Source organism: Bartonella sp. AP58NXGY, from assembly GCF_042195785.1.
Classification (GTDB): Bacteria; Pseudomonadota; Alphaproteobacteria; order Rhizobiales; family Rhizobiaceae; genus Bartonella.
In genome coordinates this window covers 1-57,671 of sequence record NZ_JBHIOY010000008.1, presented here as the reverse complement: position 1 = coordinate 57,671, position 57,671 = coordinate 1, and the positions used below count along the sequence as shown (strand labels likewise).

Below are 57,671 nucleotides of genomic sequence, written 5' to 3'. Positions count from 1 at the left end.
AAATCTATAGCTCTACCTGAGAAAAATCCACAGTGACAACCACGTTAAATCAAATTGGTTGCAAATATATCTCATTGAAAAAATATCTTATCTGTGCCCCATACCGCATCTTTTTATACAACAAAACACTGGAGTCATCACTTGCTATAAAAGGCATAACCTTCATACGAGAAAATATATTCCACCCCTTCATGGAGACGTCTGTAAGCTCCCATCATAAACATCTTAAAAGTTCCGTAAAACAGTTATAAATGGGGCCCATCACGCCGTGAAAACCAATCTTACCAAGATCATACTCAAAAGATATAATTAATGTTATTCATCTAAAAACAAAAAAATCAATTTAGAATAGATATTGTTTTTGCAATTTTACCGGAATTAGCTGCAATGCTTAGCTATCATCTAAGAAATAGGATATTTATTTTCAGAAAAATGAAAAAGAACGCGTAAAAGAAAATTTTGGCAATCTGTTTTGTAAAGCATCTAATACAGTAGATACTAAAAAATTAGTAATAAATAAAGTGAGCAGCAACTCATGTTTCTAATGCAGGAGCTACCCTATACAACTTCAAGCACTTTTGGGCTGAACAGAAGACAGATTGGCATCTCTTTATACCCAAAAAGCTGAGAAAATGCTTAGCAATAAAATCAAAGCAACAAAAACCCCCAATTTTTTGTGCCGCCTATTAATATCATTTAAACATGGTGATCCCGACAGGATTCGAACCTGTGACCCACGGCTTAGAAGGCCGTTGCTCTATCCAGCTGAGCTACGGGACCCAACTGATTATTTTCTCAATTCAAAATAGCATCTTTAATTCAATGTGTCCAAGGTTGCTGCCGATCACTGCGAAAATTATCAGAATAAGAAATAGCACGTCGAATCGATGTATGTTTCTTTTCTACACGGTAAGAGATAGCATTCTTACGTGCAAAAGCAATCGCTTCTTCTTTCCTATTAAATCGGATCCTTACCTGATTATTCATATCAGACGTTGCCGTGTATCCCATAAGAGGTTCAAGCATTTTTTCTTTCATCGGCTCATACTCTAGAACCCAAAAACTTGTATTCCCCTTACCTGACTGCATAGCTGTCTTAGCAGGACTATAAATACGTGCGATCATGTCTTTTTCCTTCAGATTACACAACGCTTGAATGATAGCTTCTCACCACACGTACCCAATTTGATCATTCTCACACACTCAATCAAATATGGTCGGAGCGATAGGATTCGAACCTACGACCCCCTGATCCCAAATCAGGTGCGCTACCAGGCTGCGCTACGCTCCGCCATTTACATTTATTTGATGCACATTTCCTAAAATTTTCACAACAGAAGTGCAAGAGAAAAACACACTTTTTTTAAATTTTGTTGCATTTCTTTACAAAAAAACACATTTTTCAATTTTTTCCCCTACTCAATAACAAATTTATTGACAAATAGTAGAAAATAACCTCCGTAAAAAATCCAATCTATATTAAAAAAGATGAATTTCTCTATAAGGACTTCATAATTTTTATCCTGTTTTAAGCAAGCTCCTACTATATCAAAACGCATTCCACAGATACAATTTTAGAAAAAAACAACTTAAATATCATAGGAAAACTTTTCCAAAGAGAACATAAGCCAAAGAATTCAGCTGTATTAAGCTTTTTTCTCCTCTTTTTCTATCTTCCCAAGAACTCTTTTATTAAAAATTCTAGAATTTTCGACAATCCAAATTCATAAATAATAAACATTTTTTTAAAGCACAAAGGTTTTATTATAAATAAATTAAAGCGCTCTTTTTAGAAAAATTTTCAAATGCGAAGATGAAAAGAATTCAACATCATACAATAAAATCTCAAAGTTATTAAAAATAAACACATGACAAAAGTAAAAAATACTATTTTTCTCTCTTATATAGATATCCAAAAAAGAGAAAATTTAAATGACTTGTCTTTCTACATATTGAAACGATAATAGAAGAACAGAATAAGTAAGCTATGATAAGGAGTATTTACGGATTTCTTCTATTCAAAACTTCAGCAATAACAGCACGTGTTATTTTTCTTTTTCTTTGTAATGCCAATTGATCAACAGAAACAATAACACGCTTCAATGAAAATAAAGAACGTTCACAACGACTTACAAGATAATAAACCGTATCTGGATGTACAATAAGTTGCCTATCGGAAAAAAGCTTAAAAGCAACAGCTGTTAACAATGCATCATCAGGCTGATTAATTTCAACGAACATCACCGAATTAAGACGACTTTTTAGATCATTTAACGTTAAATTCCAAGCGGAAGGAAGTGTTCGTGCCGTCATCAATAAAGTAGCTTGTCGTGCATCAAGATTTGTCTGCTTAATACTGTTAATTAAATGAAAAAGTTCTATCTCATTGATTTCACCAGCATCAATATCCTCTATTAAAAATGATCTGCCTAAAGAAGCTATAGTAACAGCCTGATCAATTTCATTGTGCTGAATTCTGAAAGCATCTGCTTTTTGGAGCCATATATTAGAAAAGTGCGTTTTTCCAGATCCTTCTGTGCCAACCAAAACTGCAATAGGTAAGCTCCAATTGGGCCAGTGATCAATAAGCTGAAAAGCCATACGATTGCTTTCCGTTACCACTAAATCCTCAAATTGAAAAATCGGATCATAAGGAAAATTTAAAGATAATTGCGTTTCACGCCCATTCATTTTAGCGGCTCCGAATTTCCCCTTTGCGAATACATCTGAGAACTCAGATAAGTATGAAGAGCAAAACGAACTAAGACGCCAACAGCCGCTGCCGCAGGAACAGCAACAAGCATACCAGTAAAACCAAAGAGTGAAGAAAAAGCAAAAAGTGAAAACATCAACCATACGGGATGTAATCCCACTGATGAACCTACAAGCTTGGGTTGAAGAATATAACCTTCAATAAATTGACCAATTAAAAAAAGTGCCATCACAACAATGATTCCCCCCCAATTATTGGGATAAAACTGGACCCATGCAATACCAACAGAAAGGACCAAACCACTCATTGTGCCGATATAAGGAATAAAGCTAATAAGGCCAATAAACATACCAATCAAAAGACTAAAATTGAGTCCTGCAATTGTTAAACCAATAGCATAATAGCCTCCCAATATGAGACAAACTGTTCCTTGTCCACGAACAAAGCCTGCGATAGCCCTGTCCATTTCATGAAAAATACTCCGAACAGTTTCAAGATGATCACGCGGTATTAACGAATCAATTGCTTTCACCATCCGTGGCCAATCTAACAACATATAAAATGCCACCACAGGCGCCACAACAAATAGGCTAACGATATTAACGATAGATTTTCCTGACTTTAAAAGTGAATTTAAAAGAGACGTAATAAAATCCGAACCTTCTCCCAAAAATCCTTTAATATTATTCCGAAATTCATTTGGATCACTTCCAAAATAGCGCCTTAACCAATCAAAATCATGCTCAACAAAAAAGGTTTGAATACGATTAATATAAACAGGTAAACCATCACTCATAAATTGCTGTATTTGCCAACTAATAACAGGAATCAAAATAACTAAAGAAGCAACAAAGGTAATAACAATAAATAAGGTAATAAGGACAGTCCCAAACACACGACGAATACCAAATTTTTCAAGTAATTGAACAATGGGATTGAGAAAATAAGCCAACACAATCCCTGCCACAAAAGGAAGCAAAATCGATCCAAAAACAAACATAAAAAGAATGAAAAAAATCAGCGTACCCAGCCAAAAAAAGATTTGTCTTTTCATATTATTCGGCAATGGTAATTGAGTATACGCTGGCACATAAGTCTTATAACGATCACGAGATGTATTCTCACTCACTTTCTTTCTCATAAGTTTCCAAGAAGACTGTCCGTGATTATCTGATATCTTGCTCATAAAATATCCTAAAAAAAACTTCACAAAGAATTATAAACAACTTCAAAATAAGCTACAAGAAAAGTTGCTTATTTTCTTATCAATATCTCTTGCAGAGAGAACTCTATCATGGCATTGCATAATATCAAAACCTGATTTTCCATTAAAGGAAGGCTCCAATGAGCAATCAAGATCTTATAAAGAATAAATCCAAAGTTGGCCTTACCTACGCAAAAGCCGGTGTAAACATCGATATGGGTAATGCCATGGTAGAAAAAATCAAACCCTTTATACGCGCTACAAAACGAGCCGGAGCAGATGCAGAAATTGGGGGGTTTGGTGGCCTTTTTGATTTAAAAGCCGCTGGCTTTACAGATCCTATCCTCGTAGCAGCCAATGATGGAGTGGGAACAAAATTAAAAATTGCTATCGAAGTAGGTCACCATAATACTGTAGGTATTGATCTCGTTGCTATGTGTGTCAATGATTTACTTGTACAAGGGGCTGAACCGCTCTTTTTTCTGGATTATTTTGCAACTGGAAAGCTTGACTCTGAACAAGGGGCGGCAATCATTTCTGGTATTGCAGAAGGGTGTAAACAAGCCGGTGCTGCTCTTATTGGAGGTGAAACTGCGGAAATGCCAGGAATGTATGCAAAGGGAGATTATGATCTAGCAGGCTTTGCTGTAGGAGCATGCGAACGCAGCAAGCTACTCCCTTCAAAAGATTTGACAGAAGGTGATATTATATTAGGTCTAAGCGCTTCTGGAGTTCATTCTAACGGCTTTTCGCTTGTTCGACGAATCATCCAGCAAAATTATCTCAAATGGAGTGACCCTGCCCCTTTTTCCCCCGAAAAAAGCCTTGGTATAGCACTTCTTACACCAACACGCATTTATGTAAAATTGCTTCTTCCCATCATACAAAAATATGAAGGGATTAAAGCTCTTGCTCATATTACGGGTGGAGGCTTTCCTGAAAATATTCCACGTGTCCTTCCATCTTCTCTCTGCGCTGAAATTAATCTTTCTACCATCAATGTTCCCCCCGTCTTTTCATGGATTGCCAAACAAGGTAAAATAGAAGAAACAGAAATGTTAAGAACATTCAATTGTGGTATTGGTATGATCATTATCGTAGCACAGCATGCAGCTGAAACGATTACGCAAGCGCTTGAAAAAAAAGGAGAAACGGTGACTCCACTTGGCATTTTAACAAAACGCCAAGATCAAAATAAAGGGATACTTTATCAAGGAGTACTGAATTTATGAAACAAAAAATTGTCGTTTTTATTTCTGGTAATGGGTCCAATATGGTCGCCCTTGCTCAAGCAAGCCAACAAAAAGAATATCCTGCTGAAATTGTCGCTGTTATTTGCGATAATCCGCATGCAAATGGTATTGAAAAGGCCCAAAACTATAACTTACCCATTCATATTGTTGATCGTAAAATCTACAAAACAAAAGAAGAGCATGAAGAAGATATTTTTACGATTTTAGATCAATATAAGCCCGATTTTCTTTGCTTTGCAGGGTATATGCGCCTTATCTCATCGCGTTTCGTAAAACTTTACGAAGGACGGATTTTAAACATTCATCCTTCTCTTTTGCCTTCATTTAAAGGCTTAAACACACATGAAAAAGTTTTACAAGCAGGTGTAAAAATCACGGGTTGCACTGTTCACCTTGTTACAGAAGACATGGATGCAGGAAAAATCCTCGCCCAAGCAGCCGTCCCCGTCTGTATCCATGATACCGCTGAGTGTTTAGCACAGAGAGTTCTTAAAGTAGAACATAAACTCTACCCCGAAGCTTTAAAAGCATTTATTGAAGGAAAGAGCAAAATGGTAGATACACAACAACAGCTCTTATCCTTTTGAGTGTATCAACAATCTATTAATCAGCATTTTTCAACGGTGTACACGCTGTTTGTTTTCAACTCCTATAAATGAACTCTATGAAAAGTTGACATGATAAAACTTATCTTTTCATAAATTTGTGTAGAATGTGCGAATTTTTTTGAATTTTAGTGCAATGTCTAAATTGTTCTTCTTTATCCAGTTTTTATTATCATGAACTCTCTTGATCAAAATACTCTCGTATTTCGCCTAAAAAATCTTAAAATACGCACTTTTTCTATTACATAAATTTTTCTATCATGACAAAAGGGTTTCTTTAACTGTTATAGCTAACTGTTTGAGTGTAAAAGGTTTAGATAAAAAACCAAAAACAGCATCTTGTGGAAGATTTTTAGCAAAAGCATCTTTTGCATATCCAGAAACGAAAAGAAATTTGATATCAGGATATTTTTTACGGACTTCTTTAAGTAAAGTAGGCCCGTCCATTTCTGGCATCACCACATCGGAAACAATAATATCAACAATACCTTTTTTTTCCTCAAGAATAGAGAGTGCTTCCACCCCACTTGCTGCCTCTAAAACCGTATATCCTCTCATTTGAAGTGCTCTTACCCCCCCCATTCTGACAGCATCTTCATCTTCAACCAATAGGATAGTCGCAGATCCTGTTAGATCTACATTTTTATCTTTCTCTTCATCTTTTTCAATTTTCTGAGAAATTTCTCCTTTTATATCTGGGATATAACGAGGAAGAAAAATATGAAATGTTGCTCCTTCTCCCTCTTTGCTTTCACAATAAATGTACCCACCTGTTTGCTTGATAATTCCATAAACCATTGACAAACCAAGGCCTGTTCCTTTTCCAACTTCTTTTGTTGTAAAAAATGGCTCAAACATTTTTTCTTGTATAGCCGCAGATATACCACTGCCTGTATCTGAAATAGTCAATTGCACATACTCACCAATTGCTAAACCAAGATGATTAAATTCAGCACTTTGTTGTTTTGTAATATTGTTTGTCGCAATCGTAACAATACCTCCATCGAACATAGCATCACGCGCATTAATAACCAAATTCATAATAACACGCTGAAAAGATGCTTGATCGACTTCAACGCTCCACAAATCTCTTCCATGAATAATTTTTAACTGAATATTATTACCCAAAAGTGGTAAAATAAGATTGCGAATGTCTGATAAAAACTCTGTAAAATCAACTTCTTCAGGTCGAAGTGTTTGCTTTCTAGAAAAAGCTAATAATTGTTGTACAAGAGCCGCTGCACGATTAGCATTATTTTTAATATTGATAAGATCAGCATGAGCAGGATCAGAACTACGATGGGTATTTAAAAGAAGATCACATGACATTAAAATTGCTGTTAAAACATTATTAAAATCATGAGCAATACCGCCTGCCAATTGTCCAACAGCTTGCATCTTCTGACTTTGCATCATTTTATCTTCAAGCGTTTTTTGTTCTGTTGTTTCAATGACAGAGAGAATGACCAAATCTTGCAATGCATCACCATGATATGGTGGTACAGACATAACATGGAGACGTAAATGGCGTTCTTCATTTTTTTCTAAAACAGTTTCTAGAGAAACAAAATAATTTTTATTTGTCGCAATTTTCTGAAAGGCACGCTCTAACTGCGCACAATCACGACGAGAAATGACATCATAAAAATTGATCGTTTTATCCATGCATCCCGTGAGTGATGAAAAAGCATTATTCATATGAATCAATTGCCCTGCATGATCCACTACGGCTATTGCAAAAGGACTTGCATCAAAATATTCACCTAATACACTAGGTAATTTTAATGGGTTATTCTCTTCTTTTTGTACGTATTGTGGAATGATCACAATACGATAAATAGCTTCCTCCTCTAAAAGAGAAGAAGTAGATATAAAACAATGGAATATTTTTTCACACGTCGTCTGTGAATTTAAACATAACGAAAACCTATAAGGTAAAGAGTAACCTGAACTTTGATATCTGTTGGTTTGCAAACAAATATCATTCCATGAGCTCTTAGCTCCAACGCTATCAAATAACGGATCAAAATTATATTGACCAACTGAAAAATTCGCTAAATCCATAGAAAACCATTCGGCAAAAACAGCATTTGCATAAAGAATAGTTCCTTGTGTATTAACGGATACAAAACCAACAGGAGCTTGATCCAAGTGATTGATAGCCTCTTGAAGGTTCGAGAAAAAAACTTCTCGCGTTTGTTGTAAATGCGAAATATCAGCAATACGCCACAATAAAAGCTTTTTGTTCCGTTTTGTAATAGGTTGAATGGAGATATTATACCAAGCAGATTTTTTGGGTGTAGAATCGGTAAAAATCGGTTGCTCTACTCTTAATTCCTCTTGCGCTGCAAGATTATTACATGCTGCAACTTTTAAGCGATACGAAAGTGCACCTGCTCCTGGAAGATCAGCAATAACCATATAACAAGACGCTTCAGGCTTATAGGTCAAAATTTTTCGATAGCTTTGATTAGAATAATAAACAGAACCAGAAAGATCAGAGATTACAATTGCATCATCGCTCCTATTAAAGATGCTAAAATCACACTCTTCATGCAACCACAATGCATGGTATCTTAAAATTCCCATTCCACTCAAAACAAGTGTTGCAACACCGATAATTGCTAGAATCAAAAAAAATATCAACATAGTCTTTTGCAAATAGTTTTGTGGATAAAAAACACCTAAAATACCCACAATCAAAAGAAAAACTAATAAAAAGACAACACCAAAAATCTCAACTCTTCGATGAAAAGAAAACGAAGATATTGATCTTTCATTATTCCCAAAACCTTTATCCATCTCTCTTTGCCTTAGATTATAACTGTTTCTTATATCACAAAACTTCCTTTATAGTCGTTGTTATAAAGTATATACTATGATATCATCTTTCTAAGAAAGCTCACTTAATTGTAAAAGTTTATTTCTTTATTTCAGTGAACCTTTTGAGGGTATATTGATAAATTTATCTCAATAAAAAACGATATTTCCATGCCAAAATGGGAGAAAATCTATGTATATCTGGTTATCAGACCAAATAGGTGTATCTGCTGCCAACATAACTATAAGCTTTTTGCTTTTTATAATAACAATCGCAGCTATTACCATAATTATCGTGTTTTTACGCCGTTTAAAAACGAAAAGATTCAGCGTTAATAGAAAAAAAAGCCCAGTGCGGTTAGCAATATGTGAAGCAATTTCTATAGATCGAGTACGCCGCCTTGTTTTAGTCCGTTGCGATAATAAAGAACATTTGCTCCTTATTGGCGGATTAACAGATGTGGTTGTAGAATCCGATATTACTGGTACATCAAAAATACAAAAAAGAGAAACACACACACACTCAAACCCCACGTTTCCAGAAAGAGGAGAAATGCCGGATAAAAAGTCCTCTCCTTTTGCGAATCAAACCGTAAAAGATTCAGCAATTACGGCCGAAATTGAAGGACGACAAGAGCCATCTTTATTTATTCCCACTCCCCACAAATAAAAATATACAATTCTATTACTACAAATTCCGTTTGTTTATCATCTCAATAACTTTAATCATCACGATAAACTCTTTCTCGTCGCTCGTGACGTTCTTGTGCTTCCAACGACAAAACGGCTATCGGCCGAGCCTCAAGACGCTTTATACTAATGGGTTCGCCAGTTTCTTCACAAAAACCGTATGTCCCATTATCAATGCGCTCTAAAGCTGCATCTATTTTTGAAATAAGTTTCCTCTGACGATCACGAGCACGTAATTCAAGTGTACGATCAGTTTCACAAGATGCCCTATCGGTCAAATCGGGTTGACCAACATTCTCTTCCTGCAAATTTTCCAAAGTTTCACGAGCTTCTTTTAATATATCATTTTTCCAAGAAACCAATTTAGCACGAAAATACGCCTTTTGCCGCTCATTCATAAAAGGCTCATCTTCACTAGGGCGATATTGACCATCAATCTCTTCGCTCATGCAATAAAAAACCTCCACATATGCTATGTTCGGTCTATATATTGTGCAATACCTCTCAACACAAGAGTAAAATGTTTTTTCATAGCAATCTATAAATATATCTCAATGCGTTGTTTGATCTTGATCAAATATCATCCCTCAATTATCTTTCTCATTAGAAAACTCAAATATCAGAGCCCTTCTTCCTCATTGTGCTAAAATTTAAATGGAGTAACGATAAATCACTTCACCAACCCAAAAAACAAAATCTTTATAAAGGCAAAGTGTGATATCCACGTTTTAAATACATCAAAGCATCTTTTTCTTGATTACAGTTGATTGCAACAACCTCACCAATCAAAACACAATGAGTTGCGTGTTCGTGCCAACAAATCAAACGACAATCAAACGACGCTAGAGCGTCTGAAAGACTAGGCGCCCCCGTTTGCAAAGCTCCCCATTGAGCAACATCAAAACGCTCATTTTGTGTAGAATTGCAACGTCTCGAAAAAACATCCGCTAATGAGCGATGTTTTCCTGCCAAGCTATTAACACAAAAATTTCCATTCTCCATAAACACCTGATTCTTTAAATTATGGCGCATGAGACAAACAAGAAGGGTTGGAGGATCATCAGATAAAGAACAACACGCCGAAACAGTCACCCCACGTCTTCCCTTAATACCATTTGTTGTCACAATATGCACAGCTCCTGCAAAAAGACTCATGGCATCTCGATATTCTTGGGAAGAAACCGCAATAGTATGTTTATGTTGAAATTCAGGCATCAAATATGTTTTATGATTCGACATATCTTTCACTTATAAAGCTTTAAAGTTTCAAGGGATCTTTCTATAAAAAGATCTATAGTACATATTTTTTTCTTTTCCGTCATAACATAAAAGGTATTTGTGTATACACAGCAACATGATAAAAATAGCCAATCAAGGAGATTTTAATGCCCCATTCTCATCTCATTTCACCTTCACTTTTGGCTTCTGATTTTTCTAAACTTGGACAAGAAATATTAGATGTTGTTGATGCTGGTGCAGATTGGCTCCATCTTGACATCATGGATGGGCACTTTGTTCCTAACATCACCTTTGGTCCTGACGTCATCAAAGCTCTGCGCCCATTAACCAAAGCAATATTTGATGTCCACCTGATGATCGCACCAGTCGACCCTTATTTGGAAGCTTTTGCAAAAGCCGGTTCAGATATCATAACCATTCATGCTGAAGCAAGTCCACATCTTCACCGTTCACTCCAAACAATCAAAGCAATGGGAAAAAAAGCAGGAATTGCACTCAACCCAAGCACTCCTGAACATATCCTTGAATATTTGCTTGATCAATTAGATCTCATCCTCATCATGACAGTCAATCCCGGTTTTGGTGGACAAAGTTTCATTCCAGAAATAAAAGATAAAATTAAACGTGTTAAAAGCATGATTGCAAACCGCCCTATTGATCTTGAAGTTGATGGTGGTATCACCGTTGATACAATTGGAATAACTGCAAAAGCTGGTGCAAATGTATTTGTCGCAGGCACTGCAATTTATAAAAACGGAAACAAAGAGCTTTACAAAACACGTATTAATGCATTACGCCAAGCCGCAATCCTCTCACAACAAGGAAAAAAATGATGATCGCACGTTATTCCCGCCCTGCAATGGTAACAATTTGGTCTCCCGAAACGAAATATCGTATTTGGTTTGAAATTGAAGCACATGCCTGTGATGCTCTTGCTCAGTTAGGGGTTATTCCGCAAGAGGCCGCCAAAGTTATTTGGGAAAAAGGGGCAGCGGCTGAATTTGATGTCAATCGTATTGATGAAATTGAAGCAATTACCAAACATGATGTTATCGCATTTTTAACCCATCTCGCTGAATTCATTGGACCAGAAGCACGTTTTATCCACCAAGGCATGACATCATCTGATGTTCTCGATACAACGCTGAGCATTCAATTGATGCGTGCGAGTGATATTTTGCTAGAGGATATAGATCAACTTCTTGAAGCCTTAAAAAGACGTGCTTTTGAGCATAAAGAGACAATCACCATTGGGCGAAGTCATGGCATTCATGCTGAACCGACAACATTTGGAATCAAGTTTGCTCTTGCATACGCTGAATTTTCCCGTTGTCGCAAACGTCTTCTTGCAGCACGTGAAGAAATTTCTACTTGTGCAATTTCAGGAGCTGTAGGAACTTTTGCTAACATTGATCCCCGCGTTGAAGAACATGTAGCAAAAGCCTTGAGGATGCGTGCTGAACCGGTTTCCACTCAAGTAATACCAAGAGATCGTCATGCTATGTTTTTTGCAACACTTGGTGTTATTGCTTCCTCTATTGAAAGGCTAGCAATAGAGATACGCCATTTACAACGAACAGAAGTTCTTGAAGCAGAGGAACATTTCTCACCTGGGCAAAAAGGTTCATCGGCAATGCCTCATAAACGTAATCCAGTTTTAACAGAAAATTTAACTGGATTAGCCCGTATGGTACGTGCATTTGCACTTCCAGCCATGGAAAATGTAGCTCTTTGGCATGAGCGTGATATTTCCCATTCATCTGTTGAGCGTTATATTGCTCCAGATGCGACTATTACACTTGATTTTGCTCTTTCTCGCCTCACATCTGTCATTGAAAATCTCATTGTCTATCCAGAAAATATGCAAAAAAATCTCAATAAATTCCGGGGTCTTGTTCACTCACAACGAGTACTTTTAGCCCTCACACAAGCAGGGATTAGTCGTGAAGATTCTTATCGGATTGTACAACGAAATGCGATGAAGGTTTGGGAACAAGGAAAAGATTTTTTAGAAGAACTCCTCAACGACAAAGATGTTACCAAAGCTTTAAGTGAAGAAGAACTTCGCGAAAAATTTGATCTTTCTTACCACACCAAACATATCGATGCGATTTTTAAACGTGTTTTTGAAGAACAATAAAGCGACATAGAAAACCAAAATCTATTCCACCTATGATCAAAAATCTGTTGTAACAAAGAAAACAATTCATGAAAGCAAATCAACTCGATATTCTTATTGTTCCTGGCTACAAAGGATCTGGTCCAGATCATTGGCAAACACGCTGGGAAAAAAAATTGTCGACAGCCCGCCGCATTGAACAACTCCATTGGTCAAAGCCTGTTTGTGAAGAGTGGGTTGAAGGGGTTAAAACCGCCATCGTACAAGCTCAAAAGCCTGTTATGATTATTGCGCATTCATTAGGAGTTCCTACTGCTCTTCAGGCAATTATACAAAATACAGAAAAAATTTGTGGCGCTTTCTTTGTTGCACCTCCTGATGTAGCTAATGAGAAAATACGCCCTAAACATTTAATGACATTTGGCCCTTATCATCGTCAAAAGTTGCCTTTTCCTTCTCTTGTCATAGCCAGCCGTAACGATGAGTTTTGTCAATTTTCAGTAGCAGAAAAAATTGCCAATGATTGGGGATCACTCTTTGTTGATGCTGGGTATTCTGGCCATATTAACGCAGAATCCGGACACGGGCCTTGGCCTGAAGGGCTTATGGTTTTCTCTCACTTTCTTGCAAAAATTTGATCCCAAAGAGGTAAACTCTTTCTCATCGCCTATGTATCTCCACCTTTGAGGAAATATGTAATGACAAAAATTATAAAAGTATCATAGTAATATCATTGAGAATTTCTATCAATTAGGATAGTATCATTTATTCAATGTTATTAAAAACCTCTCAAGATAAATAGAGAATCATAATGAATCGTCGCCACCGTATTTATGAAGGCAAGGCCAAAATTTTATATGAAGGACCTGAACCAGGAACTTATATTCAATTTTTTAAAGATGATGCAACGGCCTTTAATGCAAAAAAACATGAAATTATCGACGGAAAAGGGGTTTTAAATAACCGAATTTCGGAACATATTTTTAGCCACCTTGGACGTTTGGGCATCCCAACACATTTTATTAAACGCATAAACATGCGCGAACAGCTTATTAAAGCAGTGGAAATCATTCCATTGGAAGTTGTTGTTCGCAATGTTGCTGCCGGCTCCCTTGCTAAACGTTTAGGACTGGAAGAAGGAACTCCACTTCCACAATCCATCATTGAGTTCTACTATAAAAATGATTCTCTCGATGATCCTATGGTGACGGAAGAACATATCACAGCTTTTGGGTGGGCTGTCCCACAAGAGATAGAAGATATCATGCAACTTTCAATTCGTATTAATGATTTTCTTTCTGGGCTTTTTGCTGGTGTTAACATACAATTAATTGATTTTAAAATGGAATTTGGTCGTCTGTGGGAAGATGAAACAATGCGCATTGTCCTTGCTGATGAAATTTCACCTGATTCTGCACGACTATGGGATATGCAAACACAAGAAAGAATGGACAAAGACCGTTTTCGTCGTGATATGGGTGGACTTATTAATGCCTATCAAGAAGTTGCCAAACGTCTTGGTATTATGAATGAAAATGAACCTACACGACCAAGTGGTCCCGTTCTCGTAAAGTAAAAACAAGGTAAAATATTATCGCCTTATATAAATACCGCCTCTTCAAAGGAGAGGTTCTTTTAACAACAGGAAGCAAAAAATGAAAGCACGCATTACAGTTACTTTAAGAGAAAGCGTTCTTGATCCACAAGGAGAAGCAATTGTTGGTGCTTTAAAAAGTTTAGCTTTCGAAGGCATTCGTTCCATTCGTCAAGGCAAAGTCTTTGATATTGTTCTTGATGATCAGCCTTCTGAAAGCGCAAAGAAAAAACTTAACCAGATGTGTGAAGAGTTACTCGTAAATACTGTCATCGAAAATTATACAATCGAACTTCTTTAAGTGGAACGCTCATGAAAACTGCTATCATTCAACTTCCTGGATTAAATCGTGACCGAGATATGATTGCAGCATTACATCATATAACGGGAGTTGAACCACTAAAAATTTGGCAAACAGAAACAACAATTCCAGATGTAGATGTTATTATTATTCCTGGTGGTTTTTCTTATGGCGACTACTTAAGGTGTGGCGCTATTGGAGCGCGAACCCCTATCTTAAAGGCCATTCGTGAAAAAGCACAAGAAGGGACTACAATAATAGGAATCTGTAATGGATTTCAAATTTTGTTGGAAGCGGGATTATTACCCGGTACTTTAATGCGTAATGCTTCTTTAAAATTTGTTTGTCGTGAAATCAAACTTGAAGTCGTCAACGCCAAGACAAAATTTTCTCGATATTATTCTAAAGGACAAATTATTCGTTGTCCCGTTGCACATCACGATGGGAATTATTTTGTTGATAGTGAAACATTAAAACAAATGGAAGATAATCAACAAATTGTTTTTCGTTATGCAGAAAATACAAATCCTAATGGCTCAATGAAAGATATTGCTGGTATTGTTAATAGAGCTGGTAATATTCTTGGTATGATGCCTCATCCTGAAAACTTTATTGAACCCGCTCATGGAGGTGTTGACGGTCGTTTACTTTTTCAAAGTGCTTTAGAGTTAGCAAATGGATGATGCCGCAAAATTCTTGTGCTCCATAATTATAAAAAACAAAGGTCTATATCTCGCGTAGTAAATCTATGAACGGAATTTTCACAAACAACAATGGATATTATTCTCTAAATACATAATTATTTAAGATCGTTTTTGGTCTTAAATCCCACCAAACAAACGAACAAAATCTTCAGCTTACGGTCTATGAATATTTTTATTATTAAACAACATTATTGCTTATAATAGCTGCTAGATAGAAACTAAAATGCTGAATTTCAGTTAATTTAACGGATAAATACTCATGAAGCCTTGCGATAACATCACTATTACACCAGAGCTCATTGCACAACACGGGCTAAAAGAAGATGAATATCAACGTATCCTGACGTTAATCGGTAGAGAGCCAACATTTACTGAACTAGGAATTTTTTCTGCAATGTGGAACGAACATTGTTCTTATAAATCCTCTAAAAAATGGCTAAAAACTCTTCCGACAGAAGGAAAATGTGTCATCCAAGGACCTGGTGAAAATGCTGGTGTTGTTGATATTGGCGAAGGACAATGTGTTGTTTTCAAAATGGAAAGCCATAACCATCCTTCTTATATTGAACCTTATCAAGGTGCAGCGACAGGTGTTGGTGGTATTTTACGTGATGTCTTCACAATGGGAGCCCGTCCTGTTGCTGCTATGAATGCATTACGATTTGGTGCTCCTGATCACCCACGAACACGCCATCTTGTTTCTGGTGTTGTTTCTGGAATAGGTGGTTACAGCAATTCTTTTGGTGTTCCAACGGTTGGTGGAGAAGTAAATTTTGATGAGCGTTATAATGGCAATATACTTGTTAACGCTTTTGTAGCCGGTATTGCAAAGACAGATGCCCTTTTTTATTCTAAAGCGCAAGGCATCGGACTCCCTGTTGTTTATCTTGGTGCAAAAACAGGGCGAGATGGTGTCGGTGGAGCAACAATGGCTTCTGCTGAATTTAATTCTTCAATCAGTGAAAAACGTCCAACCGTTCAAGTCGGTGATCCTTTTACAGAAAAATGTCTCCTTGAAGCATGTTTAGAGCTCATGGAACTTGGAGCTGTGGTTGCTATTCAAGATATGGGAGCTGCAGGTCTCACCTCTTCTGCCGTTGAAATGGGTGCAAAAGGCAATCTAGGAATACAGCTTAATCTTGATGCAGTTCCTGTTCGAGAAGAAAACATGACAGCCTATGAAATGATGCTTTCTGAAAGCCAAGAGCGTATGCTCATGGTTCTTAAACCAGAGTTAGAAAAGCAAGCAGCAGCAATTTTTCATAAATGGGGGCTCCATTTTTCCATTATTGGAAAAACAACCAATGATCTACGTTTCCGTGTATTTCATCAAGGAAAAGAAGTTGTTAATCTTCCCATCAAAGAGCTTGGTGATGAAGCGCCTGTTTATGATCGTCCTTGGAGTGAGCCGGCAAAAAAAACACCCTTGAAAGCAGGAGACGTCAAAAAAGTTGAAAATCTTGGTGATGCGCTTTTGAGCTTATTGAATTCTGCTGATCAAAGTTCTCGGCGATGGGTTTATGAACAATATGATACTCTTATCCAAGGAAATAGCCTTGTTTGTCCAGGAGGTGATGCAGGCGTTATCCGTGTAGGAAACAACAGCAAACGTGCTCTTGCTTTTTCTTCTGATGTAACACCTCGCTATTGTGAAGCAGACCCTTATGAAGGAGGAAAACAAGCTGTCGCAGAATGTTGGCGAAATATTAGTACGACAGGTGCAACGCCGTTGGCTGCTACAGATAATCTCAATTTTGGTAACCCTGAAAAACCTGAAATTATGGGACAACTGGTCTTGGCTATTAAAGGGATAGGAGAAGCTTGTAGAATCCTCGACTTCCCTATCGTTTCAGGCAATGTTTCTCTTTACAACGAAACAAATGGAGAAGCTATTCTTCCAACCCCTACAATTGCTGGTGTAGGACTTCTTAGTGATTGGTCTAAAATGGTAACAATAAAGGGGATGCAAAATGGAGATTATATTGTTTTAGTGGGAGATTGCGGCTCTCATTTAGGACAATCAATCTATGCGCGAAACATTTTAAATATTGATGCAGGTGCCCCCCCTCACGTAGATTTACAACTTGAAAAAAAACATGGTCAATTTGTTCGAGATGTCATACATCGCGGTTTTGTTCACGCTGCCCATGATCTTTCTGATGGAGGATTAGCGATTGCGCTTGCAGAAATGGTCATTAAAGCAGGTAAAGGGATCAAAACAAAATTAAGCAACCAATCACCAGAACATGCAGAACTTTTTGGAGAAGACCAAGGACGTTATCTTTTAGCAGTCAAACCTGAAGCACTCAATAGCCTTAAAGAGCTCGCACAAATAAGTGCAGTTTCTTTAATAGAGCTAGGTCAAGTTGCAGGTGATGCACTTGATATAGATGGAATACTAAAACTTTCTATAGATGAACTCATACAAGCCTATGAAAGCTGGTTTCCACAATTTATGGATGAAAAATAAAGACTTTTTCGTTTCTTTTGGCTATAGCTACTCTTATAAAAAATTAATAAACAGAGGAGAATAATCATGGCAATGAGTGCCCATGCAATTGAAGCGCTTATTCGTGAAGGCATTCCCGATGCAACTGTGATAATCCGTGATCTTGCTGGAGATGGAGAACACTACGCTGCTGAAGTTATTGCCGAAAGCTTTCGCGGTAAAAGCCGCGTTCAACAGCACAAAATGGTTTATGATGCTCTTAAAGGCAATATGGGAAATGACCTTCACGCTCTAGCTCTACAAACAAATATTCCCAAATAATTTTAAAATTTCTTCTTGCATTCATTCATTCAATACGATTAAAAAATAATATGAGTATAAGTTACACATTTATAGAAATCTGAAATATCGAGGAATAAAAATGACCACTGTTCATGATTTTATTGATAACGAGATTAAAACAAACGACGTCATTTTATTCATGAAAGGAACACCTGACGCTCCGCAATGCGGTTTTTCAGGACAAGTTGTTCAAATCCTTGACTATTTAGGATTGAATTATAAAGGGGTTAATATCTTAACTTCTAACGAATTGCGCCAAGGGATCAAAGATTACTCAAATTGGCCAACAATTCCACAGCTTTATATCAAAGGTGAATTTGTTGGAGGATGTGATATCGTTAAAGAAATGTTTCAAAACAATGAGTTGCAGGAGCTTTTGAAAGAAAAAAATATTCCCTGTAATCAATCATAGGTATCTTGCATTTTATTCAGACTCTTAAAAAGAGCTGTTTTCAGAAGAAATTTTATTTCAAGGATGCCATATGTCATATTCAGTCGATGAAGAAACGCATAGTAATGCGATTAGAAAAAGAATTGGCTATAAAGAATTTGTTATCCTTATTGCTTCGCTGATGGCTATCAATTCTATAGCTGTTGATATTATGTTGCCAGCAATGCCCAACATTTTAGACAGTTTAAATGTTTTCGATGAAAACGATCAACATTATATCATTTCTAGTTACCTTATCAGCTATGGCATCTCACAAATATTTTTTGGTCCCATAAGCGACCGTTATGGGCGACGTAAACTTATCCTTATTGGTCTTGCTTTTTATTCATTTACGGCGATTGGCTGTGCATTTATATCCAATTTTTCTCTCTTGCTTATTTTGCGTATCCTGCAAGGTATAGGAGGAGCTGCTATGCGTGTGCTTACAGTTTCTATTGTACGAGATCTCTATAGTGGTCGGAAAATGGCAGAGGTGATGTCTATCGTGATGATGGTTTTCCTTATTGCACCAATGATTGGACCAGCAACAGGACAGATCATTTTACTGTTTGGAAACTGGCAACTTATTTTCATATTCATGGCAATTATCGGTTTAGGACTGATGATTTGGATTCAACTGCGCTTGCCTGAAACTCTTTATGCGCAACGCTCTCTTTCCTTTTCTTCGGTCAAACATAATTTATGGATTGTGATAACCAATCGCACAACACTTTGCTATACACTAGCAACTTCCATTATTTTAGGCTGTATCTTTACCGCCGTTAATACATCGCAACAAACCTATGAAGGGATCTATAATCTAGGACTTTGGTTCCCTATTGCCTTTGCAGTCGGTGCTGCATTTCAAGCCCTATCATCATTCTTTAACTCTCAACTCGTTGGACAACTTGGAATGCGGCGTATTGCTCACGCAATGCTTTTACTCTTTTGTGCCACTTCATGTGTATGGTTTATTGGCTCCATCTTAACAGATGGCATTCTTCCTTTTCCTTTTTACATGCTGTTATTCTGTATATTGATGTTTGCCTGCGGTGGGATTATGGCAAACTTCAATACACTCGCCCTTGAATCTGTAGGAGAAATAGCTGGAACGGCATCGTCTATATCTGGTTTTTTGCAAACATCTATTGGCACAGGACTTAGTTTTTTTATTGCTCAACAATTTAATGAAACAACCACCCCTAATTCGGCAGGATTTTTCTTTCTGAGTCTCATTGCCATACTTCTTGTCTTATATGCTGAACGGGGTCATCTTTTTAGGCAATATCATAGTAATCCTAACGAGTAAAGATTGCTCTATGAGACAATTAATAATATCTCTCTTGAACAATAAGGAAATGCCTATAATATAAAATAGAGCACTCTTGTGCTGAACATTCACATGTTTATTTTAAAAATAAACTTCTCAAATCATTTCACGACAACATTCATGAATGATATAAGGTTTAAAAAACAGTGAACTGTATAAAAATCATTGAATAGCAGTATCTTTACTTAATAAAGACGCAAATCGTCATCATAATACTATTCCCAGTTTCTAAAAATATAATCACTGACAAAAAACAAACATACCTATTGTTGCAACAGCTCTTATATTTCAAACAGTCTATAAGAAATATTTTTATTCTTTTCCTCAATAGTTTTTATGCACACAATCCCCCCTCATCTTATGACATGCAAATATTTTTTTACTGATTTAACCTAAACAGGACAAAAATTAAGAAAAAAACTCACACTTTAGGTCTTTCTTTCCATATAAAAGTGATACGTTATCTTTATAAATCAATATATTGCATATCATAAAGTCATACGGCACTTTCCCGTTTATAAAATAAATTTAATTGATAAATTTTCCCGATTTTGGAAATCCCCTTGGAACCAAACGCCCGACGCCCGCACGCGTTCCCATCCATTCAATGAGATCATCAGCTTGGCGGTTAAAGATTCGATCAGCTGTATCTTGCCAACTTAAGCCTTCTGATAAATTAAAAGTCTTGGCATCAACAATGCCACCTTCTTTATAACGCTGTAAACGAACACCTTTACCGCGATTCATTTCTGGTATTTGTTCAATAGAAAAAATAAGCATTTTTCGGTTTTCACCGACCACAGCAATATGATCACCATTTACCGGAACACAAAGTTTTACCTTATCAGGAGATTTGACATTCATCACTTGCTTTCCTTTTCGTGTATTGGCGATCACTTCTGAAGAAGAAACAATAAAACCATTACCGTGAGATGAAACCAAGAGCAATTTTCCCTCTGCATGATGCACAAAAGCTGTAAAAATATCGTGCTCATCGTCCATATCAACTAAAAGACGAATGGGTTCACCATGCCCCCGCCCTCCAGGCAAACTATTTGCACTAATAGAAAAAAATTTTCCACCCGTACTGATCAGCACAATCTTGTCGGTCGTAAATGCTGGAAAGGCTAACTTTAAACTATCTCCTTCTTTAAAAGAAAGTGCTTTATAATCGTTTAAATGCCCCTTTAAAGCACGCACCCACCCCTTTTCAGAAATAACAATAGTAACCGGTTCTTTTTCGATCATTGCTTGTTGAATATCATCAAGATCATGTCTTGGTGCCTCTTCAAACGTCGTACGTCTTTTCCCCAAGAGTGTTTCAGGACCAAAAGTGTTTCGAACTTTTTTGATTTCTTCTGAAATTATTTTCCACTGTTTTATAGGAGAAGCTAACAAATTCTTTAGCTTTTCTTTTTCAGCTTTCAAACTTTCAAATTCCTTACGAATTTCAAATTCCTCAAGCTTACGTAAAGAGCGCAAGCGCATATTAAGAATAGCTTCTGCTTGATTTTCTGTTAATTCAAAACGACTGATAAGCTGCTTTTTAGGTTCATCCTCTTCACGAATAATCTGAATGACCTCATCGAGATTTAAATAGGCAATAAGATATCCATGAAGAATTTCCAATCGGCTATCAATTTGATCAAGCCGATAATGAGAGCGACGAATAAGCACTTCTTGACGATGTTCAAGCCATTGATGCAAACTTTCTCGTAAAGAAAGGACATTGGGTATTTTTCCCAAAGACAAAACATTCAGATTGAGGGGAAATCTTACTTCAAAGTCAGTCAATTTAAAAAGAGACTCCATAAGGAGCTCCGGATCAACCGACCGATTTTTAGGAACCAGCACGATTCGGATATCTTCTGCTGATTCATCTTGAATATCCTCAAGCATTGGCAATCGGCGTGCAAGCAATAACTCTGCTGTTTTTTCAATAAGACGTGACTTTTGAATCTGATAGGGAATTTCAGTCACAACAATCACATAAGAACCACGGCTACCAGATTCCTGATGCCAACGTGAACGCAAGCGAAAAAAACCCCGACCAATACGATAAGATTCCTCAATACTCTTTTTAGGCTCAACTAAAATGCCACCAGTTGGAAAATCAGGACCAAGAACGAACTGATTTAATTCCTCATCATGTGTATCGGGATGTGCAATTAAATGGAGCGCCGCATCACAAAGCTCAGCAACATTATGGGGTGGAATAGATGTTGCCATACCAACAGCGATCCCTGATGAACCATTTGCTAAAAGATTAGGAAAAGCCCCAGGCAAAACAACGGGCTCTTCATCTTCCTCATTATAAGTTAAACGAAAATCAATGGCGTTTTCATTAATTCCTTCAAGTAACAATGCAGCCACTTCAGTCATCCGTGCTTCCGTATAACGCATGGCAGCAGCATTATCACCATCAATATTGCCAAAATTGCCTTGTCCATCAACCAACGGATAACGAACTGCAAAACTTTGAGCCAAGCGCACCAAAGCATCATAAATAGATGCATCCCCATGAGGATGAAATTTTCCCATGACATCACCGACAATCCGCGCACATTTCGCATAAGACTGTCCAGGATTTAGTTTGAGAAGCCGCATCGCGTGAACAATCCGCCGATGGACAGGCTTCAATCCATCACGCACATCAGGCAATGCACGGTGCGTAATCGTAGAAAGCGCATAAGCCAAATAACGTTCCTGTAAAGCAGAACGTAATTCTATTGGCTCAATATGTTCTTTATCAAAAGGTAAATTCATTTTATCAGACATAATATTAGAACAAAAGTTCCCACAATAATAAAAAGTTATTTTATAGGATTTATTTAAAACAACCCTTTATGAGTCGACTTTTTTATTAAAAGTCAACGACATAAAAATAAGTGCTGCAATTAAAACATGAACAGAAAATTATATCAATTTGAAAAATTTATACATGTTCTTCCCTCTTGTCCTAAGCAATATATGAAAATACTTCATACATTATCGAAAACTTTTTAAATATCCTCTTTAAGTGATAAAAAACAAAGAAAGTAAATCATTTTTTCAGTGTTAAATAGAGAAACTGGCATTTTCAAAATAAATAATATATTGATATATAAAGATAATTCATTTTTTACAACTTAAATGAAACTCCAGAATATTGTAGAATTCTCTCATTTCCAATTAATTTAAAGATCAATCAATCACAAACATTTCCCCGCTTATCATAAGCGAAAGAGCTACTATATGAAGCAAGGGAGAAAAATGCCTCTTATAATCCATTTGCATACAAGAACGATCAATATTATTGAAATCTAGAAAGTAGAACGGTGGTTATTAGTAAAGATAGTGCTACACAACAATTTTTATATCACTCATGAGGCTTTTATAGTTATACCTTTCATACGAGAAAGCATCGTAAAACACAATTGCATTGAGAGGTATTTCTTTAGAAATAATGCCCTCATAAAAAATCAAAACAACAGTATTTTCTGCCTATCTCAATTTTTACAAATAGTACACACACTGACACCTAGAGAAACATCAACGCTTTACTTTATGTAGAAAAGATGACAACAATCCACAACCAACTTTATGAACTATTTTTATGAGTAGGAACCATGCGGATTCCTAAATCATGTAATTGTGCAGGAGAAACATCAGACGGAGCACTCATCAAAAGATCAAGTGCTTGTTGATTCATAGGAAATAAAGCAACTTCACGCAAATTTTTAACACCTTGCAACAGCATAATGATTCGGTCAATTCCCGCAGCCATACCACCATGTGGTGGAGCCCCATAATGGAATGCACGATAAAGACCACCGAAACGATCTTTCACAACTTCCTTAGAAAGCCCTACAAATTCAAAAACTTTAAGCATCATTTCTGGTAAGTGATTACGAATTCCACCTGATGCAATTTCATAACCATTGCAAACAAGATCATATTGAAAAGCTTTAATAGTAAGAGGATCTTGACAGGCAAGGGCATTTTCTCCCCCTTGAGGCATGGAAAAAGGATTATGTCCAAAATCAATCTTTTTTTCATCTTCATTCCATTCAAAAAATGGAAAATCAACAATCCACGCCAAAGAGAAACTATCTCTATCAAGAAGATCTAATTCTTCCCCTACCCTTGTGCGTGCTGCTCCGGCAAAAGATGAAAACTTTTTTGGATCGCCAGCTACAAAAAAACAGGCATCCCCACTTTCAAGACCAAGCTGTATACGGATTGCTTCAGTCCTCTGTTCACCAATATTTTTGGCGATAGGCCCTGCTCCTTCAAATTTTCCTTCTTCTTCACGCCAGAAAATATAGCCGAGTCCTGGTTGCCCCTCGCCTTGTGCCCATACATTCATACGATCACAAAAAGCACGACTTCCACCCGTTTTAGCTGGAATAGCCCACACTTGTGCATTCTCATCATTCGCTAAAATTTGAGCAAAGACTTTGAAACCAGAATTATAAAAATGCTGAGAAACATCTTCCATAATGATCGGATTACGCAGATCAGGCTTATCAGAACCATATTTCTGTATTGCTTCATCATAGGAAATGCGAGGAAAGCTTTGTGTCACAGTCTTTCCATCTGCAAATTCTTCAAAAATAGAACGCATAATAGGTTCCATAGTTGCTAAAACATCTTCTTGCTCAACAAAACTCATTTCAACATCTAATTGATAAAATTCACCAGGAAGACGGTCAGCTCTTGGATCTTCATCTCTAAAACATGGCGCAATCTGAAAATAACGATCAAAACCTGACATCATCAACAATTGTTTATATTGCTGTGGTGCTTGCGGTAGCGCATAAAATTTTCCCTGATGAACACGACTTGGCACTAAAAAATCACGCGCCCCTTCTGGCGATGAAGCTGTCAAAAGTGGCGTCGTAAATTCTGTAAAACCATTATTTTGCATAGCCCGTCTCATAGCAGCAATAATTTCAGTCCGACGCATAATATTTTTGTGCATAGTCTCCCGACGTAAATCAAGAAAACGATACTTCAATCGAATATCTTCTGGATAATCAGGCTCACCAAAAACCGGTAAAGGAAGTTCATCAGATTTTGAAAGAATTTCTACCTCTTGTGCAAAAATTTCAATCTCACCTGTTGGAAGCGTTGCATTAATAACCTCATCAGAACGTGCACATACCTCCCCATCCACACGAATAACCCATTCAGAACGTACTTTTTCAATAACTTTAAAAGCTGGTGAAGCAGGGTCAGCAACAATTTGTGTGATTCCAAAATGATCACGTAAATCCACAAAAAGAATTCCTCCATGATCACGAACACGATGAACCCACCCCGAAAGACGAACTTGTTTTCCTACATCACATCTACGAAGAGCCGCGCAATGATGACTGCGATAACGGTGCATGTTTTTTGCCTTTGATTATAATACTCACATGAGCTACAAACGCTTTTTAATAACCATTTGTCAAGATATGAGAATAAAAACTCAAAAATAAAGTCAATAAAAGACGAATTTAATTATAGTAGAATGATGAATCTTATTACACAAACAACAGATCTTGAAATTGCACTTAATGCTCTACGTACCTCTGATTTTGTAACAGTCGATACTGAGTTTATCCGCGAAACAACTTTTTGGCCTCAACTGTGTTTAATCCAACTCGCATCACTAGATGTTACAGTTCTGATTGATCCCATAGCACCAGATATTGATTTACAGCCGTTTTTTGACCTTATGATCGATAAAAAAGTTGTAAAAGTTTTTCATGCTGCGCGCCAAGATATTGAAACAATTTATCATCTTGGAGGTGTTATTCCTTCCCCTCTCTTTGATACGCAAATAGCAGGATCAATTTGTGGATTTGGTGATTCTATCTCCTATGATCAAATTGTACAACGCTGCACGGGGCATCATCTTGATAAATCCTCCCGCTTTACAGACTGGAGTTGCCGACCTTTATCTGAAAAACAAATGCTCTACGCACTTGCTGATGTAACTTACTTAAGAGATGTTTACCTGTTATTGAAAAAACGGTTAGAAAAAAATCAACGTGCTCACTGGATGGATGATGAAATAACAATTCTTTTAAATCCTAAAACCTATGATATGCCAGAAGATGAAGCGTGGAAAAAAGTGAAAGGACAAATTAAAAAGCCACGTGAACTTGCTGTATTACAAAAGATAGCAGCTTGGCGTGAACGTGAAGCACGAAAATACAATATGCCACGTCGTCATATTATAAAAGATGAATGTCTTATAGAAATAGCAATCCAACAACCAAAAGATGAATCTGCATTAAAACGGTTGCGCAGTCTTAATAAGAATTGGGATAAACTCTCAATTGCTCAATCATTAATCAAAGCTGTCCACGAAGGCTTAGAGGTGGATCTTTCTACTTTACCCCCCATTCCTAAACATAACCCACTCAATGATTCGACAGCCGCTGTTATCGATCTGCTCAAAGTGTTATTAAAAATTGTTGCAAATGAAAACAGCATTGCCCCTAAAATTATTGCAACATCTAATGATTTAGAAAAAATTGCCAATGGAGGAATAAAGAAAAATATTCCCGCTATGAATGGCTGGCGCTATGAAATATTTGGTAAAAAAGCCGAACAACTACTAAAGGGCCAGATAGGGTTTTACTTTAACGATGGAAAAATAAGCACAAAACAGCTTTAATTTACATTTTAATTTTGAAAAATCCATTACGCTACTCATTATCTACATCAATTGGTATGCCCTATAGGCCAATGCAAATAGGATAAATAAAACCTACTTCTGACAAAGTTAAAAACTTAGATAGTAAACTCTTATTAAAATGACAGCTAAATCTTTATTAGATCAATCAAATAGCAATCTTATTAAGAATAATCTAAAAAAACAGATAGCTCCTCATTTAAACGTTTTAAAAAGAAAAAATTCTGATAATAAAAGCGCATCCATTATAAAAATAGCAGCCTAGCAATAGGAACAAACAAAGATATAATGCTTCATGTCACCATATCGTATTAAAAAAACTACCGAGATTGCAATATAATAATCAAAAAAAAAGCCTGCTTAGCAACTAAAACACCTAACAAAGGCAATATATTGATTTATAAAGATAATATAGCGTTATTTATATTGAATTAGAACTCCAAATATCGTAAGATTCTCTCATTTTATCTCAATAAGCTCATAAAGTATCACATAAGAAATTATATGATAAAGCGCTGTTTTTTTTATAGATTAAGCATCTTACAAAGGATTCAAAAATATGATTATAATAGTTATGATTTGTTTCTATTTTTTATAGTGAAAGGATTTTATAAAGTCAGAAAATGATATTCTTTTGCCAAACCGTGAAAGTGCAAAACTACTTCATATAAGTGGTTCGACATTCCGGCGTCATGTAACCAATGGATCTCTCCAAAAATCTTTAAAATTTGTTTTTTTATCGCGTTGGCTACAATCAAATCTTATCAATATAATCAAGAAAGCTAAACAGAAACGTTATAACGACGCAGCATAAAAAGAAAACCTTGTCACGTAAGGACGGACAAGGCTTTTATTTTTACATGAAGCTTATGAAATGCAAATCACATCCTGTGACGCAAATAACAGAATAAAAAATTATATTTTCTTTTATGAATGCTCAGGGCATTACAAATGTCTTGCGTAGAGTCTGGATTGGGCGTTATGAAACAACCAGTTGTTCAGCTCATGATGATAGGTTACCTAGTTTATCCCTCGTCAATGGCTTTATTATAAGACATAAAACACAAATAAATTAGGAAAAAATCAAAAAATTTCAAAAGAGAGAGGTTGTTTTATTATTGTTGATAACTTCTTTAATCGTCCAAGAGGACGTTCTCCTAATAATCCAGCGTAATTCTTTGGGATCTGCAGGATAATATGATCTGTTTTTTTATGCCACAATAAATGAGGTAAAATTCCTGCAACAGAAGCGCTAAAAAGATGAGCAAGACGCATAGTTTCACCGAGAATACGTGCTTTCTCAATTATATTTTGCGTTGCTAGCTGAAAAATGGGAAGAGATTCTTTATCAACCAATAAACTTGTATTGCGAAAAAAAACAGCAAGCGCCGCATAAAGGCGCCCTTCATGAGAAATTCCTGGATAAGATCCTAATGCTATCTGATTGGCTGCTTCATTGCCTCGATAATCTGGATGTATACGCCAACCAATATCAGCAAGAAGACAAGCAGCTTGACGATAACGGTATTCATTCTCAGTTTCTGAAATTCCAAAAACTTCAAAGGCATTCGTCGTAAAATTAATGAGCTCTTCTGCTTGTTTGGGTGAACGTGCCCGTAAAATAGCCATTTCTGTGCACGCCTCAATGAGAGGATCTGAAATGCGAATCGCCTGCGGCAATCGTGAATAAAGAAAACCTTCACGAACGCCAGCACCAGAAAAGATTATCTTTTCAAACTCCATATACTGAATGAGTTCAATAAGAACTATTGCTCCATAAGATAAAAGTTTCCGACGATTCTGTGAAACCGCTGCAATCCCTCTCATATTATCAATATTGCCACTTGCTACAAGACGTAAAAAACTTTCCATTTCAACGGCATCAACTTCATAGCCATGCATAACAGGGAGGCGATAATGTTTCATTGCCATATGAAGTTTTGCCAAATTACGCCATGTTCCTCCTACGGCATAAAAATAACGTGCTATACCTTTACGCGTATGAATAATAGAAGATTTATAAAATTGCTCATGTACAATTTTTGTGGCTACAGCGCTATCATTATTTGACATATACTGTAGCCGTAATCCCCCTAATGGAAGCGTTATTCCTTCACCGACATCAGAATGATCAATATCAATCAGCTCGAGACTTCCACCACCAAGATCCCCAGAAATACCCTTTGGTTGATAAAAAGTAGAAACAACTCCATAGGCTGAATACATAGCTTCTTCACTTCCTGAAAGAAGATATATTTTATTTTGCAAAATATCCTCAGCATGCTGAATAAACGCTACACCATTTTTTGCATCTCGTGCTGCTGCCGTTGCTAAAGTATAAACCTCATCTGCTCCAATCTGTCGACAAAGCGTACGAAACCGTTTCAGTGTTTGCAACGCCATTTTCATCGATTTTTCTTCTAAAAATCCCGTTTTTGCCACACCATGACCGAGACCACAAAGAACCTTTTCATTAAACAAAACCGTTGGCGAGCGAACAAGCCCCTCATAAATAACCAGCCGAACAGAATTTGAACCAATGTCAATAACAGCAACAGGTTTACGCCCTTTTAGCCGACCTTGAGCATCTCTATATGTCATTGGAATTCAATCTTTATGTATTTCGGCTTGTTGCCGATGCAACGCCACCAAACGCAAAACAGAAGATTCAAAAGACTCATCTTCTCCCGCAATACTCGTATTGGCCATAAAATACTCCTGCGCATTAAACAGACTTTCACCTATCTGCGGTATGATACGCTTTGATGTTCCGTCCTTAAGTATATCAAAGCTTTGTTGATTATCAATGATATTAGCCAACATAATCTGTAAAAGAATTTTTTGACGCGCCATTTTATTAAAAACTGGAACCAATATTTCAATACGATAGTCTAGATTACGAGGCATCATATCGGCAGAGCCTAAGTAAATAAGCGCATTTTCATTGGGCAAATCTTGACCATTCCCAAAACAAAAAATGCGACTATGTTCAAGAAAACGCCCTACGATTGACTTTACACGAATATTATCTGAAATTCCTGGAATACGAGGACGTAAACAACATATTCCCCGTACAACCAAATCAATTTGCACTCCAGCTTGACTAGCACGATATAAAGCATCAATAATCTCAGGATCAACCAATGCGTTAACTTTCATCCAAATAGCAGCAGATCTTCCCTGGTATGTATGAGCAATTTCTCTTTCAATATGCTGAAGAATACGACCACGCAATGTTAAGGGTGAAAAAGCAATCTTCATTGTTTCATTTGGACGTTCATATTGCGCAATATAATTGAACAATAACGCAACATCATGAGCGATAACATCATCCGTGGAAAAAAAAGAAAGATCAGTATAAGTTTTAGCGTTAACGGGATGGTAATTTCCTGTTCCAAGATGAACATAAGAGCAAAGACGTTTTCCCTCACGTCTCACAACCAGTGACATTTTAGCATGTGTTTTTAATGCAATAAAACCAAAAATAACTTGAACCCCAGCACCTTCAAGATCCCGTGCCCAACGAATATTTGCTTCCTCATCAAAACGTGCTTTAAGTTCTACCAAAGCAGTCACAGATTTTCCCTGTTCAGCAGCTTCAATCAAAGCGCTAACAATTGGGCTATCATTTGATGTACGATAAAGAGTTTGTTTAATTTCCACAACATCAGGATCGCAAGCAGCTTGACGTAAAAATTGGACAACAACATCAAATGTCTCATAGGGGTGATGAATTACGATATCATTTTCACGAATAGCCGCAAAACAATCCCCATGATGTTCACGAATACATTTCGGAACACGGGGAATATAAGGAATAAATTTGAGATCATCACGGGGAATAGAAATAATCTCTGACACCATATTAAGCGCCAAAAATCCATCAAGAACATTAATACAATGATCAGGAACAGAAAGACTATTTGCTATAAATTGACGTAAATCCTCTGGCATTTTTGCGTCAAATTCAATTCGAATAACCTGTCCACGGCGCCGCCTTTTAAGAGCAGTTTCAAAAAAATGAACAAGATCTTCAGCTTCCTCTTCTACTTCAATATCACTATCTCGGATCACTCTAAATGTACCAATTCCTTTAACCTCATAGTTAGGAAATACATGTTTAATAAAAAGGCAAATAACATCTTCAGATGCGATAAAACGAAAATGATTACCTTCCTGAGGAAGAAGAATGAAACGCCTTAAAAGCATTGAAATAGACAACAACACTGTGTGTGAGTTCTGATCAGTTTCTCCAGACAATTGAAGCCCAATAGAAAGCCCTAAATTAGGAATAAATGGAAAAGGACGAGTAGAATCAACAGGCAAAGGTTTTAAAACAGGAAAAATTGTCTCAAGAAAATATTTTTCAAGCCATGATTTTTCAATTTCTGAAAGATCATCCGGACAAATAATTTCAATATCATTCTTTTTTAATTCATCACGTAAAACATTCAATTCTCGTAGTTGGTGAGCCTGCAGCTTTGAAATCTCAGCGAGCACAATATCAAGTTGTTCCTGTGGAGTGTGCCCATCTGCACTGCACACTGTAACGCGAGCACGAATTTGAGCTGCTAGTCCTGCAACACGAACCATAAAAAACTCATCAAGATTTGTTGCTGAAATAGAAAGAAATTGTAGACGTTCTAATAAAGGATGTTTCGAATTAGCAGCTTCCATCAAAACACGATTATTAAATTGTAGCCATGAAAACTCTCGATTAATAAACCGTGCTGGATTTTTCATTGTTATATCCGATATAGAAATTTTATCTACCACCCTCTGTTCCATATATTCTAACTAAGCTTCTTTTATACTTTATAAAATCTTTGATAAAATATCTCACATAATATTTTATAATATGTTATCATCACAATAATACATCAATGCCCCATTTTTCTTGTCATGTTTCCATTTAATATTTTAAAATACTTGGAACGAGGCTCTATGCGCAAAGCGCTAAAAACACGACAACTATTCTGATTATAGCATAAAAGAGGAATAATTTGTCTTAAAAAGCATCTTGCATTATGATACGCTTTATTACAAACTCACACTCATAAAATAGAAGAGCCCTATCATAACTAACGAGACAATTTATTCTGGAGTTTGTACGCCATGGCTGATCACAATATTCCCCATTTTCAAAATGACCTTGGATATAAAACAATCGAAATTGGTGTGAAAGAGTTTATGTGTGTAGGCGCTACACAACCATTTGATCACCCTCATATCTTTATTGATATGGGCGCTGCTGATGAGAAAATTTGTCCTTATTGCTCAACCCTTTATCGTTATGTTCCCTCGTTATCGTACGATCAAACAAACCCAACAGGATGTTTATATCATCCAGACAAGCTATTATAATGTGTTCTAGGGCTTTCTTAAATAACCACTCTTTTAATTCTGCTTGTTTAATATGAAATCGTTTGTAGAGCAATCACCTATCATCGTTGGAGGAGGAATCGCTGGTTTAAGCACCGCTTTAGCACTCGCTCATAAAGGAATTGCAAGCATCATTATTGAAAAGTGTAAAAAACTTGAAACAATAGGCGCTGGTATTCAACTGACACCAAATGCAACATCTATTCTTGCTCGCTGGGACCTTCTTAACAAACTCACTGAAGTTGCGACAATCCCACATTTTCTTGAGTTAAAAGATGGAATATCTTTAAAAATACGTCTACGTGCTCATCTTATCACTCTAACAGAAAAATATTGGAAAGCCCCTTATATGACGATTCACCGCGCGGCTTTACAAAAAATTTTATATAATGCAGTGATTGAAAATCCTTTGATCAAATACAAAGCAGGTGAATCTATTATATCGTCTACACAATCTGCAACAAACATTAAAATAACCACAATAAAAACAGATACAGCAACACAACAACAGCTTTATTTAACCCCTCTCCTGATCGGATGTGATGGCGTTTGGTCAACATTACGGCAACAATCTCCTTTTCATGAAAAAGCAAATTTTAGTGGTTTTATTGCTTGGCGAGCAACAACAGTACTTGATAATCTTCCTCAAAACTTTCGTTCTTCATTGCAAAATGTGAAGACAATTACGGCTTGGATGGGGCCTCAAAATCATCTTGTTGTCTACCCCATTCAATCGTCAGAAAAAATTTTTAATTTTGTCGCCATTACGCATGGAGAAAATTCAAAAGAAGGATGGGCCCATAAAGGAGATAAAGAAAAACTTAAATTTCTTTTTAAAGCTTGGAATTCAAAAATCTTACAAATCTTTGATCATATTGATGAATGGAGATATTGGCCACTCTTTCAGATGAAACAAAATCGTTTTCTAGGCTTAGAGAGACAAGTGTTTGTTGGCGATTGCGCACATGCTGCCTTGCCTTTTGCAGCACAAGGTGCCGCTATGGCAATCGAAGATGCTGCCACATTAGCAAAAGCACTTTCATTGAAAGATCTTTCATTAACGAAAGCACTTTCGCTTTACGAAAAAACACGTACCCCCCGTATTGCAGAAGTAAAAAAACGCGGAGATTTCAACAAATTAGCCTATCATGCAACTGGTCCCATAGCAATCGCCCGTAATCTCATGATGAAAATTCGTACACCAGAGAGCATTATGTCAGATCTCAATTGGCTTTACATGTATGATGCGATGAATTCCATAAAAAATAATAATAAAAACTTATAAAATTCTTCCGGTACTTTGAATATTACGAAAGAAAGAGATTTTTTGACTCTATGACACTAAAGACCCATCATAATTTACTCAAATAAAAACAATATCTTTCGAAACCTACAATCCGATTTTAAAAGCTCAATTTTTAGCTCTCCTAAAAGCAAAAACACCACTCAAAATCAGCTCCCATCTTTAATCTTTTTTTAACTCAACTCTACATCGACCACCCCCTGAATTAACTTCATAGCATTTGCGACATGTGAATTTACCTTATATCGCTTAGGAAGCGCAATTTCGACTTCTCGCAATCCATCCTCTTGAATTAAAATAAGTCCAACCTCTCCATTCCCCCCAAGATTTAAATTTTGTTCAATTTGTGGAAGCATATCAACTGTTTTTATAAAAAGACGCATCATTTTATGCTGCTGTAACGCTTCTTTTTCCAAAGACTGAATTGTCTCAATTCGCAAACTAATTCCTTCAGAGCGATTTTCTGCGCTCACCGTAATAATAAAAGATTTTCCGGGTTCTAGCATCTCTTCATAATCCGAGAGTGCCTCAGAAAAGAGAACTGCTTCATATTGTCCACTTGTATCAGAAAAATGAATAATTCCCATTTTTTTACCAGATTTTGTTTTGCGCACGTTTTTTGCCACAACAGTTCCAGCAAGTCGTGCAGCCGTTGCCCCCGCTTTAACGGCATTGGCAAAATTACCCCAAGTCTGAACGCGTTTTTTAGCGAGAATGGTTTGATACTCATCCAATGGATGAGCTGAAAAGTAAAAACCTATAGCTTGAAATTCTCGATAAAGTTTTTCAGCCAGCAACCAAGGAGTCGTTTGCGATAAAATCAAGGGCTCTTTTAATCCGCCTGCCATTCCAAATATATCAACCTGCCCGCTAGAATTGTCATCTAGAATACGAAGTGCCCGCGCATGAAGGGTTCCAAGATTGGCTAATAAAACCTCACGTGCAATGCTAAAACAATCAAAAGCGCCAGCACAAACTAAACTTTCCATCGCACGCTTATTAACAATATGAGGATCAACACGCGCACAGAAATCTTCTAGATCCTTAAAAATTTCATTTCCACGACAAGCGACAATATGATCTACAACCGTTTCTCCCACACCTTTAATGGCAGCAAGAGAATAATAAATACAGTTATCACCAACCTCAAAAACACGATGAGATGTTTGTATAGAAGGCGCAATAACTTCAATACCCAGCCTTAACGCTTCACGCCGAAAATCATTGAGCTTATCGGTATTCGTCATATCATACGTCATTGAAGCAGCTAAAAACTCAACGGGATAATTGGCTTTCATATACGCTGTTTGATAAGAAACAATCGCATAAGCAGCAGCGTGTGATTTATTAAAACCGTAATCGGCAAATTTTGCTAAAAGATCAAATATAATATCAGCTTGCTCTTTATCAACACCACCAGCAACAGCGCCATTGACAAAACGCGTACGCTGTTTTTGCATTTCTGCATGAATTTTTTTCCCCATAGCGCGCCGTAATAAATCAGCTTCTCCAAGCGAGTAACCAGCCAGCACCTGAGCAATCTGCATCACCTGTTCTTGATAGACTATAACACCTTGTGTTTCTTTAATCAGATGATCTATTTTAGGATGAATAGAAGCTATCTCCTCTTCCCCATGTTTGCGTGCATTATAGGTTGGTATATTCTCCATTGGACCAGGACGATAAAGCGCAACCAGCGCAATAATATCTTCAATACGGTCTGGCTTCATTCCAATCAGCGCCTTGCGCATACCAGAACTTTCCACCTGAAACACACCAACCGTTTCACCACATGCCATCATAGCGTAGGTTGCTTCATCATTTAGAGGGATATTTGACAAATCTATTTTGATCTTCTTTCTGGCAACAAAATCAACAGCCATTTTCAAAACAGTCAGTGTTTTTAGTCCAAGAAAATCAAATTTTACCAACCCTGCCTGTTCTACATATTTCATATTAAATTGTGTAACAGGCATATCAGAACGAGGATCACGATACATCGGGACAAGCTCCCAAAGCGGACGATCTCCTATAACAATCCCAGCAGCATGCGTTGAAGCGTGACGATAAAGTCCTTCCAACTGAAGTGCTATATCTAATGCGCGTCCAATGACGGGATCTTTTTTCTTTTCCTCTTCAAATTTGGATTCATCCTTAATAGCATCCGCTAATTCTACCTGACTTCCTGGCGTAGCAGGAATTAATTTTGTAAGATAATCCACCTGACGATAAGGAACTTCTAAAACACGCCCCACATCACGCAAAACTGCACGTGCTTGTAACTTACCAAAGGTAATAATTTGAGCAACTTGATCACGTCCATATTTTTTTTGAACATATTGAATAACTTCTTCACGCCGCTCTTGACAAAAATCGATATCAAAATCTGGCATCGAAACACGATCTGGATTGAGAAAACGTTCAAAAAGAAGGGAAAAACGCAATGGATCAACATCGGTAATCGTTAATGCATAAGCAACAAGTGAACCAGCACCAGATCCCCGCCCTGGACCAACAGGAATATCATGAATCTTCGCCCATTTTATGAAATCTGAAACGATAAGAAAATATCCAGAAAATTGCATACGCGTAATAACTGAAATCTCATAATCAAGCCGCTGCTCATAATCTGCAATCGTATACCCTTCAGCCAATCCAATTGTTTCAAGGCGCATCTTCAAACCAGCTTTAGCTTGATTTAACAATTCACTATCTTCTGCTTCTAAAGTATTTTCTGAATTAGAAGATTGTTCTATAAAACGAGGCAATATCGGTTTTCGAAGAGGCGTGGCAATATGACAACGCAATGCAATTTCAACACTATTTTCTAAAGCTTCTGGAAGATCAGAAAATAGCGCAACCATTTCATCTTGTGACTTCAAGTAATGATCTGGCGTCACCCGTTTGCGATCTGGATTAGAGACGATTTGTCCTTCTGAAACAGCCATCAACGCATCATGCGCTTCATACCCCTCTCTCTTCAGAAAAAAGGCTTCATTCGTTGCAACAAGAGGAATTTCATGTGCATAAGCTAATTCAATAAGGTCTGCTTCTACTCTTCGATCATAAGAGCCATGTCGCTGTAATTCCACATAAAGACGATCAGAAAAAATTTTTTTTAAATAAATTAAGCGTTCAACAGCGCGTTCTTTTTTTTCTTCTAACAAAGAACAATTAATAGGTCCTCCCTTTCCACCCGTTAAAGCGATTATTCCTTCACTGTGTTCTGACAACCAATCAGCTTTAATATGAGGAGGATCAGTATCACATTTATCAAGATAAGCACGGCTTACAAGACGAACCAAATGAGCATAACCGGTTTCGCTAGCAGCCAACAGAACAATAGAGCAGAAATCAGAAGCATTACGTCCTTTAACCAAACGTGAATGATTATTTTCATCACAAAAATCAACGGTAAGCTGACAACCAATAATGGGTTGAACCCCATGAGAAAGACAATACTGCGAAAACTCCAAAGCACCAAATAAATTATTGGTATCGGTAATAGCAACCGCTGGAGCATGATCTAAAATCGTCTGTTGAATAATTTGTGGGATTTTTAAAGCCCCTTCGAGCAAGGAATAAGCTGAATGCACTCTCAAATGAATAAAGCGAGGAAGAGAATTTTTGTATTCTTGCATTTTATTTTTATCTTTGACCACTCTCACAATTTCCTACTATAAACTAAATGCCAAACAGCACCCCTTAAAGAAAAAAATTCAGGCTAGCATAACTTTAAAGCTATAAATTTATCGTCTCACATAGAAAAAATATCCTAGTTTTATTGATATTTATAAGAGAGTTCTATCAAGAAAGTGCCTCTATTCACAGCAAATAAACGCCTAAAATAAAAAGAAGCAAAATATGCCATAAGGACTTTCATTTTTTTATTTTATTTCTCTTTTAAAGATAATTTCTTTTCTTACAATGCAATGTGTAAATAAAATAACATCTTCTTTAATGACTTTATCCCCAAAAAGCTCTTCTAAAGGTCTAGAAAAAACAAAAAGAGCAGGTTAAATTTTCTCATGCCTCCAAGTCTTCTTGCCCCTCTTTTCAACTCTATTCGAACCCTTTCTGGTATTACACCTAAAATCTATGGCTTACTGACCAAACTCTTAAATGTTAATCCTACACAACGGGAAGTAACCCTTATTGATCTCCTTCAATTAATGCCCCATTCCGTTATAGACCGCAGAATGCGTCCCAGTATTGCTTGTGCAAAAGAAGGAGATACTGTGACGCTTGAAATTATCATTGATCAACATCAACCACCACCCCGTGGTCATAACCGAATTCCCTATCGTGTTATTGCGCATGATCAAACAGGAAAAATAAATTTAGTCTTTTTTCATGCTCAACCTCTTTGGCTAAAAAAACAACTTCCCGAAGGCAAAAAAGTCGTTGTATCAGGAAAAGTTGAATGGTTTAATGGGCAACTTTCAATGGCGCATCCAGACCATATCGCCACAAGCGAACAATCAAATCAGATACCTCTTATCGAACCGATTTATCCATCTACTGCAGGACTCACTGCAAAGACGCTAAGACGCGCCATACAAAACGCTCTTGATTTTATTCCTCTTCTACCAGAATGGATAGATGAAAATATAAAAAAGCAGCAAAATTTTCCTTCTTTTTCTATTGCTTTACGCCGTATCCATTCGCCCATTAACCCCGATGATCTATCCTTAGAAAGTACAGCACGCAAACGTCTTGCCTATGATGAATTGCTCGCTTGTCAATTGGCACTAAACCTCGTGCGTTTGAAAACTAAATCTCTTATTGGCACTTCTCGACCAGCAACTGGAATTTATACTAACAAATTGCTCAATATCCTCCCCTTTCAACTTACAACCGGACAAATAAAAGCGGTAGAAGATATCGCAAATGATCTTGCTTCACCAGAACCGATGCTAAGACTGCTCCAAGGTGATGTAGGCGCAGGAAAAACTGTCGTTGCATTAATGGCAATGGCACAAATTGCTGAAAATTCAGGACAATCAGCTTTAATGGCACCAACCGAAGTGCTGGCTAGGCAACATTTTGCCACCATTGCCCCTCTTGCCGAAAAGATCGGATTACAAACAACGCTTTTAACAGGACGAGAAAAAGGAAAAATGCGGACAAATATCTTGAATGATATTTTATCAGGTCAAGTTTCTATTGTCATTGGAACCCATGCTCTCATACAAAACAGCGTTACTTATAATAATCTCGCTTTAACCATTATCGATGAACAACACCGTTTTGGTGTCCATCAACGTATTGCCCTTACAGAAAAAGGCAATCAACCTGATATGCTGGTTATGACCGCCACGCCCATTCCCCGCACCCTTGTCTTAACAACTTTTGGTGATATGGATGTCTCTAAAATTACAGAAAAACCAATTGGGCGACAACCTATTACAACAGCAACGCTTTCTTTGAAACGTCTTCATGAGCTTATAGAGCGAATTGCAATTGCATTAGAAAAAGGAGAAAAGCTTTATTGGATTTGTCCTTTAGTGGAGGACTCTACAGCTCTTGACCTTACTTCAATTGAAAACCGCTTTGCATTTCTTCATGAGCGCTTTGGATCACACGTTGGTATGATCCATGGAAAAATGTCTACAGCAGAAAAAGAAGCAGCTATGGCATCTTTTAAATGCGGCAATACACGCATTTTAGTTGCAACCACTGTTATTGAAGTGGGGGTAGATATTCCAGATGCTTCAATCATTATCATCGAACACGCGGAACATTTTGGACTTTCACAACTGCATCAATTGCGTGGACGTGTAGGACGAGGAGATAAAAAATCTTCCTGCATTCTGCTCTACAAAGATCCACTGACAAAAACAGCAGCAACACGCCTTAATATTATCCGCAACACAGAAGATGGTTTTGAAATTGCTGAAGAAGATTGGCGTTTGCGAGGTGAAGGAGAGCTTTTAGGTACAAAACAATCCGGAGTCCCTGAGTTTCATATAGCAAACCTTGCTGTTCACAGTGATCTTTTGTCAATGGCAAGAAAAGATGCTCGTTTATTTTTACAACGCGATCCTCATCTTTCTTCTGAGCAAGGACAAGCTTTACAGTTACTCCTTTATCTTTTCGGACACGACGATGCTACACGTCTCTTACGATCAGGGTAACTCTAGAAAAGAACTTTTGATAAAAAACTTAAATACCTCTCTCTTAAAATATGATTTTCTTTCTTGAAATAACCCATAAATAACCTAACGTAATCCCTACCCCATCTTTATGCCTCATAAAAGAATAACAAACCAACGTCAGATCTTCTCTTACAATCTGGATGACTCTTGCATTAAAACAATAAAAGCACTCTTGCGCTCTTTTTGCCATTATATTCACACAGCTGATTCATTTTTTGATAGGTAAAAAATATTTTTCATTCTGTCGTAAAGGGGTTGGAATGAGAAATTCAGTCGTGGAGATTCTTATTTGACAGAGAAAAATGGAAAAATAAGCTATCATTATAAATCAACTTGTTACACTTGATTATTCTCTAATCAGATTCAGAAATACAAACGCTATTTTTATTCAACCGTGACTGATTTTGCTAAATTACGGGGTTGATCAACATCTGTTCCTAATAAAACAGCCGTATGATAAGCGATTAACTGAATGGGGAGAGCATAAATAATAGGAGCAATAAATTCTGAAACATCTGGCAAAGTAATCGTTGATAAAGTCTGAAAACAAGCTGCTTTTGCTCCTTTTTTATCGGTTATTAAAATAATACGACCATTGCGCGCTACTACTTCTTGCATATTAGAAAAAGTCTTTTCAAACCATCGATCATAAGGCGCCACAACAATAACGGGTATTGTCTCATCTACCAACGCAATTGGCCCATGCTTCAACTCACCCGCCGCATAACCTTCAGCATGAATATAAGAAAGCTCTTTCAATTTAAGGGCTCCCTCCAAAGCAATCGGATAAGAAGTTCCACGTCCCAAATAAAGAACACTTTTTGCATTCACCAAATCACGACAAATAGATTCAATTTTGCCTTCTAATTTTAAGACCTCATTTAAAATACGAGGAACTTCTGCCAACTGCTGAACCAATTGCTGTTCCATTTGAACTGTAAGATAACCACGTTGTTTAGCAGCACTAAGAGCAAGTGAAGCAAGCGTTGCCAATTGACAGGTAAAAGCTTTTGTTGAAGCAACACCTATTTCCGGTCCGGCAAGTGTTGGGAGAATAAAATCAGCCTCCCTTGCCATTGTTGATTGTTCAACATTCACAATTGTTGCTGTTTTTATACCCCGTTCACGACAATAACGCAAAGAAGCCAATGTATCCGCTGTTTCACCAGATTGAGAAACAAACAATGATAACGCATCAGACGTTATAGGAGGTTCGCGATAACGAAATTCCGAAGCGACATCATTATCAACACTTAAAGCGGCAAATTTTTCAAACCAATAGCGCGCAACTAAGGTTGAGTAATAAGCCGTTCCACAACTCGCAAAAAGAAGCCGATGAATATTTTTCCAATCAATCAAATTCTCAAGTGGTCGAACCGCATAATTCCCAAGATCAAGATAATGCGCCAAATTATGAGAAATCACTTCAGGTTGTTCAAACATTTCCTTGTGCATAAAATGACGATGATTACCCTTAGAAATCAATAAAGCCCCTTCAAGTAATGGTGTCACAGGACGTTTTATCAGTTGGTTGTTGGCATCGTAAATTGTGACACCCTCCCGTGTGATAACAGCCCAATCCCCATCTTCCATATAGCTAATGTGATCAACGAATGGCGCTAAAGCAATGGCATCTGACCCCACAAAAAATTCATCTTTTCCATACCCAATTGCCAGAGGTGGACCAGAACAAGCCGCAATCATAAGGTTATCTTCACCTTCAAAAATAAGAGCAATAGCAAAAGCCCCCTGCAGCCTTTTCCAACTGGTACGTATGGCTTCTTGCGGAGAAAGACCATCTTTTAATGCACGCGTTATTAAATGTGCAATAACTTCCGTATCCGTCTCTGTTTCAAAGATACAACCATCCTCTATGAGTTCCTTTTGCAGTTCTACAAAATTTTCAATAATACCATTATGAACAATCGCAAGCTTTTCAGTCACATGGGGATGCGCATTGCGTTCAACAGCAATTCCATGCGTAGCCCAACGCGTATGACCAATCCCTAAACTTCCCTTCAGAGGTGTTTTTTTTAATTTTTCTTCTAAATGAACAAGCTTCCCCTCAGCACGTACACGATAAAGATGCCCATTATGGACCGTTGCCACCCCAGATGAATCATACCCTCTATATTCGAGACGTTTTAATCCCTCAACCAAAGAGGACGTAACACACCTCTTTCCAAGAACTCCAATAATTCCACACATTAAAAAGCTCCAACCCACATCTTAAGATTCAAATCTTATATAACAATCCAACAGCCTTTATTTAAAACTGTAAATAATAAAATAATTCAAACATGGAGGACGGCAATCTTTAAGAATAAACCTTCCATCCATCGTTAGATTAATACGAAACAAAAGAATAACCTGAAAGTAATCATTTTTTCTGTTTGTTTTCTAACAAGCGTGCACGAAATTTTATCGCATAGCCCTCTTTTATAACCTGTCGTGCACGCCCAAAAGCCATACTGTTCATAGGAATATCTTCAGTAATAACACTTCCTGAAGCAACATAAGAACCATCCCCTATTACCAATGGAGAAACAAGCGCCGTATTAGACCCAACAAAAGCATGATCACCAATCATGGTTTTATATTTGTTAAATCCATCATAATTGCACGTAATCGTACCGGCTCCAATATTGGTATGTGCACCAATTTCAGTATCACCAATATAACTTAAATGATTGATTTTAGAAGATTCTCCTACCTTGGCTTGTTTAACTTCACAAAAATTTCCAATCTTTACGGACTTAGCCAACTCTGTTCCAGGACGCAAACGTGCATAGGGACCAATCTGTGCATCTCTACCAACCACAGCACCTTCGAGATAACTAAATGCATGAATAACAGCACCAGATTGCACTTTTACGCTTAACCCAAAATAAACATTTGGTTCTATCACCACCCCTGGTTCAATTTCTGTATCATAAGAAAAATAGAGTGTTTCTGGTTTTAAGAGTGTAACACCTGATAACATTAAATCGTGTGCTTTACGTTTCTGCCATAAAGAATCAGCCCTCGATAGCTCAAAACAATTATTAATTCCTACAATATCTTCAAAAGGCACTTCAACAACACGTACATCTAATCCTTCGCGTGTTGCAAGAGAAGCAATATCTGTTAAGTAATATTCTTTTTTTATATTGTTATTATCAACCTTCTCTAAAAGAGAAAGCGCATGTTTTCCACGCATAGCGAGTATTCCACCATTACAAAAAGAAATCTTTTTTTCTTTATCGCTAGCGTCTTTTTCTTCTACAATTGCGATCAATTTACCATTTTTCTCGAGAAGACGCCCATAACCTGTTGGATTTTGGGTATGAAAACCTGCAAAAACAACATCTGCTCCATCAGCAAGCTGTGCACGCATTTGGTGCAATGAATCTTGCTGAATGAGAGGCGTATCCCCAAAAACAATGAGAACATCATCCACTTCCTTTTGCAAAGCTAAACGAGCAGATAAAACAGCATGAGCCGTTCCTAAACGTTCTTTTTGTTCAAAAATCATCACATCTTTTACAAGTGACTGAACAACGTGCGTAACCTCCTTAGCACCAAATCCCACAACAACGGCTAATTGCGAAGAGCCTGCCAATTCTATTTGTTTTAGAACATGGCATATAAGGGGTAACCCAGCAATTTTATGAAGTACCTTAGGCAGAGACGATTTCATGCGCGTCCCCTCACCTGCGGCAAGAACAATAGAAAGACAACTTCTAACCATAAAAACACATAAGACTAACGAGAAAATCCAAAAAAATTCATAATATTGTGCCAACGAATATCTTCAATATAACTCAACGAAGGATAATGTTCTAAAAGCCAAAATGAAATATCCTGCATAGAACCTGTTAAAAACAAAATCCCTGTAAGAATAAGAAAAACACCAATAATTTTTTCAACTTTTCCTAAATGAATACGAAAAGCGCCTAAAAATCGCATAAAACTGCTCGAAAATAAAGCTGCTAACATAAAAGGAATAGCAAGACCTAATGCATAAACCGCTAAGAGAACAGCTCCCTCACCCACAGTTTCTTTTGTTCCAGCAAGCGTTATAATAGGACCTAAAATAGGGCCAATACACGGTGTCCAACCAAAGGCAAAAGCTAAACCGATAATATACGCGCCTAAAGGACCAGCAGGTGTTTTTTGGGTCTGAAAACGCGCTTCACGAAATAAAAAAGCGATCTTGAAAATCCCCAAAAAATTTAAACCAAAAATAATAATGATCATTCCAGCTGCAAGTGCAAACCAATCACGATAATAACCGATGAATTTCCCAATTGTGCTAGCACTGGCACCTAAAGCTACAAAAACAGTCGTAAACCCAAGAACAAAAGCAATAACAGAAGACAATAAAGCCCACCGTATAAAGACTTTCTCATCACGATTTTCTGAACGAAAATCATCAATACCAATACCTGCCATATAACACAAATAGGGAGGAACTAACGGCAAAACACACGGCGACAAAAAAGAAAGTGCCCCAGCAAAAAACACACCAACTGTTGAAACTTCAATCAAAACTCATACTCCGTCTCTCATCATGGCTTAAGCCCCATGAACAACGATCAATCCATGTCTTCATCAATTCGTTGCATATTTTGTTCATTCGCCACCACGTTTATATCTTCATCATGACCAGAAACGACCGAAAAAACTTTTTGATAAATTTTATCTTTATTTTTAGCAATTGCAATATACTCCCCCTCCGCTAACACGAGTGAAACATAAGCACCAACTGTTTCATAAACAATATCACCAGAATCATTGGCAAGAGACCAGCTTGTATCTGCAAGTGCTTCCCCTCCTTCTTGTCGTACCAACTTTAACACAATTTGAGCGGCCTGATGCTCAAGAGTAACTTCCGTCATTTTACCAGCTTCTACTTGAATATCCGAACGCGCAGTCGCATTAATAGCCCCATAATGGGAAGCAATATGATAGCGACCAGCTTTTAAACGCACAACTGATTGAGGTTTAACATTTGATAAAATCACCCCCGTATCATCATTTTCTTTTTCATCCTCATAGATAGTGAAACGAAGTTCTTTTTCATTAATTACACCATTGAGCAGTGTTGCATTTAAAATAACACCACCAGCATCAAGATTAAAGTTTTTTACAAGACTCTGTCCATTTTCTAAACGAATATGGCGCATAGCACTCATATGGCCAAATGAAACATGAACAAGATAACTTCCTGGTTCTAGATCAAAACGCGCACCTCCCCCCTTATAAGTTGCCACTAATGGTAATTTATTATCAACCCCTAAAATAGGTGCATAAACCCGCCAGATAAGCCCTTTCTCAATATCCAGATGACTATTTGTTAATCGAGCATTCAAAATAAGCTGTATCTGAGATGTTAAATTTTCTTTTTCCTGCTCTTGAGACTTAGCGATAAAACTCCTTGATTGTTCCTGCTGCTGATCTTGCCCTTCTCCTTCTTCAGAAAAAGCACAGTGGCTCCAAATCAATAAAAGAAGCACTACACATAACCACACATATCGGTGCACTATTTTTATAAGAATACCCATTTTTACATTGTTGACCAACATGATCTTTTTTTCAAGAAACAATATCACAAAGGCACCATTCTAAATTGAAAAACTTACACCACAACCACACGCTGAAACAGCATTAGGATTATGAATTTGAAAAGATTGTCCCATAAGATCATCAACAAAATCAATTTCAGCTCCTTCCATGAAAGGGAGTGATAGTGAATCAATAAATACAATTGCCCCATCTTTTTTGAGAACGAGATCATCTTTACCCATTTCAGAAACCAAGTCATATTTATAAGAAAAACCAGAACATCCCCCCCCTTCAACAGAAATACGTAATGCTATTTTATCGGGATCACGCAAAAGTATTTGTGCAATTCTCTTGGCAGCAACATCTGAAATTTTCACATTCATTTTATATATCCTTGCATTAAACCATCAAGAAAGAGTATCCCACACTTAAAGAGAAGTTTATTCGCCATAAACCACTCTTAATTTTAAGATGATAATGGATAGCTTGCAATGGATATAGGCAATATCAACTTCAATTACCAATCTCGAGCAGTCTACAGTGCTCATCCGCAAACAAGCCGTGGTAGATTATTCCATGAAACGATGAGTATCACACGCTCACCCTTTCAACGAGATAGAGATCGTATTATCCATTCTAATGCATTTCGACGTCTTAAACATAAAACGCAAGTGTTTATTGCTGATGAAAGCGATCATTATCGTACTCGCCTAACCCATTCCATAGAGGTTTCTCAAATTGCACGAACATTAGCCCGTGCCCTGTGTCTTGATGAAGACCTTGCCGAAGCCATTGCCCTTGTTCACGACTTTGGACACACACCCTTTGGCCATGCAGGAGAAGATGCTCTTAATGAAGCCATGACACCGTATGGCGGCTTTGACCATAATGCACAAGCATTACGCATTGTCACAAAACTAGAACAGCGCTATGCAAATTTTGATGGACTTAACCTTACATGGGAAACCCTCGAAGGACTTGTAAAGCATAATGGTCCCCTTTTAGGTCCTTACGCGAAGAATAAGGAGGTTCCTATCGATATTTTACAATACAATGCGAAACAAGACCTTGCACTTGATTGTTTTGCAGGACTAGAAGCGCAATGTGCTGCTATTGCAGATGATATCGCATACAATGCGCATGATATTGATGATGGTCTACGTTCGCAATTTTTAACACTTGATCAATTTGAACATGTTTCACTAACAGCAGCAATATTAAAAGATATAACAGATGAGCATCCCCACCTCGACCAAGCGCGTCGCGGTTACACACTTGTACGAAGACAAATAACAACCATGGTTGAAGATGTTATCAAACAATCACAAAAAAATTTAGCACGAATCAAACCAACAAGCATAAACGATATTCACCAAGCAAAACAAACCATTGTCACCTTTTCACCGACAATGACCGTTTATGAAAAAGAACTAAAAAACTTTTTATTTAAAAATCTTTACTACCATGAACAAGTTCTTAGTCGTCGCAATGCAGCAAAATGCATTGTACAAAAATTATTCAATTGTTATTATGAAAATCCAAATACAATCCCTGAAAGTTGGCAGAGCAAAACAGTGCACTTAAAAAATCAAGAGTTAGCACGTTTGATTGCTGACTTTCTTTCAGGTATGACGGATCACTACGCTCTACGTGAATATCAGCGTTTATTTGACCATACAGATAATTTCGTTTAATGGCTTTTGGCATCATCATGGAAGCTAAATATGAATATCTTTAAAAACTTCGAAAAAAAAATTAAGAAATCAATTGAACTATCTGATATAAAAGGAAAAAATGGAGAAGATCTAGATTTATCAAAAATCACTGTTGATCCTCCGCGTGATTCCTCCCATGGTCATTTATCAACCAATGCTGCTATGGTGCTTGCAAAATCTATTGGAATCAATCCACGTGCACTTGCAGATAAAATCATAGAACTTCTTAAAAATGATTCCTCTATCGAAAATATAGATGTTGCCGGTCCTGGTTTTATCAACATCAAGCTTACAAAATTATTTTGGCAAGATGTTATAAAATCCATGCTTGAATTAGGTACTTCTTATGGTCGTATCCCAATGGGACAAGGAAAACGTGTCAATGTTGAATATGTTTCAGCAAATCCAACAGGGCCAATGCATGTAGGACACTGCCGCGGAGCCGTTGTTGGAGATGTCCTTTCCAATTTGCTACAATTTACTGGCTATAACATTACGAAAGAATATTATATCAATGATGCTGGTCAACAAATCGAAGTCCTCGCTCGCTCTGTGCTGTTGCGCTATCGTGAAGCTCTTGGGCAAAAGATTAATGAAATTCCAGAAGGGCTCTATCCTGGAGAATACTTGATACCATTGGGTCAATCGCTTGTTCAAGAATTTGGTGACCAACTCCTCACGATGGATAAAAATGAAGTCTTATCTCTCGTGAAAGAACGTGCAATTCATGCAATGATGTCCATGATTCGTGAAGATTTGGCTGCTCTTAATATCTATCATGATATCTTTTTTTCTGAGCGAATGCTTTATGCAGACAATGCACGCGCTATTCGTAACACGATTAATGATCTTACTTTAAATGGTTATATCTACAAAGGAAAACTTCCTCCTCCCAAGGGACAAAATACAGAAGACTGGGAACCAAGCGAACAAACTTTGTTTCGTTCAACAAATGTCGGTGATGACCAAGACCGTGTTTTGATCAAATCTGACGGTTCTTACACTTATTTTGCGGCTGATGTTGCTTATTTTCGGGATAAATTTAATCGTCATTTTGATGAAATGATTTACATTCTAGGAGCAGACCATGCGGGCTATGTAAAACGACTAGAGGCAATGGCAAAAGCGATTTCTGGTGATAAAGCCAAATTAAGTGTTTTCTTATGTCAATTGGTAAAACTCTTTCGCAACGGTCAACCTGTCCGCATGTCAAAAAGAGCAGGATCATTTGTCACTCTACGGGATGTTGTCGAAGAAGTTGGTCGTGATCCTGTACGTTTTATGATGTTATACCGTAAGTGTGAAGCGCCTCTTGATTTTGATTTTGCAAAAGTAACAGAACAATCAAAAGATAACCCCATCTTTTATGTACAATATGCAAGTGCACGTTGTCACTCAGTCTTTCGTCAAGCACAAGAAGCGCTTCATATTGAAAGCTTTTCAAATGATACATTGACCTCTCATCTTCATCGATTAACAGATGACAATGAAATATTGTTAATACGCAAACTTTCTGAATATCCACGTGTCATTGAACAGGCCGTCGTTCATAAGGAACCACATCGATTAGCGTTTTATCTTTATGACCTGGCTTCCAGCTTTCACACCCATTGGAATAAAGGGAGTGAAAATCTTAATTTACGCTTTATTCAACCTGATGATAAAGAGTTATCCTTTGCAAGATTGGGATTGATACAAGCTGTTATCAATATTTTATCATCAGGACTTACCATCATAGGAGTTGAGTCCCCCATAGAAATGCGTTGAAAAAGTTCTATAAATACATACAATAGGTACTTTATTGATAAACTTTTTCATGTATCCTTGCATGAGAGGGGGAAAATTTATAATTTTAATATAACAAATCAAAATTAACCATTGATTGCACGTAAGTGCAAATCATCATGTGAGAAAAGCTATGAGCGATAACGATCGCAAAAATTTGCACGAAACAAAACACGATCATGAACACCATGATCCTTTAGAAAGACTTACGCGCATTTTTAATCCGAATAAACAAATCGGAAATCAAAATGAACGATCTTCTCTACAAACAGATCAATCAACACCCCACCCCAAAACATCATCCCACGATGATGATTTTGATTTGTCCTTTTTAGAGGAGGAGTTTGAAAATAATTTAACGCATGATTTACCATTTGATGATCAAAAAAAGCAATGGAACTTACACGCAACCAGCAATGCACCAGCCTTAGATATTGCACAAACTGCTTCTTTCAAGGATTTAAAACAAAATAATTTATCTGAAGAAAAATATTCTCCTCGTACCAGTCATGATGAAGAACAGATTTTAGATGCACTTTCTCCATTACCAATCCAAAAGAATCAATTACCTCAACAGAAAACAACAGCAACCAATGCTGATCCTTCTTTTGAAAAAAGTAATCTTGTTTCACAATCAGAATCAGAAAATTTCTTTTTTGATAAATTTGAAAGACACGAAAATAAGAGAGACATGACAGAAGCTGTTGAACAAATAAATCGTTTTTCACAAACAACCTCACAACAGCCAGAAATTCGGGATATACAAAAAAATTATACTGATGTTACCTCTTCTATGGAGGAAAATGAATTTTTCTCATCTTCTGACCTTGTGTCAGAAAGACAAAACACTACCAAAAATAAAATAACAAGTGACTTCTCCCCACCTTTAGATTCTACACAAATTGACAAACAGCCTTATTTAAAGGCGGACGTACAAGAAGATCATACAATCAACTATCCCCATTTTTTTGAATCCCCCCCTTCACAACAAGAAACTTATAGCGAAAAAGTTTCAACATATAATGATGCTCAAGCCCAATGCATCAATAACACTGGAAATATTTCTAACCAAAACAGAGAAATTTCATATAATGAGAATAATTTAGATGAGTTTCTTTCCTCATCAGCTTCCCTTGATACGAAACAAACGGATAGTTTTTTTGCCCATAACTATACGCACAGAAATACTCCTCCTCCCAATGTTGATACTTATAAATTTTCAGGGGAAATCGTAGAAAAAACTGGCCCTATTATGGTTCCAGAAATCCCGTATGAAGCCCCAGAATATGATGTACCAACAAGTGGTGGTTTAGAAGAAGAATTTGCTGATGTACTCAATGTAGGAAATGTCCCAACAGACAGTTTTTCTCAAAAACAACAGAAAAATGAGGTTTTCAATGAAGTTTTTCATCAAACTATGCAAAATTCAAAAGAAGGTGTTTATATAAACTCTACAGAACAAAATGCCGACTATTTTTCTGCTGCCAATATGGGATACAATTCTCCGTCTTTTAGCGAAAATTCACTCCACACAAACTCAGATGAGATCCTCACGCATCCATCAGCTCCCCCTCCCTTAAAAAGTTTTATTTTTGGTAAAACTGTCATCAAAGGTATTTTCCTTCTTATTTTAATGGCAATAGGATTTGCTGGTTATTCTCACTTTTTTATGTCATCACAAAAAAATGAAGAAACAGTCATTATCCACGCTGATAATACGCCTTTTAAATTCAAATCGGAAACAACTGAAACAAAAAATGATGTCGCACATAATTTAGATATCTATAAACAAACAACTGAACAAAATGAAAAACAAGAAAATGCGCAACAATTTCTCATTGATAACTCTGAACAACCTGAAAATTTAGAGAAGTTAAATCCAGAAGCATCTTCAAATTTTTCATCATCTTCTTCAAATGAATCTGATGTTGAAGACTCCGTTACAGAAGCTGTCAATCATACTATTCCCACACGAGAAGTACAAACTGTTATTGTAAATCAAGATGGTACAGTAACACTCGCTCCCGCGCATCAAACAGAGAGCAAATCTGCCGCTCAATCTGAAGAAACCATTACTCAAACTCCTGATGAGCTTCAAGATCCGTCCCTCGTTTCATCGCATGATTCCAATAGAAACGACCAAGAAAGTGATCATGATCTCAACAATAATATTGATAAAATAATAGCTGAAAATACTTCTAACCTGAATATTGAAGGAAAATTTATCCCAATTCCTTCTCATGCAGAGAGAAATGCACAAGTCGAAACAGAGGCTGCATCTCGCCCCACCTCATCAAACAGAGTTGCACCACAAAGTTCAGAAAGTTATTACGTACAACTTGCATCTCAACCAACGCATGAGCTGGCTAGAGATTCTTTAAAAAATATGAAATCTAAATTTGGGTTCCTTATCGGTGCCCGTCCTTTAAATATTCAACCGGCTTTTATACCAGAAAAAGGTACCTATTACCGTGTTCGTATCCAAACACATAACCGTAATGAAGCCGTAACCCTTTGTGAATCCATTAAAAATTCCGGTGGAAGTTGCTTCATCACACGCTAAAACAATAAATGCAACGGTTTTAATAACCGTTGCATTATTTATTTCAATACCAGCTCATTACTTAACGAAAACGTTAGAAACTACAATTCCCTCAATCTTTTTCGCTTATGCATTTGCGCTGACTTTAAGCTCCATCAATTTTCACCTTATCTAAAAGATTATGTTTACGAAAAAATCACTGCGTGTCCTTATAGGTATAAGGTACAGGAGGGGGCGAATTTAAATCTTTTTGGGGCGTTGTTACAGTGTGACTTGTTTCTGGAGTATTATAATGCGAAATATGTTCAGGAGATTTTGCAAAAAAAGATCCTAAAAAACCAAAAATAAACCAGATAATAGCGAGCGCAAGAAGAATAGCAAAAATACCTTTAGCGATTGAAATACGCTGTTCACGTTCTTTTCTTTCTGCAGCCATACGTTCTTCATATGTGTGATAATTTTTATCAATCATAGTGGATTCCTTTTCTCGATACCCTTACTTTTAAATTTCTAGAAAATACGCATATATGAAATTATTCAGATGCTTATTTTGAAAAAACGATAAATATAGATAAAGGTTCCAGACTACTTCATAAAGTTGAGAAAAAGATCCAAGAATAAAATCAACAATAGCGACCATAACCCTGAAGTCTATAATAAAACATTGACATAAAGGTTTTGCTAATAATAAAGTTGTGATCAAAATATCCTATTATTTATTTCTATTAATAAAAATAAAATATACTAAAAGGTTTTTCTTATGAAATCTCCCATATCATCGCTTCTATTTAAAATAGAAAAACACCTATCCCCTTTGTCAGAAGAAAAACGTGAAAAAATTCTACAAAGTCCCGGTTTTGGTCAGTTTTTTACAGATCACATGTGTACTATTCAATGGACTGAAGACAAAGGCTGGCATAATGCCATTATTTCTCAATACAAAGCTTTAGAAATTAATCCTGCAAGTACCGTTTTGCATTACGGACAAGAAATTTTTGAGGGCTTAAAAGCATATCGTGCAAAAGATGGGCGCATCTTACTCTTCCGTCCTGATGCCAATGCACAACGGTTTATAGAGTCAGCACAACGGTTAGCGATGCCAGAATTACCAAAAAATATTTTTCTAGATGCCGTTCATCAATTAGTAAAAATTGATCAAAAATGGGTTTCCGATCATCCCAATGCTAGCCTCTATATACGTCCATTTATGTTTGGCAATGAAAGCTTTTTGGGTGTTCGCTCTTCTCAAGAATATCTTTTTTGTATCATTGCCTCTCCAGTCGAATCCTATTTCAAAGGAGAAGAAAAATCTGTCAGCGTTTGGATTGAAACAGATTATAGTCGAGCCGGTCCAGGGGGAACAGGGGCTGCCAAATGTGGTGGAAACTATGCAGCAAGCTTACTTGCACAAAAAAATGCAACTGAAAACAATTGTAGCCAAGTGCTCTTTCTCGATATGGTTGAACATAAATGGATTGAAGAACTTGGTGGTATGAATGTCTGCTTTATTATGGACAATAATACACTCGTAACCCCTCCACTTAATGGAACGATCCTTCCAGGAATAACACGTCATTCACTCTTAGAATTGGCGAAACAAATGGGATTAGAGATAGAAGAGCGTCCTTATTCTTTTAAATCTCTCCAAGAAGATGCAAAGAGTGGACATCTTAAAGAAGTCTTTGCTTGTGGTACAGCTGCCGTTGTCACATCAATTGGCCGTTTTAGACATAAAGGGGGAGAAATCATTATCGGAAATGAAACAATTGGAGAAATTACAAAGCAACTTCGTACGCAATTGGTCGGCCTTCAAAAAGGGGATATAGAAGATAAAAACGGCTGGGTACATTCTATCCAGCTTTCATAATAATAAGATATTCTCATATTTATAACGCTTCCATGAATACATATCTACCTTCATGGAAGCGTACGTGCTCGTTAAAAAAATCTCTCTATTTTTTACTGGCGACAAAAACATTAATCAAATTTTGAATAATCTTTATGTTGTGCTTTAATATTGCGGACTGTTCCCGTATGGGAACGCATTACGAGAGTTTCTGTTTGAATGTAGCGAGGCGTGAATTTAACGCCAGAAAGCATATTACCATCTGTCACCCCTGTTGCTGCGAACAAAACATCACCCTTTGCCATTTCTTCCATTGTATAAGCCTTATTGGGATCGCTAATCCCCATTTTAGCTGCACGGGCAATTTTTTCTTCTGTATCAAGCAGCAAACGACCTTGCATCTGTCCCCCAATGCAGCGCAAAGCTGCAGATGCTAAAACACCCTCTGGTGCCCCACCAATCCCCATATAGATATCAATACCTGTTTCTGCTGGATTAGTTGTATCAATAACGGCAGCCACATCACCATCACCAATCAAGCGAATCGCTGCTCCTGTCGCTCGTACTTCATCAATCAATTTTTCATGACGAGGTCTATCCATAATACAAACAGTAATCTGATTAACGGTCACTCCTTTAGCCTTTGCAAGAGCACGTATATTATCGCTAGGACAAGCATCTATATCTACTATTCCCTTTGGATAACCAGGACCAATAGCAATTTTTTTCATATAAACATCAGGAGCATAAAGGAGGTTACCCTTTTCAGCAATTGCAACCACAGCCAAAGAATTAGCAAGATTTTTAGCGCAAAGTGTTGTTCCCTCCAGTGGATCAAGTGCAATATCAATCGCCAATCCATTTTGAATACCTACTTTTTCCCCAATATAAAGCATAGGGGCTTCATCCCTCTCACCTTCGCCAATCACCACTGTCCCCTCAATAGGCAATTGATTAAGTTCCCGCCGCATTGCATCTACAGCAGCTTGATCCGCCGCCTTTTCATCGCCACGTCCGCGCCAACGTGCAGCAGCAACTGCAGCACGTTCAGTGACACGTACCAATTCAAGCGTCAAAATACGATCAAGTCCATTTAAAATCTTCTGAGTTGTGGGCATATGAAAAATCCTACCGAATGAATACCAGAAAAAATATTAGTCCTTATAAAGCTTTGGCAAAGATAAAAACTTTTCACAAGAGATAAAAGCGCTCAAGCTCGCCTTTTTGTTATTATTAAAGAAAGTTATCAATTCTCCGCCATACGTTCAATACGAATAAATTGAGATTTTGCAACAAGATGTCCATCTTTTTCAATTTCTGTAAGTGCTTGTCGCACATTCACTTCTGTTGTTTCATGGGTAATTAAAATAATCGTTTTTTCAATCTGATTTTCTACAAAAGGTCTTTGAACAATCGACTCCAATGAAATGTGATTATCAGCCATATGCCTTGCAACTGCAGCAAAAACACCAGCACGATCATGAACATTTAAACGAATAAAATAACCACCTGCATGATGCGAAATACGTGCTTTTTTATGAGGAGTAAGTTCTAATGCTGGACGTCTTAAAACAGGTGCATAGTGAAAGCCAGAACGCGCTTTTGCTATATCCGCCAAATCACCAATAACAGCTGATGCTGTTGCCATTCCTCCAGCACCAGGACCAGAAAACAGTAATTCACCTAATAAATCACTTTGAATAGAAAGAGCATTGGTTACACCATTTATCTGCGCAATCATTGAAGATGTTGGTACCATTGTTGGATGAACGCGTTGCTCTATTCCAGAATCCGTTTTTAATGCAACCCCTAAAAGCTTAATCCGATACCCCAATTCATCAGCTGCTCTGATATCAATTTGCGAAATATTATGAATTCCTTCAACATAAACATTATCTAACGAAATAGCTGTTCCAAATGCCAAGCTTGTCAACAAAGCTAATTTATGGGCCGTATCATTTCCCTCAATATCAAAAGTTGGATCTGCTTCAGCATAACCAAGTCTCTGAGCATCTGCTAAACAATCTTTAAATGAAAGACCTTCCGTAAACATGCGTGTTAATATATAATTACAGGTCCCATTAAGAATACCATAAATCCGCGATATATGATTACCGGAAAGAGATTCCCTCATCGCTTTAATAACAGGAATTCCTCCTGCAACGGCTGCTTCAAAATGAAGAAAAACACCTTTTTTTTCTGCAATTATAGCCAGTTCTACTCCATGTTGAGCAAGAAGAGCTTTATTAGCCGTCACAACATGATGTCCTGTCTCTAGTGCTCTCTTAACAGCGGTATACACCACATCTAATTCACCACCAATTAACTCTACAAAAACGTCAATCTCATCAGAGGCAGCCATCTCTACAGGTGAATCAAACCATCTTATATCACTCAAATCAATTCCACGATTACGGCCTTTATCGCGCGCACTAACAGCAACGACTTTGATTAATCGCCCACATTGACAAGCTAAACTATTTGCCTTTTCACATAAAGCTCGAACAACTGAAATACCAACCGTACCAAGTCCCGCAACGCCAACTTTTAAAGCTTCTGCCATTCCCTAACCACTAATCCTTATCTTCATTGAAAAAATCGTTAAATGATATGTCATCAACACAAAGAATGCTGACATCCATAAAAACAAAATAAATACTCTGCTCTATTCACTCCATTTTTTCTAATAGAATTATTCACAATTTTTTAATAAAAATCACTAAAAATACAAATATTTATTTTCTTCAAACTTTTCAGAACCTTAATAAAATATCTCATTCAGAATAAAAATCTGCGAAACTGATAAATACAAGTTATCATAAAGAATTGCCTTGTTAAAAAAACAAAACTTTTTCATAAAAACTAAACTCTATCAACAAAGCATGGAAAAAGTTCTAAAAAACAATTAACAAAAAGTTAAAAAGTATTGAAAAATTGGTAGAAGACACAACAACATTTCTTCTAAATCAACAAATATTAAACAAAAAACATTCTTTCATATGATAAGTTAGGAGAATAGATAAAATAAAGTAGACCAGTAAATAATACCACATTCCTTCCTACCATTACATAGCTTTGAACCATAATTCTTTAATGCAAAAGTCTCCACGGTCTCATATATCAAAATAGAACATTACATTAAAATAAAAAACAAGACTTAATGTGTGTGTACTATAATTCCAAGATATTATAAATATGGAGAATAAATTTGTAAAATTCGAATATTTTAGCTCAACTTATTGCCACCCCTTTGAAAACCTAACAAATTGAAAAGGCAAGAACCTCAATCAAGCCTTTTACCCACGCTGTTTCATTTTTCAATAAAGACCCCTCTCAATACGTGAGAAAGCAAATGAAAGAGCTTTTAATTTTAAATTTTTTACAACCATATAAAAGTAAAGATGAAAAAAACAATTTTTAATATATTCTGCAAAACTTGCTTTAATCATTTTTATTCTAGTCATACAGACTCTGTATATTTTATTAAACTGATAGGATTCTATAGCTTATGCTTCAAAAGAAACTTTTATATGATTCGTACTATTTGTTACCTTGGTAATAAATATTGGCTTTCTACTTCATAAAATATACAATTTTTTATTTTATGATAAACTCAAGTGTGCAAGTTTTTGTATAAAAGCTGTCTCAAGTAAGTTAAATAATATTCTCATGTGCAAGCATAAAGTAACAAGCAATAAATTATACAAAAAATAAACACATTTAAAATGCTGTTAAAATGTTGTCTTGGTCATTTTACCTACGCCTCAAACCGAAAATAAACAAAAATATCATTCGCTGGGACGATTCTCACATCAAAACTTTCTATTAATCGTGATACTCTTATATTTTTTCTACAAAAAATCTTAAAAAATAAAATGATCCAACCAAGAGTTTCTCAAAAATTATTCAAGAAAACACACTTTTTTCAAAAAAAATGACACAGAGGGCTTGCGAAGTAAAAAGATCCTCTCTATAAGCCTCATAATTGGTTTGCGCCCATCGTCTAGCGGTTAGGACATCGCCCTTTCACGGCGGAAACAGGGGTTCGATTCCCCTTGGGCGTACCATGTTTCTTTTTTCTGTACATAATCTATTGATTTTATATATCTTTTTAAAAGTACGGGATGCGTAAATAAAAGTTAGGGAATAGGATTTTCTAACATTTGTCTACAACAGTAGCATTTTCTTTTCTTTGCGCTTCGCTAATCATCTCTAATAATGTTTTGAATGCTTCTAAATCCTCTTGTGAAAAATCTTTTAAAGTTCTAAAAAACATGCCAACAGTTTTACGCCTCAACGGATCAGAAGTCTTGATTGTAAAACTTTTGCGACAAGCATCCGATTCTCTTCTCAAAATTTCTGCTACCTCTTGATCTAAAGCATAGAGTTCAATTATCTTTTCCTCCAGTCCTACAGGAACAGATTTTTTGCCAATCTCGACAGAAGATAAAAATGCTACAGATATGTCTAATTTCTTAGCCATATCTAAGAGGCGTTCGGAGTGATCAATGCGAAGTTTCCGTAAAATTTTACCAAAAGATGTAACCATATAAAAAGTCCTATTAGAGAAGAAATATTTTCTTCTGATTCTAACAAATCTTTTTATGATTTTCTTCAATTATTACGAATCAAGAGTTCTTTTCGGGGTGGTTTTTTAGCAAAACCAGAGGTCCAAAGGGTCGCTATTCTAAGATAGCTAACTTTTTGTTATCCATCTTTTAAGATGTAAGAAGCTATTCTCTATGGCGTCCACAAAACGGGAAAAATCTATTACAAACATAAAGAGAATGAAGGCAATCCACTTCATAAAGCGTGACATCATCTTTAAGCCTTGATACGTCTCTATCATCTCGTGAAGAAGCTGTTGTTCTGTTTCTGTAAGATCTTTATCTTTGGTGCTTCGTTTCTTGACCATCTTTCCAACCACATA

At 36.9% G+C, this 57,671-nt stretch carries 43 protein-coding genes and 3 tRNA genes; 23 read left to right on the top strand and 23 right to left on the bottom strand.

Annotated elements, in window-relative coordinates:
- Positions 1 to 703 precede the first annotated feature (703 nt).
- From ACFINC_RS06485 to ACFINC_RS06465, 5 genes are all read right to left on the bottom strand, one after another.
- Positions 704 to 780, bottom strand: a tRNA-Arg gene (locus ACFINC_RS06485).
- A gap of 39 nt (positions 781 to 819) precedes the next feature.
- The gene (locus tag ACFINC_RS06480) at positions 820 to 1,125 is read right to left on the bottom strand and encodes an ETC complex I subunit (RefSeq protein WP_375606624.1); all 306 of its coding nucleotides are present in this window, start codon (positions 1,123 to 1,125) and stop codon (positions 820 to 822) included.
- 89 nt (positions 1,126 to 1,214) lie between these two features.
- Positions 1,215 to 1,291: transfer RNA gene (locus tag ACFINC_RS06475), tRNA-Pro, on the bottom strand.
- Positions 1,292 to 2,001: 710 nt separating this feature from the next.
- On the bottom strand, positions 2,002 to 2,691 hold the full coding sequence (gene hdaA / locus ACFINC_RS06470) for a DnaA regulatory inactivator HdaA (protein ID WP_375616610.1): 690 nt from the start codon (positions 2,689 to 2,691) through the stop codon (positions 2,002 to 2,004).
- Positions 2,688 to 3,899 (bottom strand): AI-2E family transporter, encoded by a 1,212-nt coding sequence (locus ACFINC_RS06465; RefSeq protein WP_375616609.1) that lies wholly within the window; start codon positions 3,897 to 3,899, stop codon positions 2,688 to 2,690. The genes hdaA and ACFINC_RS06465 overlap by 4 nt, the downstream gene beginning before the upstream one ends.
- 158 nt (positions 3,900 to 4,057) lie before the next feature.
- On the opposite strand from ACFINC_RS06465, the gene purM reads away from it, so the two are divergent.
- Both purM and purN read left to right on the top strand, forming a co-directional pair.
- A complete protein-coding gene (purM, locus tag ACFINC_RS06460) occupies positions 4,058 to 5,149 on the top strand; it encodes a phosphoribosylformylglycinamidine cyclo-ligase (RefSeq protein WP_375616608.1) in 1,092 nt (363 codons plus the stop codon).
- Entirely contained in the window at positions 5,146 to 5,757 is a 612-nt protein-coding gene (purN, locus tag ACFINC_RS06455) for a phosphoribosylglycinamide formyltransferase (protein ID WP_375616606.1), read from the top strand. The genes purM and purN overlap by 4 nt, the downstream gene beginning before the upstream one ends.
- A 276-nt stretch (positions 5,758 to 6,033) precedes the next feature.
- Here the strand turns inward: purN and ACFINC_RS06450 are convergent, their stop codons facing one another.
- The gene (locus tag ACFINC_RS06450) at positions 6,034 to 8,577 is read right to left on the bottom strand and encodes a response regulator (protein ID WP_375616605.1); all 2,544 of its coding nucleotides are present in this window, start codon (positions 8,575 to 8,577) and stop codon (positions 6,034 to 6,036) included.
- Positions 8,578 to 8,788: 211 nt separating this feature from the next.
- On the opposite strand from ACFINC_RS06450, the gene ACFINC_RS06445 reads away from it, so the two are divergent.
- Entirely contained in the window at positions 8,789 to 9,265 is a 477-nt protein-coding gene (locus tag ACFINC_RS06445; protein WP_375616604.1) for a hypothetical protein, read from the top strand.
- A 52-nt stretch (positions 9,266 to 9,317) separates the two neighbouring features.
- On the opposite strand, the gene dksA is transcribed toward ACFINC_RS06445, so the two are convergent.
- Positions 9,318 to 9,734, bottom strand: a complete 417-nt coding sequence (dksA, locus tag ACFINC_RS06440; protein ID WP_375616603.1) for an RNA polymerase-binding protein DksA — start codon at positions 9,732 to 9,734, stop codon at positions 9,318 to 9,320.
- 250 nt (positions 9,735 to 9,984) lie between these two features.
- The gene (locus ACFINC_RS06435; protein WP_375616602.1) at positions 9,985 to 10,524 is read right to left on the bottom strand and encodes a flavin reductase; all 540 of its coding nucleotides are present in this window, start codon (positions 10,522 to 10,524) and stop codon (positions 9,985 to 9,987) included.
- 146 nt (positions 10,525 to 10,670) lie between these two features.
- Between ACFINC_RS06435 and rpe the strand changes: the two genes are divergently transcribed.
- The 10 genes from rpe (at position 10,671) to ACFINC_RS06385 (ending at position 19,772) form a co-directional block, all read left to right on the top strand.
- Positions 10,671 to 11,357: a ribulose-phosphate 3-epimerase gene (rpe, locus tag ACFINC_RS06430; RefSeq protein WP_375616601.1), complete on the top strand. Its 687-nt coding sequence runs from the start codon at positions 10,671 to 10,673 to the stop codon at positions 11,355 to 11,357.
- On the top strand, positions 11,357 to 12,664 hold the full coding sequence (gene purB, locus ACFINC_RS06425) for an adenylosuccinate lyase (RefSeq protein WP_375616651.1): 1,308 nt from the start codon (positions 11,357 to 11,359) through the stop codon (positions 12,662 to 12,664). The genes rpe and purB overlap by 1 nt, the downstream gene beginning before the upstream one ends.
- A 68-nt stretch (positions 12,665 to 12,732) precedes the next feature.
- The gene (locus ACFINC_RS06420; RefSeq protein WP_375616600.1) at positions 12,733 to 13,281 is read left to right on the top strand and encodes an RBBP9/YdeN family alpha/beta hydrolase; all 549 of its coding nucleotides are present in this window, start codon (positions 12,733 to 12,735) and stop codon (positions 13,279 to 13,281) included.
- A gap of 173 nt (positions 13,282 to 13,454) precedes the next feature.
- Positions 13,455 to 14,219 (top strand): phosphoribosylaminoimidazolesuccinocarboxamide synthase, encoded by a 765-nt coding sequence (purC, locus tag ACFINC_RS06415; protein WP_375616599.1) that lies wholly within the window; start codon positions 13,455 to 13,457, stop codon positions 14,217 to 14,219.
- Positions 14,220 to 14,298: 79 nt separating this feature from the next.
- The gene (gene purS, locus ACFINC_RS06410) at positions 14,299 to 14,538 is read left to right on the top strand and encodes a phosphoribosylformylglycinamidine synthase subunit PurS (RefSeq protein WP_375616598.1); all 240 of its coding nucleotides are present in this window, start codon (positions 14,299 to 14,301) and stop codon (positions 14,536 to 14,538) included.
- Positions 14,539 to 14,549: 11 nt separating this feature from the next.
- The gene (gene purQ / locus ACFINC_RS06405; protein WP_375616597.1) at positions 14,550 to 15,221 is read left to right on the top strand and encodes a phosphoribosylformylglycinamidine synthase subunit PurQ; all 672 of its coding nucleotides are present in this window, start codon (positions 14,550 to 14,552) and stop codon (positions 15,219 to 15,221) included.
- Between the two features lie 280 nt (positions 15,222 to 15,501).
- The gene (gene purL / locus ACFINC_RS06400; RefSeq protein ID WP_375616596.1) at positions 15,502 to 17,712 is read left to right on the top strand and encodes a phosphoribosylformylglycinamidine synthase subunit PurL; all 2,211 of its coding nucleotides are present in this window, start codon (positions 15,502 to 15,504) and stop codon (positions 17,710 to 17,712) included.
- 66 nt (positions 17,713 to 17,778) lie between these two features.
- The gene (locus ACFINC_RS06395; protein WP_375616595.1) at positions 17,779 to 18,012 is read left to right on the top strand and encodes a BolA/IbaG family iron-sulfur metabolism protein; all 234 of its coding nucleotides are present in this window, start codon (positions 17,779 to 17,781) and stop codon (positions 18,010 to 18,012) included.
- A gap of 100 nt (positions 18,013 to 18,112) precedes the next feature.
- Complete coding sequence (grxD, locus tag ACFINC_RS06390; protein WP_375616594.1) at positions 18,113 to 18,445, top strand: Grx4 family monothiol glutaredoxin; 333 nt, start codon at positions 18,113 to 18,115, stop codon at positions 18,443 to 18,445.
- 70 nt (positions 18,446 to 18,515) lie between these two features.
- Positions 18,516 to 19,772, top strand: coding sequence for a multidrug effflux MFS transporter (locus ACFINC_RS06385; RefSeq protein ID WP_375616593.1), 1,257 nt, complete (start codon positions 18,516 to 18,518; stop codon positions 19,770 to 19,772).
- Between the two features lie 549 nt (positions 19,773 to 20,321).
- Here ACFINC_RS06385 and parC read toward each other — a convergent pair.
- Positions 20,322 to 22,571 carry a DNA topoisomerase IV subunit A gene (gene parC / locus ACFINC_RS06380; RefSeq protein WP_375616592.1) on the bottom strand — a complete coding sequence of 750 codons (2,250 nt, stop codon included), beginning with the start codon at positions 22,569 to 22,571 and terminating at the stop codon, positions 20,322 to 20,324.
- Positions 22,572 to 23,373: 802 nt separating this feature from the next.
- Positions 23,374 to 25,167 (bottom strand): aspartate--tRNA ligase, encoded by a 1,794-nt coding sequence (gene aspS / locus ACFINC_RS06375; protein ID WP_375616591.1) that lies wholly within the window; start codon positions 25,165 to 25,167, stop codon positions 23,374 to 23,376.
- 123 nt (positions 25,168 to 25,290) lie between these two features.
- Here aspS and rnd point away from each other — a divergent pair, with 123 nt between their 5' ends.
- Both rnd and ACFINC_RS06365 read left to right on the top strand, forming a co-directional pair.
- Positions 25,291 to 26,445 (top strand): ribonuclease D, encoded by a 1,155-nt coding sequence (gene rnd, locus ACFINC_RS06370; RefSeq protein ID WP_375616590.1) that lies wholly within the window; start codon positions 25,291 to 25,293, stop codon positions 26,443 to 26,445.
- Between the two features lie 628 nt (positions 26,446 to 27,073).
- Entirely contained in the window at positions 27,074 to 27,277 is a 204-nt protein-coding gene (locus ACFINC_RS06365) for a DNA-binding protein (RefSeq protein ID WP_375616650.1), read from the top strand.
- A gap of 269 nt (positions 27,278 to 27,546) precedes the next feature.
- Here the strand turns inward: ACFINC_RS06365 and ppx are convergent, their stop codons facing one another.
- Together ppx and ACFINC_RS06355 are read right to left on the bottom strand one after the other, a co-directional pair.
- The gene (gene ppx, locus ACFINC_RS06360) at positions 27,547 to 29,064 is read right to left on the bottom strand and encodes an exopolyphosphatase (protein WP_375616589.1); all 1,518 of its coding nucleotides are present in this window, start codon (positions 29,062 to 29,064) and stop codon (positions 27,547 to 27,549) included.
- A 6-nt stretch (positions 29,065 to 29,070) separates the two neighbouring features.
- Positions 29,071 to 31,251 (bottom strand): RNA degradosome polyphosphate kinase, encoded by a 2,181-nt coding sequence (locus ACFINC_RS06355; protein WP_375616588.1) that lies wholly within the window; start codon positions 31,249 to 31,251, stop codon positions 29,071 to 29,073.
- A gap of 327 nt (positions 31,252 to 31,578) precedes the next feature.
- Between ACFINC_RS06355 and ACFINC_RS06350 the strand changes: the two genes are divergently transcribed.
- The gene (locus tag ACFINC_RS06350; RefSeq protein ID WP_375606646.1) at positions 31,579 to 31,827 is read left to right on the top strand and encodes a zinc-finger domain-containing protein; all 249 of its coding nucleotides are present in this window, start codon (positions 31,579 to 31,581) and stop codon (positions 31,825 to 31,827) included.
- A 52-nt stretch (positions 31,828 to 31,879) separates the two neighbouring features.
- Positions 31,880 to 33,130 carry an FAD-binding protein gene (locus ACFINC_RS06345; protein WP_375616587.1) on the top strand — a complete coding sequence of 417 codons (1,251 nt, stop codon included), beginning with the start codon at positions 31,880 to 31,882 and terminating at the stop codon, positions 33,128 to 33,130.
- Between the two features lie 191 nt (positions 33,131 to 33,321).
- Here ACFINC_RS06345 and dnaE read toward each other — a convergent pair whose 3' ends face one another.
- Entirely contained in the window at positions 33,322 to 36,810 is a 3,489-nt protein-coding gene (gene dnaE, locus ACFINC_RS06340) for a DNA polymerase III subunit alpha (protein ID WP_375616586.1), read from the bottom strand.
- 366 nt (positions 36,811 to 37,176) lie between these two features.
- On the opposite strand from dnaE, the gene recG reads away from it, so the two are divergent.
- Positions 37,177 to 39,285 (top strand): ATP-dependent DNA helicase RecG, encoded by a 2,109-nt coding sequence (recG, locus tag ACFINC_RS06335; RefSeq protein WP_375616585.1) that lies wholly within the window; start codon positions 37,177 to 37,179, stop codon positions 39,283 to 39,285.
- 405 nt (positions 39,286 to 39,690) lie between these two features.
- Here recG and glmS read toward each other — a convergent pair whose 3' ends face one another.
- The 5 genes from glmS to ACFINC_RS06310 form a co-directional block, all read right to left on the bottom strand.
- Positions 39,691 to 41,514, bottom strand: coding sequence for a glutamine--fructose-6-phosphate transaminase (isomerizing) (gene glmS / locus ACFINC_RS06330; protein ID WP_375616584.1), 1,824 nt, complete (start codon positions 41,512 to 41,514; stop codon positions 39,691 to 39,693).
- A 172-nt stretch (positions 41,515 to 41,686) separates the two neighbouring features.
- Positions 41,687 to 43,036, bottom strand: coding sequence for a bifunctional UDP-N-acetylglucosamine diphosphorylase/glucosamine-1-phosphate N-acetyltransferase GlmU (glmU, locus tag ACFINC_RS06325; protein ID WP_375616583.1), 1,350 nt, complete (start codon positions 43,034 to 43,036; stop codon positions 41,687 to 41,689).
- Positions 43,037 to 43,050: 14 nt separating this feature from the next.
- Positions 43,051 to 43,836 carry a cytochrome c biogenesis CcdA family protein gene (locus tag ACFINC_RS06320; protein ID WP_375616582.1) on the bottom strand — a complete coding sequence of 262 codons (786 nt, stop codon included), beginning with the start codon at positions 43,834 to 43,836 and terminating at the stop codon, positions 43,051 to 43,053.
- A 47-nt stretch (positions 43,837 to 43,883) separates the two neighbouring features.
- On the bottom strand, positions 43,884 to 44,873 hold the full coding sequence (locus tag ACFINC_RS06315; protein WP_375616648.1) for a carboxypeptidase regulatory-like domain-containing protein: 990 nt from the start codon (positions 44,871 to 44,873) through the stop codon (positions 43,884 to 43,886).
- A gap of 39 nt (positions 44,874 to 44,912) precedes the next feature.
- Positions 44,913 to 45,236, bottom strand: coding sequence for a HesB/IscA family protein (locus ACFINC_RS06310; protein ID WP_375616581.1), 324 nt, complete (start codon positions 45,234 to 45,236; stop codon positions 44,913 to 44,915).
- Positions 45,237 to 45,344: 108 nt separating this feature from the next.
- Here ACFINC_RS06310 and ACFINC_RS06305 point away from each other — a divergent pair, with 108 nt between their 5' ends.
- The 3 genes from ACFINC_RS06305 to ACFINC_RS06295 all read left to right on the top strand — a co-directional run bounded on the left by ACFINC_RS06305 (position 45,345) and on the right by ACFINC_RS06295 (position 50,916).
- Entirely contained in the window at positions 45,345 to 46,547 is a 1,203-nt protein-coding gene (locus tag ACFINC_RS06305) for a deoxyguanosinetriphosphate triphosphohydrolase (RefSeq protein WP_375616580.1), read from the top strand.
- Between the two features lie 30 nt (positions 46,548 to 46,577).
- Positions 46,578 to 48,335: an arginine--tRNA ligase gene (gene argS, locus ACFINC_RS06300; RefSeq protein ID WP_375616579.1), complete on the top strand. Its 1,758-nt coding sequence runs from the start codon at positions 46,578 to 46,580 to the stop codon at positions 48,333 to 48,335.
- 151 nt (positions 48,336 to 48,486) lie between these two features.
- Positions 48,487 to 50,916, top strand: a complete 2,430-nt coding sequence (locus tag ACFINC_RS06295) for an SPOR domain-containing protein (RefSeq protein WP_375616578.1) — start codon at positions 48,487 to 48,489, stop codon at positions 50,914 to 50,916.
- A 175-nt stretch (positions 50,917 to 51,091) separates the two neighbouring features.
- Here the strand turns inward: ACFINC_RS06295 and ACFINC_RS06290 are convergent, their stop codons facing one another.
- Complete coding sequence (locus ACFINC_RS06290; RefSeq protein WP_375616577.1) at positions 51,092 to 51,367, bottom strand: hypothetical protein; 276 nt, start codon at positions 51,365 to 51,367, stop codon at positions 51,092 to 51,094.
- Positions 51,368 to 51,655: 288 nt separating this feature from the next.
- On the opposite strand from ACFINC_RS06290, the gene ACFINC_RS06285 reads away from it, so the two are divergent.
- The gene (locus tag ACFINC_RS06285; RefSeq protein ID WP_375616576.1) at positions 51,656 to 52,762 is read left to right on the top strand and encodes a branched-chain amino acid aminotransferase; all 1,107 of its coding nucleotides are present in this window, start codon (positions 51,656 to 51,658) and stop codon (positions 52,760 to 52,762) included.
- A 110-nt stretch (positions 52,763 to 52,872) separates the two neighbouring features.
- Here ACFINC_RS06285 and glpX read toward each other — a convergent pair whose 3' ends face one another.
- Entirely contained in the window at positions 52,873 to 53,859 is a 987-nt protein-coding gene (gene glpX / locus ACFINC_RS06280; RefSeq protein ID WP_375616575.1) for a class II fructose-bisphosphatase, read from the bottom strand.
- Between the two features lie 128 nt (positions 53,860 to 53,987).
- A complete protein-coding gene (locus ACFINC_RS06275; protein ID WP_375616574.1) occupies positions 53,988 to 55,304 on the bottom strand; it encodes a homoserine dehydrogenase in 1,317 nt (438 codons plus the stop codon).
- 1,429 nt (positions 55,305 to 56,733) lie between these two features.
- Between ACFINC_RS06275 and ACFINC_RS06270 the strand changes: the two genes are divergently transcribed.
- Positions 56,734 to 56,808 (top strand) — tRNA-Glu (locus ACFINC_RS06270).
- Between the two features lie 89 nt (positions 56,809 to 56,897).
- On the opposite strand, the gene ACFINC_RS06265 is transcribed toward ACFINC_RS06270, so the two are convergent.
- Together ACFINC_RS06265 and ACFINC_RS06260 are read right to left on the bottom strand one after the other, a co-directional pair.
- Positions 56,898 to 57,290: a helix-turn-helix domain-containing protein gene (locus ACFINC_RS06265; protein WP_375616573.1), complete on the bottom strand. Its 393-nt coding sequence runs from the start codon at positions 57,288 to 57,290 to the stop codon at positions 56,898 to 56,900.
- A gap of 147 nt (positions 57,291 to 57,437) precedes the next feature.
- Positions 57,438 to 57,668: a hypothetical protein gene (locus tag ACFINC_RS06260; RefSeq protein WP_375616647.1), complete on the bottom strand. Its 231-nt coding sequence runs from the start codon at positions 57,666 to 57,668 to the stop codon at positions 57,438 to 57,440.
- Positions 57,669 to 57,671 lie beyond the last annotated feature (3 nt).

Coding starts and splice junctions, on each gene's coding strand:
- ACFINC_RS06480 (WP_375606624.1), bottom strand. CDS start 1,125: ATGATCGCACGTATTTATAGTCCTGCTAAGACAGCTATGCAGTCAGGT.
- purM (WP_375616608.1), top strand. CDS start 4,058: ATGAGCAATCAAGATCTTATAAAGAATAAATCCAAAGTTGGCCTTACC.
- ACFINC_RS06465 (WP_375616609.1), bottom strand. CDS start 3,899: ATGAGCAAGATATCAGATAATCACGGACAGTCTTCTTGGAAACTTATG.
- glmU (WP_375616583.1), bottom strand. CDS start 43,036: ATGGTTAGAAGTTGTCTTTCTATTGTTCTTGCCGCAGGTGAGGGGACG.
- purB (WP_375616651.1), top strand. CDS start 11,357: ATGATCGCACGTTATTCCCGCCCTGCAATGGTAACAATTTGGTCTCCC.
- ACFINC_RS06385 (WP_375616593.1), top strand. CDS start 18,516: ATGTCATATTCAGTCGATGAAGAAACGCATAGTAATGCGATTAGAAAA.
- ACFINC_RS06420 (WP_375616600.1), top strand. CDS start 12,733: ATGAAAGCAAATCAACTCGATATTCTTATTGTTCCTGGCTACAAAGGA.
- ACFINC_RS06305 (WP_375616580.1), top strand. CDS start 45,345: ATGGATATAGGCAATATCAACTTCAATTACCAATCTCGAGCAGTCTAC.
- purC (WP_375616599.1), top strand. CDS start 13,455: ATGAATCGTCGCCACCGTATTTATGAAGGCAAGGCCAAAATTTTATAT.
- glpX (WP_375616575.1), bottom strand. CDS start 53,859: ATGCCCACAACTCAGAAGATTTTAAATGGACTTGATCGTATTTTGACG.
- ACFINC_RS06290 (WP_375616577.1), bottom strand. CDS start 51,367: ATGATTGATAAAAATTATCACACATATGAAGAACGTATGGCTGCAGAA.
- ACFINC_RS06315 (WP_375616648.1), bottom strand. CDS start 44,873: ATGTTGGTCAACAATGTAAAAATGGGTATTCTTATAAAAATAGTGCAC.
- ACFINC_RS06295 (WP_375616578.1), top strand. CDS start 48,487: ATGAGCGATAACGATCGCAAAAATTTGCACGAAACAAAACACGATCAT.
- ACFINC_RS06345 (WP_375616587.1), top strand. CDS start 31,880: ATGAAATCGTTTGTAGAGCAATCACCTATCATCGTTGGAGGAGGAATC.
- purL (WP_375616596.1), top strand. CDS start 15,502: ATGAAGCCTTGCGATAACATCACTATTACACCAGAGCTCATTGCACAA.
- rpe (WP_375616601.1), top strand. CDS start 10,671: ATGCCCCATTCTCATCTCATTTCACCTTCACTTTTGGCTTCTGATTTT.
- ACFINC_RS06265 (WP_375616573.1), bottom strand. CDS start 57,290: ATGGTTACATCTTTTGGTAAAATTTTACGGAAACTTCGCATTGATCAC.
- purQ (WP_375616597.1), top strand. CDS start 14,550: ATGAAAACTGCTATCATTCAACTTCCTGGATTAAATCGTGACCGAGAT.
- ACFINC_RS06310 (WP_375616581.1), bottom strand. CDS start 45,236: ATGAATGTGAAAATTTCAGATGTTGCTGCCAAGAGAATTGCACAAATA.
- grxD (WP_375616594.1), top strand. CDS start 18,113: ATGACCACTGTTCATGATTTTATTGATAACGAGATTAAAACAAACGAC.
- ACFINC_RS06445 (WP_375616604.1), top strand. CDS start 8,789: ATGTATATCTGGTTATCAGACCAAATAGGTGTATCTGCTGCCAACATA.
- parC (WP_375616592.1), bottom strand. CDS start 22,571: ATGTCTGATAAAATGAATTTACCTTTTGATAAAGAACATATTGAGCCA.
- ACFINC_RS06435 (WP_375616602.1), bottom strand. CDS start 10,524: ATGTCGAATCATAAAACATATTTGATGCCTGAATTTCAACATAAACAT.
- purS (WP_375616598.1), top strand. CDS start 14,299: ATGAAAGCACGCATTACAGTTACTTTAAGAGAAAGCGTTCTTGATCCA.
- ACFINC_RS06285 (WP_375616576.1), top strand. CDS start 51,656: ATGAAATCTCCCATATCATCGCTTCTATTTAAAATAGAAAAACACCTA.
- argS (WP_375616579.1), top strand. CDS start 46,578: ATGAATATCTTTAAAAACTTCGAAAAAAAAATTAAGAAATCAATTGAA.
- dksA (WP_375616603.1), bottom strand. CDS start 9,734: ATGAGCGAAGAGATTGATGGTCAATATCGCCCTAGTGAAGATGAGCCT.
- hdaA (WP_375616610.1), bottom strand. CDS start 2,691: ATGAATGGGCGTGAAACGCAATTATCTTTAAATTTTCCTTATGATCCG.
- recG (WP_375616585.1), top strand. CDS start 37,177: ATGCCTCCAAGTCTTCTTGCCCCTCTTTTCAACTCTATTCGAACCCTT.
- ACFINC_RS06450 (WP_375616605.1), bottom strand. CDS start 8,577: ATGGATAAAGGTTTTGGGAATAATGAAAGATCAATATCTTCGTTTTCT.
- ACFINC_RS06355 (WP_375616588.1), bottom strand. CDS start 31,251: ATGGAACAGAGGGTGGTAGATAAAATTTCTATATCGGATATAACAATG.
- ACFINC_RS06395 (WP_375616595.1), top strand. CDS start 17,779: ATGGCAATGAGTGCCCATGCAATTGAAGCGCTTATTCGTGAAGGCATT.
- ACFINC_RS06350 (WP_375606646.1), top strand. CDS start 31,579: ATGGCTGATCACAATATTCCCCATTTTCAAAATGACCTTGGATATAAA.
- rnd (WP_375616590.1), top strand. CDS start 25,291: ATGATGAATCTTATTACACAAACAACAGATCTTGAAATTGCACTTAAT.
- aspS (WP_375616591.1), bottom strand. CDS start 25,167: ATGCACCGTTATCGCAGTCATCATTGCGCGGCTCTTCGTAGATGTGAT.
- glmS (WP_375616584.1), bottom strand. CDS start 41,514: ATGTGTGGAATTATTGGAGTTCTTGGAAAGAGGTGTGTTACGTCCTCT.
- ppx (WP_375616589.1), bottom strand. CDS start 29,064: ATGACATATAGAGATGCTCAAGGTCGGCTAAAAGGGCGTAAACCTGTT.
- ACFINC_RS06275 (WP_375616574.1), bottom strand. CDS start 55,304: ATGGCAGAAGCTTTAAAAGTTGGCGTTGCGGGACTTGGTACGGTTGGT.
- purN (WP_375616606.1), top strand. CDS start 5,146: ATGAAACAAAAAATTGTCGTTTTTATTTCTGGTAATGGGTCCAATATG.